At 67.8% G+C, this 57671-nt stretch carries 48 protein-coding genes (1 of these 48 running past the window's edge); 15 read left to right on the top strand and 33 right to left on the bottom strand.

The window, feature by feature from the left end; translation table 11 throughout:
• Nucleotides 1-146: 146 nt before the first annotated feature.
• The 8 genes from AC3WRI_RS18155 to AC3WRI_RS18190 all read right to left on the bottom strand — a co-directional run bounded on the left by AC3WRI_RS18155 (nt 147) and on the right by AC3WRI_RS18190 (nt 11986).
• Nucleotides 147-1295: an MFS transporter gene (locus AC3WRI_RS18155; protein ID WP_492293739.1), complete on the bottom strand. Its 1149-nt coding sequence runs from the start codon at nt 1293-1295 to the stop codon at nt 147-149.
• A 276-nt stretch (nt 1296-1571) separates the two neighbouring features.
• Entirely contained in the window at nt 1572-2579 is a 1008-nt protein-coding gene (locus AC3WRI_RS18160) for a tripartite tricarboxylate transporter substrate-binding protein (RefSeq protein ID WP_010814242.1), read from the bottom strand.
• A 174-nt stretch (nt 2580-2753) separates the two neighbouring features.
• Nucleotides 2754-5483: a molybdopterin-dependent oxidoreductase gene (locus AC3WRI_RS18165; protein WP_492293741.1), complete on the bottom strand. Its 2730-nt coding sequence runs from the start codon at nt 5481-5483 to the stop codon at nt 2754-2756.
• A gap of 41 nt (nt 5484-5524) precedes the next feature.
• On the bottom strand, nt 5525-6766 hold the full coding sequence (locus AC3WRI_RS18170) for an NAD(P)/FAD-dependent oxidoreductase (RefSeq protein WP_010814240.1): 1242 nt from the start codon (nt 6764-6766) through the stop codon (nt 5525-5527).
• A 58-nt stretch (nt 6767-6824) separates the two neighbouring features.
• Nucleotides 6825-7208 (bottom strand): nitrite reductase small subunit NirD, encoded by a 384-nt coding sequence (gene nirD / locus AC3WRI_RS18175; protein WP_010814239.1) that lies wholly within the window; start codon nt 7206-7208, stop codon nt 6825-6827.
• Nucleotides 7209-7234: 26 nt separating this feature from the next.
• Nucleotides 7235-9796: a nitrite reductase large subunit NirB gene (gene nirB / locus AC3WRI_RS18180; RefSeq protein ID WP_011616796.1), complete on the bottom strand. Its 2562-nt coding sequence runs from the start codon at nt 9794-9796 to the stop codon at nt 7235-7237.
• A gap of 65 nt (nt 9797-9861) precedes the next feature.
• Nucleotides 9862-11181 carry an MFS transporter gene (locus tag AC3WRI_RS18185; protein ID WP_010814237.1) on the bottom strand — a complete coding sequence of 440 codons (1320 nt, stop codon included), beginning with the start codon at nt 11179-11181 and terminating at the stop codon, nt 9862-9864.
• A gap of 319 nt (nt 11182-11500) precedes the next feature.
• Entirely contained in the window at nt 11501-11986 is a 486-nt protein-coding gene (locus AC3WRI_RS18190; protein WP_010814236.1) for a winged helix-turn-helix transcriptional regulator, read from the bottom strand.
• Nucleotides 11987-12064: 78 nt separating this feature from the next.
• Between AC3WRI_RS18190 and AC3WRI_RS18195 the strand changes: the two genes are divergently transcribed.
• A complete protein-coding gene (locus AC3WRI_RS18195; protein ID WP_492293743.1) occupies nt 12065-12646 on the top strand; it encodes a GNAT family N-acetyltransferase in 582 nt (193 codons plus the stop codon).
• On the opposite strand, the gene AC3WRI_RS18200 is transcribed toward AC3WRI_RS18195, so the two are convergent.
• Together AC3WRI_RS18200 and AC3WRI_RS18205 are read right to left on the bottom strand one after the other, a co-directional pair.
• Nucleotides 12647-13522 (bottom strand): EamA family transporter, encoded by an 876-nt coding sequence (locus AC3WRI_RS18200; RefSeq protein ID WP_010814234.1) that lies wholly within the window; start codon nt 13520-13522, stop codon nt 12647-12649.
• A gap of 131 nt (nt 13523-13653) precedes the next feature.
• The gene (locus tag AC3WRI_RS18205; RefSeq protein WP_010814233.1) at nt 13654-14076 is read right to left on the bottom strand and encodes a Fur family transcriptional regulator; all 423 of its coding nucleotides are present in this window, start codon (nt 14074-14076) and stop codon (nt 13654-13656) included.
• A 99-nt stretch (nt 14077-14175) separates the two neighbouring features.
• Here AC3WRI_RS18205 and AC3WRI_RS18210 point away from each other — a divergent pair, with 99 nt between their 5' ends.
• Nucleotides 14176-16359 (top strand): TonB-dependent siderophore receptor, encoded by a 2184-nt coding sequence (locus AC3WRI_RS18210; protein WP_492293744.1) that lies wholly within the window; start codon nt 14176-14178, stop codon nt 16357-16359.
• Between the two features lie 2 nt (nt 16360-16361).
• Complete coding sequence (locus AC3WRI_RS18215) at nt 16362-17579, top strand: acetyltransferase domain-containing protein (RefSeq protein WP_492293745.1); 1218 nt, start codon at nt 16362-16364, stop codon at nt 17577-17579.
• Between the two features lie 28 nt (nt 17580-17607).
• Here the strand turns inward: AC3WRI_RS18215 and AC3WRI_RS18220 are convergent, their stop codons facing one another.
• The 11 genes from AC3WRI_RS18220 to AC3WRI_RS18270 form a co-directional block, all read right to left on the bottom strand.
• Complete coding sequence (locus AC3WRI_RS18220) at nt 17608-19413, bottom strand: efflux transporter outer membrane subunit (RefSeq protein ID WP_010814230.1); 1806 nt, start codon at nt 19411-19413, stop codon at nt 17608-17610.
• Between the two features lie 39 nt (nt 19414-19452).
• Nucleotides 19453-21414, bottom strand: coding sequence for a glycosyltransferase (locus AC3WRI_RS18225; RefSeq protein WP_010814229.1), 1962 nt, complete (start codon nt 21412-21414; stop codon nt 19453-19455).
• A 2-nt stretch (nt 21415-21416) separates the two neighbouring features.
• Nucleotides 21417-22769, bottom strand: coding sequence for a hypothetical protein (locus AC3WRI_RS18230; protein WP_011616801.1), 1353 nt, complete (start codon nt 22767-22769; stop codon nt 21417-21419).
• Nucleotides 22770-22796: 27 nt separating this feature from the next.
• Nucleotides 22797-24179 (bottom strand): HlyD family secretion protein, encoded by a 1383-nt coding sequence (locus AC3WRI_RS18235; protein WP_010814227.1) that lies wholly within the window; start codon nt 24177-24179, stop codon nt 22797-22799.
• A gap of 517 nt (nt 24180-24696) precedes the next feature.
• Nucleotides 24697-26163 carry an MFS transporter gene (locus AC3WRI_RS18240; RefSeq protein WP_010814226.1) on the bottom strand — a complete coding sequence of 489 codons (1467 nt, stop codon included), beginning with the start codon at nt 26161-26163 and terminating at the stop codon, nt 24697-24699.
• Nucleotides 26164-26207: 44 nt separating this feature from the next.
• The gene (locus AC3WRI_RS18245; RefSeq protein WP_011616802.1) at nt 26208-28127 is read right to left on the bottom strand and encodes a TRAP transporter large permease; all 1920 of its coding nucleotides are present in this window, start codon (nt 28125-28127) and stop codon (nt 26208-26210) included.
• Nucleotides 28124-28753, bottom strand: coding sequence for a TRAP transporter small permease subunit (locus tag AC3WRI_RS18250; protein WP_011616803.1), 630 nt, complete (start codon nt 28751-28753; stop codon nt 28124-28126). The genes AC3WRI_RS18245 and AC3WRI_RS18250 overlap by 4 nt, the downstream gene beginning before the upstream one ends.
• Before the next feature lie 25 nt (nt 28754-28778).
• Nucleotides 28779-29822, bottom strand: a complete 1044-nt coding sequence (locus AC3WRI_RS18255) for a TRAP transporter substrate-binding protein (RefSeq protein WP_010814223.1) — start codon at nt 29820-29822, stop codon at nt 28779-28781.
• Between the two features lie 389 nt (nt 29823-30211).
• Nucleotides 30212-30907: an intradiol ring-cleavage dioxygenase gene (locus AC3WRI_RS18260; RefSeq protein ID WP_439672535.1), complete on the bottom strand. Its 696-nt coding sequence runs from the start codon at nt 30905-30907 to the stop codon at nt 30212-30214.
• Nucleotides 30908-30973: 66 nt separating this feature from the next.
• Nucleotides 30974-31183, bottom strand: coding sequence for a hypothetical protein (locus AC3WRI_RS18265; protein WP_010813516.1), 210 nt, complete (start codon nt 31181-31183; stop codon nt 30974-30976).
• A gap of 363 nt (nt 31184-31546) precedes the next feature.
• Complete coding sequence (locus AC3WRI_RS18270) at nt 31547-32014, bottom strand: nucleoside deaminase (protein WP_010813515.1); 468 nt, start codon at nt 32012-32014, stop codon at nt 31547-31549.
• Between the two features lie 257 nt (nt 32015-32271).
• Here AC3WRI_RS18270 and AC3WRI_RS18275 point away from each other — a divergent pair, with 257 nt between their 5' ends.
• On the top strand, nt 32272-32946 hold the full coding sequence (locus AC3WRI_RS18275; protein WP_492293747.1) for an ankyrin repeat domain-containing protein: 675 nt from the start codon (nt 32272-32274) through the stop codon (nt 32944-32946).
• A 132-nt stretch (nt 32947-33078) separates the two neighbouring features.
• On the top strand, nt 33079-33552 hold the full coding sequence (locus tag AC3WRI_RS18280; RefSeq protein WP_010813513.1) for a MarR family winged helix-turn-helix transcriptional regulator: 474 nt from the start codon (nt 33079-33081) through the stop codon (nt 33550-33552).
• Between the two features lie 42 nt (nt 33553-33594).
• Here the strand turns inward: AC3WRI_RS18280 and AC3WRI_RS18285 are convergent, their stop codons facing one another.
• The 10 genes from AC3WRI_RS18285 to AC3WRI_RS18330 all read right to left on the bottom strand — a co-directional run bounded on the left by AC3WRI_RS18285 (nt 33595) and on the right by AC3WRI_RS18330 (nt 43605).
• Entirely contained in the window at nt 33595-34110 is a 516-nt protein-coding gene (locus tag AC3WRI_RS18285) for an aromatic-ring-hydroxylating dioxygenase subunit beta (protein WP_010813512.1), read from the bottom strand.
• Between the two features lie 35 nt (nt 34111-34145).
• Nucleotides 34146-35435: an aromatic ring-hydroxylating dioxygenase subunit alpha gene (locus tag AC3WRI_RS18290; protein WP_010813511.1), complete on the bottom strand. Its 1290-nt coding sequence runs from the start codon at nt 35433-35435 to the stop codon at nt 34146-34148.
• 12 nt (nt 35436-35447) lie between these two features.
• On the bottom strand, nt 35448-36728 hold the full coding sequence (locus tag AC3WRI_RS18295; protein ID WP_010813510.1) for an NAD(P)/FAD-dependent oxidoreductase: 1281 nt from the start codon (nt 36726-36728) through the stop codon (nt 35448-35450).
• 11 nt (nt 36729-36739) lie between these two features.
• The gene (locus tag AC3WRI_RS18300) at nt 36740-37045 is read right to left on the bottom strand and encodes a non-heme iron oxygenase ferredoxin subunit (RefSeq protein WP_011616807.1); all 306 of its coding nucleotides are present in this window, start codon (nt 37043-37045) and stop codon (nt 36740-36742) included.
• 82 nt (nt 37046-37127) lie between these two features.
• A complete protein-coding gene (locus AC3WRI_RS18305; RefSeq protein WP_011616808.1) occupies nt 37128-38174 on the bottom strand; it encodes a branched-chain amino acid ABC transporter permease in 1047 nt (348 codons plus the stop codon).
• Complete coding sequence (locus AC3WRI_RS18310) at nt 38174-39058, bottom strand: branched-chain amino acid ABC transporter permease (RefSeq protein WP_010813507.1); 885 nt, start codon at nt 39056-39058, stop codon at nt 38174-38176. Before AC3WRI_RS18310 ends, AC3WRI_RS18305 begins: the two co-directional genes overlap by 1 nt.
• A gap of 11 nt (nt 39059-39069) precedes the next feature.
• Nucleotides 39070-39807 carry an ABC transporter ATP-binding protein gene (locus AC3WRI_RS18315; protein ID WP_492293749.1) on the bottom strand — a complete coding sequence of 246 codons (738 nt, stop codon included), beginning with the start codon at nt 39805-39807 and terminating at the stop codon, nt 39070-39072.
• Nucleotides 39804-40610: an ABC transporter ATP-binding protein gene (locus AC3WRI_RS18320; protein WP_492293751.1), complete on the bottom strand. Its 807-nt coding sequence runs from the start codon at nt 40608-40610 to the stop codon at nt 39804-39806. Before AC3WRI_RS18320 ends, AC3WRI_RS18315 begins: the two co-directional genes overlap by 4 nt.
• A gap of 7 nt (nt 40611-40617) precedes the next feature.
• Entirely contained in the window at nt 40618-41835 is a 1218-nt protein-coding gene (locus AC3WRI_RS18325) for an ABC transporter substrate-binding protein (protein WP_011616810.1), read from the bottom strand.
• Between the two features lie 165 nt (nt 41836-42000).
• Complete coding sequence (locus AC3WRI_RS18330; protein ID WP_010813503.1) at nt 42001-43605, bottom strand: MFS transporter; 1605 nt, start codon at nt 43603-43605, stop codon at nt 42001-42003.
• A gap of 419 nt (nt 43606-44024) precedes the next feature.
• Here AC3WRI_RS18330 and AC3WRI_RS18335 point away from each other — a divergent pair, with 419 nt between their 5' ends.
• The 8 genes from AC3WRI_RS18335 to AC3WRI_RS18370 are packed head-to-tail and all read left to right on the top strand — an operon-like array spanning nt 44025 to nt 52739.
• Nucleotides 44025-44987, top strand: coding sequence for an amidohydrolase family protein (locus AC3WRI_RS18335; protein WP_058698596.1), 963 nt, complete (start codon nt 44025-44027; stop codon nt 44985-44987).
• Nucleotides 44988-45008: 21 nt separating this feature from the next.
• Nucleotides 45009-45761, top strand: a complete 753-nt coding sequence (locus AC3WRI_RS18340; RefSeq protein WP_492293753.1) for a maleate cis-trans isomerase family protein — start codon at nt 45009-45011, stop codon at nt 45759-45761.
• Between the two features lie 9 nt (nt 45762-45770).
• Complete coding sequence (locus tag AC3WRI_RS18345; protein ID WP_062804643.1) at nt 45771-46598, top strand: alpha/beta fold hydrolase; 828 nt, start codon at nt 45771-45773, stop codon at nt 46596-46598.
• A gap of 16 nt (nt 46599-46614) precedes the next feature.
• On the top strand, nt 46615-47670 hold the full coding sequence (locus AC3WRI_RS18350; protein ID WP_010813499.1) for a 2,5-dihydroxypyridine 5,6-dioxygenase NicX family protein: 1056 nt from the start codon (nt 46615-46617) through the stop codon (nt 47668-47670).
• 2 nt (nt 47671-47672) lie between these two features.
• Entirely contained in the window at nt 47673-48299 is a 627-nt protein-coding gene (locus AC3WRI_RS18355; protein WP_010813498.1) for an N-carbamoylsarcosine amidohydrolase, read from the top strand.
• A 33-nt stretch (nt 48300-48332) separates the two neighbouring features.
• Nucleotides 48333-50729 (top strand): xanthine dehydrogenase family protein molybdopterin-binding subunit, encoded by a 2397-nt coding sequence (locus AC3WRI_RS18360; protein ID WP_492293755.1) that lies wholly within the window; start codon nt 48333-48335, stop codon nt 50727-50729.
• A gap of 3 nt (nt 50730-50732) precedes the next feature.
• Nucleotides 50733-51560, top strand: coding sequence for an FAD binding domain-containing protein (locus AC3WRI_RS18365; RefSeq protein ID WP_010813496.1), 828 nt, complete (start codon nt 50733-50735; stop codon nt 51558-51560).
• Between the two features lie 9 nt (nt 51561-51569).
• The gene (locus AC3WRI_RS18370; RefSeq protein ID WP_454749140.1) at nt 51570-52739 is read left to right on the top strand and encodes a xanthine dehydrogenase family Fe-S subunit; all 1170 of its coding nucleotides are present in this window, start codon (nt 51570-51572) and stop codon (nt 52737-52739) included.
• Between the two features lie 35 nt (nt 52740-52774).
• Here the strand turns inward: AC3WRI_RS18370 and AC3WRI_RS18375 are convergent, their stop codons facing one another.
• Nucleotides 52775-53371, bottom strand: coding sequence for a helix-turn-helix domain-containing protein (locus AC3WRI_RS18375; RefSeq protein ID WP_010813494.1), 597 nt, complete (start codon nt 53369-53371; stop codon nt 52775-52777).
• Between the two features lie 103 nt (nt 53372-53474).
• On the opposite strand from AC3WRI_RS18375, the gene kbl reads away from it, so the two are divergent.
• On the top strand, nt 53475-54674 hold the full coding sequence (gene kbl, locus AC3WRI_RS18380) for a glycine C-acetyltransferase (protein WP_010813493.1): 1200 nt from the start codon (nt 53475-53477) through the stop codon (nt 54672-54674).
• Complete coding sequence (locus tag AC3WRI_RS18385; RefSeq protein WP_492293757.1) at nt 54674-55630, top strand: L-threonine 3-dehydrogenase; 957 nt, start codon at nt 54674-54676, stop codon at nt 55628-55630. Before kbl ends, AC3WRI_RS18385 begins: the two co-directional genes overlap by 1 nt.
• 40 nt (nt 55631-55670) lie before the next feature.
• On the opposite strand, the gene AC3WRI_RS18390 is transcribed toward AC3WRI_RS18385, so the two are convergent.
• On the bottom strand, nt 55671-57671 hold the 3' portion of the coding sequence (locus AC3WRI_RS18390) for a winged helix-turn-helix domain-containing protein (RefSeq protein ID WP_492293758.1). 705 nt of this gene lie beyond the right edge of the window; the window shows 2001 of its 2706 coding nt (coding positions 706-2706); its start codon lies beyond the right edge, outside the window; its stop codon occupies nt 55671-55673.

Here is a 57671-nt window from a genome sequence, read left to right on the forward strand (position 1 = left end):
AGGTCCGTGAAACAGCTCCGCGCCGATGATAGTGCGGATTCCCGTGTGAAAGTAGGTCATCGCCAGGCTCTTATTCCGCAGAACCCCCAGCCCCAAAAGGCTGGGGGTTTTTGCTTTGGCGCGGCGGAAAATCACGCCCGCGCCCCTCATGCCGTCATCCGCCGGTCCGCGACAGCCAGCGCAACGCCGGCCAGGCAGCAGCCTCCAACCAGCAATGCGGCTGGCACGGTGCCGTGCACTGCCAGTGAGCTGGCCGCAACCGGCATCAGCATCAGCACAGCCAGGTTGTTGATGCTTTCCGAGACGGCCAGAATCTGTCCCTTTGCTGCGCCAGCCCGCCGAGCCAGGATGGCGGTGCTAGATGGCGCCGCGATGCCGAGTGCCGCGCCCCACGCCAGCAGGCAGCCAAGCGACCCGGGCAACCCCAAGACGCCTGTCGTGAACAGGGTCAGGGCCACGGCGACAAGTGCGGTGGCCACTATCAAAACACTTTCCTCGCGCGCGAAGCACTGGCTGGCACGCCCTGCCAGCAGATTGCCAACGGCCAGGCCGAGGCCGAACACCGAAAGTGCCGCGCCGACGCCGGCCACGCCGAGCCCGTAACGCAGCCGCAGCACTTCCCCCGCTAGTACATAGGCCGCTACGGTGCTTCCATTCCAGGCGCCTTTCGCGATCAATGGAAGCAGGATGCCTGAAGATGCTGGGATGTTCCTGGATTTTTCCTGGCAGTCGCCGCTACGCGGCAGATTGCGCGGAAGTACGTGGCAGCCGGCAAGAAGGGCCGCCAGGCAACCACCTGCGGTGACAAGGAAGGGAGTGCGCCAGCCGAATCCATCGGCCAGTACCCCGGCCACTGCCGGGCCTGCGGCAATGCCGGCGGTCATGCCTAGCATGACGCCGCCCATGGCGCCAGCCTGCCGCGCCGGGGGAACCAGATCTGCGATCAATGCGAAGACGGTGGGAATCGTGGCCGCGGCGGCGAGCCCGCCGAGGATACGCAATGCCATGGCGGCATGCAGCGTAGGGACGAGCGTGAGGGCGATGCCATCGAGTGCGAACAACAGCAATGCAGCCAGCAGCACGCGGCGCCGTCCGGCACGATCGGAGAACCAGCCCATCAACGGCGCGGCCAAGGCATAGGAAAGGGCATAGGCAGAAACGAGTCCCGATGCGCGCGCCGGGGTGGTGGCAAAGGCGTCTGCAAGCGGCGCCAGCATCGGTGACAACATGAATTCAGCAGCGCCGACCATGCACACGGCGAGGGCAAGCACGGGCAGCAGGCAAGGAGATGGCATAGGGTAGCCTCCTCGGGCTTCAACATTGATGGGACGTGGCGATACCGGCCAAGACGTGCGAAACGCGACGTAACAAGGGCGCATCGCCGCCTAACAGTGGGTAAATCCGGAAAATGAATGCGCCGCTGAGTCGGGCAAGATGGGTGGTGCGAGCCGGCACCGGTACTGCGAGAAGGGGCGATTCAGAAAGATCGCCGGGAAGTCAGGGATGATTCTATCGTATTGCCAGCAATCAGGGGGCCACCGGTGCCCAGGCACCGGTGGCATGGCGGAAAGTTAGTCGGCCTCGATCTGCATCGACTTCAGCAGCGGCTGCCACTTGTCGCTCTCAGCCTTGAGCAGTGTGCGCAGGCCTTCCGGCGTCTGCTTGTCGACCGGCACGATTTCCGCACCCAGGCCATCGAGTTTCTTGATCACCACGGGATCTTGCAGCCCCTTCTGCAGCGCCTTGGTCAGCCGCGCCACTGCAGCGGGCGGCGTGCCCTTGGGCGCGTAGATGCCGTGCCAGACCTTGACGTCAAAGCCCTTGAGACCGCCTTCCTGCAGCGTTGGCGCACTGGGCAGCGCCTTGATCCGCGCCGGCGTGGTCACGCCGAACAGGCGCACGCGGTCGGCCTGGATATGAGGCAGCGTGGCCGTGGTCTGGTCGCACAGCAGGTCGACCTGGCCGCCCAGCAGTGCGGTCAGCGCGGGGCCGGCGCCCTGGTAAGGAATTGCATTGAGCTTGACGTGGACCGATTGCTCGAACAGCACGCCGCATAGTTGCGATACGGCGCCCAGCCCGGCATTGGCCAGCGACACCTTGTCCTTGTTCTGCGTCACATAGCGGATCAGTTCCGGCACGGTCTTGGCCGGCAGGTCCTTGCGGCCCATCAGGGTCATCGGCACGTCCGCGACCTGGCCGACATACTCGAAATCCTTCAGCGGCGCGTACGACAGCTTCTTGTACAGTGCCGGCGCGGTCGCCATGCCATTATGGTGGATCAGCAGCGTATAGCCGTCCGCCTGTGCGCGGGCGACAAAGGCGGCAGCCACGGTGCCGCCGGCGCCGGTGCGGTTTTCCACCACCACGCTCTGACCGAGATCCTGCGACATCGCCTGCGCCAGCGTGCGTGCCACGACGTCGGTCGGGCCGCCGGCGGAGTAGGGGACGACCAGCGTGATCGGCTTGCCGGGGTAGGCGTCAGCCGCTGCCGCGGCGCTTGTGCCAGCCAGCGCCGAGGCCATCACCATCACGCCCGCCAGCCATCGTGGCCCGGCGCGCAAATCCTTCGCATCCTTCATTGCTGTCTCCAGATTGGTGCCGCGCCGTGAGTCCGGGGCGGCTTGTCGGGGTTGCGCGGCTAGCATGGGGGTATGCCGCCGCGACCGCAATCTGGTTCTCGTGAAGGGTGCCTAATCCGTGATGGAAGATCAGGCCGGCTGGCTGGTAGCCCGGTTGCCTCGGCACTGCACTGGTCAGGCGACCTCGGCCACGCGCACTTCCACCAGCAGCTTCTTCAGTTCCGGCACGCACGAGCCGCAGTTGCCGCCGGCCTTGACGCAGGCGGTGATCTCCGCGGGCGTCTTCAGGTCGTGCTTGCGCACGGCGTCGCAGATGGTGTTGCGGCCCACGCCAAAGCACGAGCACACCGTCGGGCCGGTGTCGGCGCCTTTCTCCATCGGCTGGCCGAGCAGCAGGCCGATGCGGTCGGCGTCTTCCAGCCGCTCGCGGCCGAACAGGCCGGCGAGCCACGCGCGCGAGGGCAACTCGGGCCGCGTCGACACGTAGACGCACGCTTCCAGCCGGTCGTTGACGACATAGCCCGCATGGTAGACGCCGGCGGTGCGGTCCTCGTACTCGAGCCAGTCGGCGTCCGGATCGGTCACGCCGAGCAGCGCGCGGGCCCAGGCGGTGCGGTCGGCCACGGTGTCGCGGCCGGCGAATTCATAGCGCTGGAACTGGCGGCCCTGCACGCGCGTCCAGTAGGTCAGCGCTTCCGCGGGCAGCGCGCTGCGGCTCAGCACGAAACCATGCCAGTTCACGCCGAATGGCTCCACCCGTACTGGCGTGTGCTTGAATTCGGGCTCGCCGGAAACGGGATCGACCACGGGATTGACCAGCGCGCCGACGCGTGCGTCGGAGCTGAACTGGCCGTTCCAGTGGATCGGCACGAACACGCTGCCGCGCGGGATGCCGCCGCCATGGCGCACGCGTGCCACCATCGCGCCCCAGCGCGTGCTGACGCGCGCGAGCTTGCCTTCGCCCACGCCGGACAGCAGCGCGTCCTGCGGGTGCATGTCGACGAAGGGCTCGGGCAGGTGGTCGGCCAGCTTGGCCGACTTGCCGGTGCGCGTCATGGTGTGCCACTGGTCGCGCACGCGGCCGGTGTTGAGGATCAGCGGGAAATCGTCGTCGGGCGCGTGGGCCGGCGCGCGCGGCGGCGCGGCGACAAAGCGGGCCAGGCCGTCGGCATGGGCGTAGCGGCCGTCGGCAAACAGGCGCTGCGTGCCGGCGCCAGCCGGTGCGCCCGCTGGCAGCGGCCATTGCACGGGCTCCAGCGCGTCATAGTGCTCCTGGTCCAGGCCGGCCAGCCCGCCGATGTCGAACACGCGCGGTGCGGCATCGTTGCGCCAGGCGCTCAGGCGCGCGTGCTCGTCGAAAATCTCATGCGCGCCCGCATAGTCGAAGCCGTCAAAGCCCATGCGGCGCGCGACGTCGCACAGGATCCGCCAGTCGGCGCGCGCCTCGCCAGGCGCGGGCAGGAAGGCACGCTGGCGGGAAATGCGTCGTTCCGAGTTGGTAACGGTGCCGTCTTTCTCGCCCCAGCCCAGCGCGGGCAGCAGCACGTGCGCGGCAGCATTGGTGTCGGTGCGCTCGATGATGTCGCTGGTGACCACCAGTTCGCACCTGGCCAGCGCGCGGCGCACCTGGTCGGCGTCGGGCAGGCTTACCACCGGGTTGGTGGCGATCACCCAGACCGCCTTGACGCGGCCGGCTTCGATCGCCTCGAACAGTTCCACCGCCTTCAGGCCCGGGCGGTCAGCTACCACCGGCGATTGCCAGAAGCTCTGCACGACGTCGCGATGCAGCGGGTTGGCCAGTTCCATGTGCGCGGCCAGCATGTTGGCCAGGCCGCCGACCTCGCGCCCGCCCATTGCATTGGGCTGGCCGGTAAGAGAGAACGGGCCCATGCCCGGGGCGCCGATGCGGCCGGTCAGCAGGTGGCAGTTGATGATGCTGTTGACCTTGTCGGTGCCGGCCGACGACTGGTTGACGCCTTGCGAGAAGGCGGTCACGGTCTTTTCCGTATCCGCGAACAGCTGGTAGAACGCCAGCACGTCCTGCACGTCCAGCTTGCAGGCGCGGGCCACGGCAGCGGGATCGGCGCAGGCCGCGTCCGCGGCCTGCAGGGCTTCATCCAGCCCCGCGGTGCTGGCGGCGACGAAGGCGGCGTTGGTGCGGCCTTCGCGCGCCAGGTAGCTCAGCAGCCCGTTGAACAGCCACACGTCGGTGCCCGGGCGGATCGCCAGGTGCAGGTCGGCCAGTTCGCAGGTGGCGGTGCGGCGCGGGTCGATCGCCACGATCTTCATCTCGGGGCGCGCTTCCTTGGCCCGGGACAGGCGCTGGAACAGGATCGGATGGCACCACGCGGTGTTGGAGCCCACCAGCACCACCAGGTCGGCCAGTTCCAGGTCTTCGTAGTTGCCCGGCACCAGGTCTTCGCCGAAGGCGCGCTTGTGGCCGGCCACTGCCGACGACATGCACAGGCGCGAGTTGGTGTCGATATTGGCGCTGCCGATGAAGCCCTTCATCAGCTTGTTGGCGATGTAGTAGTCCTCGGTCAGCAGCTGGCCCGAGACATAGAGCGCGACCGAATCCGGGCCGTGGCGGCGGACGATGTCCGAGAAGCCTTGCGCGACGGTGTCCAGCGCATGGTCCCACGAGACTTGCTGCAGGGAGCCATCGGTGCCGCGCACCTTGGGGTGGAGCAGGCGGCCTTCCAGGTCCACGGTTTCACCGAGCGCCGAGCCTTTCACGCACAGCCGGCCGTGATTGGACGGGTGCTGCGCGTCGCCCGCGATCTCGACCTGGCCGTCGGCGCGCACGGTGGCGCGCACGCCGCAGCCGACGCCGCAGTACGGGCAGGTGGTGGCGGTGGTGGTGGTCAGGGTCGCCGAGACGACCGGGATGTCGGACAGGTTCACGCGTTCTCCGTGCGGGGGCGTTATATGGCTTACGGTGATGCTTATGCGGCGAGCGCTTCGCACTGCGCCTGACCGAACAGCAGGCGCTGGCGCAGCGCGCCCACCGGCGTGCGGCGCTGGATCATGTCGAAGTACCAGGGGCCGTCCTGCACGTCGCCGTACAGCACGGCGCCGACCAGATAGCCGTCCTGCAGCACCAGGCGCTTGTAGACGCCGCGGCGCGGGTCGCGCAGCACCAGGTCTTCACTGCCTTCGGCGCCGATGAAGTCGCCGGCGGAATACAGGTCGACGCCGGTCACTTTCAGTTTAGTCGCGGTGGCCTGCTGCACGTAGTGGCGATGGCCGGCGCCGGCGAGGTGCGCGGCGCACACGCGCGCCTGATCCCAGATCGGCGCCACCAGGCCGAAGGTGGCCTGGCGATGCTGCACGCACTCGCCCACGGCGTAGATGCGCGGATCATAGGTCTGCAGCGTGTCGTCGACGACGATGGCGCGCTCGCAGTGCAGGCCGGCGCCGGCGGCCAGCTCGATATTGGGGCGCACGCCGGCGGTCATCACCACCAGGTCGGCGGGGATCTCGCTGCCGTCCTTGAAGCGCACGCCGGTGACGCGGTCGATGCCGAGAATCTCCGCGGTCTGAGCGCCCAGCAGGAAGCGCAGGCCCTTGCGTTCGAGCGCGCCCTGGAGCAGCGTGGCAGCGGGCTTGTCGAGCTGGCGCTCCATCAGGCTGTCGGGCAGGTGCACCACGGTCACGTCCATGCCCTGGCGCAGCAGCCCGTTGGCGGCCTCCAGGCCGAGCAGGCCGCCGCCGATCACCACCGCATGGCGGTGGTCGCGCGCGGCTTGCTGCATGGTCTCCACGTCCTGGATATCGCGGAAGGCGATCACGCCGTCGAGCTGGTGCCCCGGCACCGGCAGGATGAAGGGCTTGGAGCCGGTGGCCAGCAGCAGGCGGTCGTAGCGCACTTCGCGGCCGGAGGCCGAGCGCACGATGCGGCGCGGGCGGTCGATGGCCACCACCGGGTCGCCGGCAAGCAGTTCGATGCCATGCTCGGCGTACCACTCGCGCGTGTTCAGCATGATGTCCGCTACCGTCTTCTCGCCGGCCAGCACCGGCGATAGCAGGATGCGGTTGTAGTTGCCGTGCGGCTCGGCCCCGAACACCGTGATGTCGTACAGGTCCGGGGCGAGCCTGAGCAGCTCTTCCACAGTGCGCATGCCGGCCATGCCGTTGCCGACGACGACCAGGCGCGGGCGGGCTTGGGGGGTGGCGGAAGGCGTCATGCCGGCATCTCCGTTGGCGTGGCTTGAGGACAGGGGGAACATCAAATGGGCGCCGGTGTCAGGCTGCGAGTTCTTCCTCGGCCTCGCTCACGGCCACGCCGGCGGCAATCCAGACCTTGCCGTCATAGACGCGTGCGGCGTAGGCACTGACGGACTGCTCGGGCGCTTCCAGGCATTCGCCGGTGCGCAGGTCGAAGTGATGCTTGTAGATTGGCGAAGCCACCACCAGGCGCTCGCCGAGGTTGCCGACCAGCCCGCGCGACAGCACCGCGGCCTGCGAGTTGGGATCGAAGTTGTCGATGGCGTAGACTTCGTCGCCACGGCCGATGCGGAACACGGCGACCTGCTTGTCGTCGACCAGCGCGCACACACCAGTATTGGGCACGATATCGCGTACGGTGCAGACGGCGGTCCAGGTCTCAGGATGGTGGGGATGGCTCATCACGTTCTCCTTGTTTGCGGGCACGGTCAGGCTGCTTTTGCGGGCATGGCAACCACGGGAATCTGGCTCAGGCGAGAACGACGCAATTTCCGTTCCTCCGGCGTGGCCGGGCGGATCTGCCCGCGCTCTTCGACAAAGGCGACGTTGTCGTCGCGGCGGTCGCTGTTGACGAAATGGCGGAAGCGCTTGCGCGTCTCGGGGTCGGTCACGGCCTTCTTCCACTCGTCTTCGTAGGTGTCGACCACATGCTGCATCTCGGCTTCCAGTTCGGCGGCGAGGCCCAGCTTGTCGTCCAGCACCACGGCCTTGAGGTAGTCCAGGCCGCCTTCGAGGTTGTCGCGCCAGACGCTGGTGCGCTGCAGGCGGTCGGCGGTGCGCACGTAGAACATCAGGAAGCGGTCGATGTAGCGCACCAGGGTGTCGTGGTCCAGGTCGCTGGCCAGCAGCTCGGCGTGGCGCGGCTTCATGCCGCCGTTGCCGCACACGTACAGGTTCCAGCCCTTGTCGGTGGCGATCACGCCAACGTCCTTGCCCTGCGCCTCGGCGCATTCGCGGGTGCAGCCGGACACGCCGAACTTGATCTTGTGCGGCGCGCGCAGGCCCTTGTAGCGGTTCTCCAGCTCGATCGCCAGGCCCACCGAATCGCCCACGCCATAGCGGCACCAGGTGGAGCCCACGCACGACTTCACCGTGCGCAGCGCCTTGCCGTAGGCATGGCCGGACTCAAAGCCGGCGGCGATCAGTTCTTCCCAGATGAAGGGCAGTTCCTCGGCGCGCGCACCAAACAGGTCCACGCGCTGGCCGCCGGTGATCTTGGTGTAGAGACCATACTTCTTGGCCACCTGGCCGACCGCGATCAGGCCCTCGGGCGTGACTTCGCCGCCCGGCATGCGCGGCACCACCGAATAGGTGCCGTCCTTCTGGATGTTGGCCAGGTAGTAGTCGTTGGAATCCTGCAGGCTGGCGTGCTCTTCCTTGAGCACGAACTCGTTCCAGCACGAGGCCAGGATGCTGCCCACCGCGGGCTTGCAGATGTCGCAGCCCATGCCCTTGCCATGCGCTTCCAGCAGCGCATCGAAGGTCTTGAACTTGCCCACGCGAACCAGGTGATACAGCTCCTGGCGCGAGTACGGGAAGTGCTCGCAGAGGTGGTTGTTGACGGCCATGCCCTGCTTCTTCATCTCGGCCTTCATGATCTGCGTGACCAGCGGCACGCAGCCGCCGCAGGCGGTGCCGGCCTTGGTGCAGGTCTTGAGCGCGCCGATGCTGGTGGCGCCGTCGCACACGGCCGCGCAGATCTCGCTCTTGGAGACGTTGTTGCACGAGCAGATCTGGGCGGTGTCGGGCAGGGCATCGGCGCCCAGCGCGGGCTTGGCCTTGCCGCTGCTGTCGGGCAGTATCAGGAACTCGGGCGACTCGGGCAGCTCGATCTTGTTCAGCATCATCTGCAGCAGCGTGCCGTACTCGCTGGCGTCGCCGATCAGCACGCCGCCCAGCAGGTACTTGCCGCAGTCGGACACCACCAGCTTCTTGTAGACCTCCTTGCGGTCGTCGCAGAACTGGTAGAAGCGCGCGCCCGGCACGGTGCCGTGCGGGTCGCCGATGCTGGCCACGTCCACGCCCATCAGCTTGAGCTTGGTGCTCATGTCGGCGCCGGCAAACTCGGCGGCTTCGCCCTGCAGGTGGCGCGCGGCGACGCGGGCCATGTCATAGCCCGGCGCCACCAGGCCGTAGATCTTGCCTTGCCACAGCGCGCATTCGCCGATGGCGTAGATGTCGGGATCCGAGGTGAGGCACTGGTTGTCCACCACGATGCCGCCGCGCTCGCCCACCGCCAGGCCGCTGGTGCGCGCCAGTTCGTCGCGCGGGCGGATACCGGCCGAGAACACGATCATGTCGGTGTCGAGGTGGGTGCCGTCGGCAAACACCATGCGGTGGGTGCCGTCTTCGCCGTCGATGATCTCCACCGTGTTCTTGCCGGTGTGCGCGGTCACGCCCAGGCCATGGATCTTCTGGCGCAGCATGCGGCCGCCGCCTTCGTCGACCTGCACCGCCATCAGGCGCGGCGCAAACTCGACCACGTGCGTCTGCAGGTCCATGTCGCGCAGCGCCTTGGCGCACTCCAGGCCAAGCAGGCCACCGCCGACCACTACGCCGGTCTTCGAGCGCGCACCGCATTCGCGCATCGCTTCCAGGTCTTCGATGGTGCGATAGACAAAGCAGTCCTTGCGGTCCTTGCCCGGCACCGGCGGCACGAAGGGGTAGGAGCCGGTGGCGAGGATCAGCTTGTCATAGGACAGGGTCTCGCCGGTCGACACCTTCACCGTGCGCGCGGCGCGGTCGATCTCCACCGCACGCGCATTCAGGCGCAGCAGCATGTTGTTGTGCTGCTCGAAGAAGCCGGCGGGCACCAGCGACAGGTCCTCGGCTGACTTGCCGGCGAAGAATTCGGACAGGTGCACGCGATCGTAGGCGGGACGTGGTTCTTCGCACAGCACGGTCACTTCCACGTTCTGCGCGCCGGCTTCCGCCAGGCACTCCAGGAACTTGTGACCCACCATGCCGTGGCCGACGATGATCAGTTTCATGATGCTTTCCTTGTCCGGTAGTCAGTCTTTGCTGCTTGTTGTGCTGTGGGGGCGATGCCTTAAAATCAGCTGGCCATTGCGCTGTCGTACAGCGCCTGCTCCTGGGCCTTGTGCTCGGCGGTGAAGCGGATGGCGATGGCGCAAAGTGCGGAGATGGTGGCGAGCACGCCCAGCACTGTCAGCGTGTGCTGCAGGTCGCCCAGGCCCTTGAGCAGGAAGCCCGCGGCGACGGCGCCAACGTTGCCGCCCGCGCCGATGATGCCGGCCACGCCGCCCAGCGCCTTGCGGTCGATAAAGGGCACCAGCGCATAGGTCGCGCCGCAGGCCATGTGGGTGAACAGGCCGAACAGCAGCATCGCGACCACGGCCAGCGTCACACTGCCGGCCTGCGCGAACCACAGCAGGCCCAGGCCTTCGCCCAGGATCAGCACGAACAGCAGCGTGGCGCGTGCGTCCAGGCCGCGGCGGCGCGCCGCCTTGTCCGACAGCCAGCCACCCAGGGCGCGGGCAAACAGCGCCAGCAGGCCGAAGCTCGCGGCGGCCATGCCGGCAGCCTTCAGGCTCAGGCCGAAGCGGTCCACGTAATACGAGGCGGCGATGTTGTGGATGAAGATCTCAACGCCGAAGCAGGCGCCGTAGGTGATGAACAGCAGCCACACGCGGTAGTTGGCGCTGGCGGCGCGGAAGCTGGCCCAGCCGCCGCCCTTGCCACCGTCCTTGCCGGTGATGGCGATGCCGCGGGCGCGCAGGTCCGAGTAGTTGCCTTCCGGGCAGTCCTGGGTGAAGCGCCAGTAAATGACGGCCATGATCAGCATCAGCACGCCCGGCACCAGCAGGGCGAAGCGCCAGCCGAACGCGTGGTCGGCGCCGAGCATCAGCACGGCAGCCAGCAGCAGCGGCATGATGGCCTGTGCGGCGCCGCCGCCGGCATTGCCCCAGCCGGCCGCGGCCGCGTTGGCGGTGCCGACCACGTTGGGCGCGAACATCACCGAGGTGTGGTACTGCGTGATCACAAAGCTGGCGCCGACTGCGCCGATCAGCAGGCGGAAGGTCAGGAAGGTCTCGTAGTTCTGTGCCAGCGCCACGCCCAGCACCGGCAGCGCGCCCAGCGCCAGCAGGCCGGTGTAGGTCTTGCGCGGGCCGAAGCGGTCGCACATCGGGCCAATCACCAGGCGCACCAGGATGGTCACCGCCACCGCCGCGATATTGATGTTGGCGATCTGGCCCGGGGTCAGGCCGAACTCGCCCTTGAGCACAGGCATCAGCGGAGCGCAGGCAAACCACGCAAAGAAGCAGACGAAGAACGCCATCCAGGTCAGGTGGAAGGCGCGCATCTGCGGGGTCCTAAAGCTCAGCAGCTCGATGCGGGTGGCTTTGGCGGTCATCGTCCTTGGCTCCAAAAAACAAATGGCGTCCCGCAGACCAGGCCGCTCAGGCCAGTTCAGGGGACGCCGTTGTCCTGACAGCCACTACATGGGATAGGGGCTGCGTATGTGGGGTGGGCCGGTCGCCATTGACGGGCCCGTACCCTGTTACGCAAGGGGTGTGCCAGGCCGGCATGTGACGGTGAGTGGGGGTTTGTTGCGCTGGGGTGCGGCGGAGTGATGCCGGGATGCGCTGTGGTGGGGCGGCCGCCGGGCTGGCGGCACACTCATGGTGCAGTGCGGTGGGCTGCGCTGGTGCGATGCAATACCGCGGTCGGCGCTACTGGTCCGAAGCCGGGGACTGGGCGTTGACGGGAATGATCCGCATATCGCGCGGCGACACTTCCACGCCGTCCTCGTCGACCAGTGCCGCGCGCACCAGCTTGCCGCTGGCGCGCGAGCGGATCTGCACCGGGCCTTCGCCGGACGGGGCCATGTGGCTGTCGCCCCACTGCATCAGGCCGACCAGCACCGGCAGCAACTCGACGGCGGCGCGGGTGGGGCGGTATTCGAAGCGTTCGCGCTCGCCGGGCTCGCGGTAGCCGACCTTGCGCAGCAGGCCGGCGTCGGTCAGCGTCTTGAGGCGCGCGGACAGCACCGCGGGCGAGCATTCCAGCCGGCGCAGGAAGTCGTCGAAGCGCGTCACGCCATGGAAGACATCGCGCAGGATCAGGATCGTCCACTTTTCGCCGATCAGCGACAGCGTCGCGGCAATCGAGCAGTGGCGGAGGTCGGACGCATTGAGGGTCATGATGCCGGCAAGCATAGCATGCTGGCTTCATTTGCAAAAGTCAGGTTATCTCCTATACTCTGACTACGAATTTTGAATCCAGATGGTGCCGGGATGGATGATCAGAGCGAGGCCCGCACGGGCAAGGCGGAAAGCTGGACGGTGGGACGAGGCGTACAGGTCACGCTGCGCCATACGCGGCCTCAGGATGGCAGGGCGCTGCGCGCGCTGGTGGATGGGCTCTCGCGTGAGAGCCGCTACTTCCGCTTCCTGAGCGGCGGGCGCGTGGTGGACGCGATTGTCGACGGCCTGGCCGCGCCCGGACCTGGCGGGGTGGCGCTGGTGGTGGAGGCGCCCGACGAAGTTGGTATCTCAGCCATTGTCGCCAGCGCGGAATACGTGGTGTCCGGGCAGGTCGGGGAATTTGCCGTGGTGGTTGCCGACGGCTGGCAAGGGCAGGGACTGGGGCGGCGCCTGATCGCCAGGCTGTGCGAACTGGCGCGCGCGGCCGGCCTGCGCACCCTGCGCGGCGACGTGCTCAGCGAGAACCGCCGCATGCTGGCCATCCTGCGCGGCCTCGGCTTTGCCAGCCGCCGCAATCCGCAGGACAGCCACCTGCATGAAGTCACGCTGGCGCTTGGCCAGCCGGCGCGCAGCCCGCAGCGGCTGCCGGCGGACTGGTTCGGCGCGCGCTGATTAACTGGCGTCGCGCTTGCCGCGCGAGGTCATGGTGCAACCTGCCGAGGCCGTGATGATGCTGGCGATCGCCAGCCATTGCAGCGCGCTCAGCTGTTCATGCAGGAACGCCAGCCCGGCCAGCGCGCCCATCGCCGGCTCCATGCTCAGCAGGATGCCGAAGGTGCGCCGGTGCAGGCGCTTGAGCGCCACCATTTCCAGCGAATAGGGGATCGCGCTCGACAGGATGCCCACCGCCAGCCCGAACAGCAGCAGCGTCGGGCTGAACATCGCGGTGCCCGCATGCGCGAGCCCGAACGGCAGCACCACCAGCGCCGCCATGGTCAGCCCCAGCGCGGTGGCCTGCCCGCCGTGGGCGTTGCCCGCCATCTGCCCGAACACGATATACAGCGCCCAGCCCACGCCCGCGGCCAGCGCATAGCCGATGCCCACCGGATCGAGCGTGCCGGCGGCATCGCCGACCGGCAGCAACAGCAGCAGCCCGGCCACGGCAAAGGCGATCCACAGGAAATCAATTGCGCGCCGCGACGACAGCACCGCGACCGCCAGCGGCCCGGTGAACTCGATCGCGATCGCCAGCCCCAGCGGGATGGTGCGCAGCGACATGTAGAACAGCAGGTTGGTCGCGCCCAGCGCCGCGCCGTACAACGCGATCGCGCGCGCGTTGGTTCGCGTCAGCGGGATGCGCCACGGGCGCCAGACGCACAGCAGGATCAGCGCGGAGAAGCTCACCCGCAGTGCCGTGGTGCCCTGTGCCCCGAGCGCCGAGAACAGGCTCTTGGCAAAAGAGGTGCCGATGCACAGCGAGGCCATCGAGCCGGTCAGGGCCAGCACGGCGAGCAGGGTCGAGCGACGGTGGGCGGCGGTTTGCGGCAATTTGGGGATCCTGTTTTATGGCGTGGCCTGTGCAATGCTGCCGCATCATGCGGCAAGCCCGGCGCGGGCGCCATATACAGGTGCGGGCCAGTGGCTCAGTACAGTTGGCCGTGCCCCGGGCACGCCGCTGCTCAGTGATCCCGAGCTGCCGCCTTGCGCCGCTTGCCGGGTTTGCTGGCGCAGTCCGGGCAACGCCCCAGTAGCGTCAGCTCGTGGTGCTCCACTTCGAAACCCGGTGGCGTGATCTCTTCCAGATGCCCGGGGCACCCTTCCAGCGGGAAGACGCGGTCGCACGACAGGCACTGGAAATAGTGCCGGTGGGTCGCGGCACCCGGCACTTCCGACAATTCATAGCGGTCCGGCTGGCCCGGCAGTTCGACGGCATGCACCTGCTCGCCTTCCACCAGGGCACGGATGTTGCGGTAGACCGTAGCCAGTCCCAGTGAGGGCACCTGGTGCTGGGCCGCGGCCAGGATCTCGGCCGGGCTCAGGGGCCGGCCGGCTTCGCGCAGCGCGTCGATGACGGCGCCGCGTTGACGGGTCATGCGTTCCATGACTAGAATCTTAATGAGAAATTATTATCATTAGTGAGTCGCTGCGGTTTGCCAGTCGGATGGCCGCCGCCGCGACTCGTTTTTATTGGGGTGTTCCTTATGCTGCTTGCGCAGCTCAGCCGTGCCCGGCGCCGCGCGCCGTTTTCGTTCCAGCCTGTTGTGCCAGACCTGCGCCCGGTCCAGGCGCGTTCATTGCGGCCGGTTGCCGCCCTGATGCTGGCGATGTCCGGCCTGGCCGAGGCGGCGGATACCACCGAGGCCTCCGATATTACGCTGCCGGCGGTGTCGGTGGTCGGCACGGCCTCCGCATCATACAACCCGCCCGACGCCTCCGGCGCGACCCGCACCGACACGCCGCTGCGCGAAATTCCACAGTCGGTGCGCGTGGTGCCGCGCGCCATGCTGGACGATATCGCCGCGACCCGTTTCGACCAGACCTTCGACTATGTCAGCGGCATCGCGCGCCAGAACAACTTCGGCGGCCTGTGGGACAACTTCGCCATGCGCGGCTTCACCGGCCATGAGAACACCGGCGCGGGCTACCTGGTCAACGGCTTTGCCGCCAACCGCGGCTATACCGCGCCGATGGATGCGGCCACGATCGAACGCGTGGAAGTGCTCAAGGGCCCGACGTCATCGCTGTACGGCACCAGCGAGCCGGGCGGCACCTTCAACGTGGTCACGCGCCAGCCGCAGTTCCGGCCTGCGCAGCGCTATGGCTTCGAGCTTGGCACGCGCGACGGCTATCGTGCCACGGCCGATGTCACCGGCCAGCTTGGCGAGAACGTGGCCGGCCGGCTGATCGCCGTGGCCGACCACCAGGGCAGCACGCGCGACTACATCAACAGCCAGCGCTACCTGGTGGCGCCGTCGTTCACCTGGACCCTGGGCAACGACACCGTGCTGCAGTACGCGGCCGAATTCCAGCGCTACACCACGCCGATGGACCGCGGCGTGGTGACCGTCAACGGCCAGCTGGGCCGCATCCCGCGCTCGCGCTTCCTGGGCGAGCCCGGCGACGGCGACATGCGGCTGGACAGCCAGTCGCACCAGCTCAGCGTGGAGCACCAGTTCAGTCAGAACTGGAAGGGCAGGCTCGGCCTGTCCTACCGCGGCGGCGCACTGACGGGACATAGCAGCGAGGCGACTTCACTGGCCGCCGACGGCCGCACGCTCTGGCGCCAGCGCCGCTACCGTGACTTCCAGTCGGACGATGTCTCGCTGCAGGCCAGCGTGACCGGCAAGTTCAGCACCGGCCCGGTCGGGCATGAACTGCTGATGGGGGTGGATGCCTACCGCTTCGGCAATACCATGGCGATCCTGCGCAAGAACCCCAGCGCCGCGGCGCCGTACGCGATCGACATCTACGACCCGGCCTATGGCCAGCCGGCGCCGCCGATGCCGTGGAACATGGACACGTACGAGCGCCAGCGCAATCTCGGCGCCTACGCGCAGGACCAGCTGAGCCTGGGCGAGCGCTGGCGCGTGCTGGCCGGCGTGCGCTTCGACGCCTTCGACCAGTCGCTGGACAACCACCTGCGCGGCACGCGCACCACGCAGCACCAGAACGCAGTGTCGCCGCGCGTGGGCGTGAGCTACCTGGCCAGCCAGAACGTGTCGCTGTTTGCCAATGCCAGCCAGTCATTCCGTCCCAATGCCGGCGCCGACGCCGCGGGGCTGCCGTTCGACCCCGAGCGCGGCCGCGCGGTGGAGGCCGGCATCAAGTTCGACAGCGAGGACCGCCGCAGCGGCGCCACGCTGGCCATCTTTGAGATCCGCAAGCGCAATGTGCTGGCCACCGACCCGTCCGATCCCTCCTTCTATATCGCCGCCGGCGAAGCGCGCAGCCGCGGCCTGGAGCTGGATGTGGCCGGGCAGCTTGGCACCCACTGGCGCGTATCGGGCAGTTTTGCGCTGACCGATGCCGAGATCACGCAGGACACGCGCCTGGCCGCCGGCACGCCGCTGTCCAACGTGCCGCGCACCGGCGGCAGCGTGCTGGCGGTATACGAGGATGCCGCGCCGGTGGGCCAGCGCTATGGCGTTGGTGCCGGCCTGCGTTATGTGGGGCGGCGTCCGGGCGATGTGCAGGACAGCTTCTCGCTGCCGGCCTATGTGCTGGTGGACCTGCATGGCTACTGGCAATACAGCCGCAACGTGCGCGTGTCGCTCAACGTGGGCAACCTGTTCGACAAGACCTATTACGCCAGTTCGTACAGCAGCCTGTGGATTGCGCCGGGCGCGGGCCGCAGTGTGCGGCTGGGCGTGCAACTGAGCTATTGACGATGCTGCCAGCCAAGGCGCGCACTGCCGCGCCCCTGTCTTCTCCGACAGTCTTCCCTTCTGCCGCGGTCGCGCGGCCGGCCGGCGGCCGGCTGCTGTCCATCGACGCTCTGCGCGGACTGGTGATCCTGATCATGCTGCTGGACCACGTGCGGGACATGTTCTTCCTGCACGTCCAGGTGGCCGATCCCATGGATGTCGCCACGACCTCTCCGGCACTTTTCTTCAGCCGGCTCGCCGCGCATCTGTGCGCACCGGTTTTCATCTGGCTGGCCGGCATATCGGTGTGGCTCTACGGTGCCGCCGGGAACGACCGGCGCGCCGTCAGCTGCTTCCTGCTCAGGCGCGGCGTGTTCCTGGTGCTGCTGGAGGTGACGCTGGTCGGCTTTGCCTGGACCGGGACCTTGCCGCCGCAGGTGATCTACCTGCAGGTGATCTGGGCCATCGGCCTGAGCATGATGGCGCTGGCGGCACTGGTGTGGCTGCCGCGGGCAGTGCTGATTGCCGCGGGCATTGCGCTGGTTGCCGGCCACAACCTGCTGAGCCCGCTGCATTTCCCGGTGGACAGCGCCTGGCACGTGCCCTGGGCCATCCTGCACGACCGCACCTGGATCGAGGTGGCTGATGGTTTCAGGGTGCGTACCTCATACCCGGTGCTGCCGTGGATCGGCGTGATCGCGCTGGGCTATGCGGCGGGGCCGTGGTTTGCCGTCACGGTGCCTGCCGCGGTACGGCAGCGGCGGCTGGCTGGATGCGGGCTGGCGGCGCTGGCAGGCTTTGCGGTGCTGCGCGCGCTGAACGGCTACGGGCAAGAGCAGAAATGGCTGGCGGGCAGCGACGCCTTGCATACCGCGATGAGCTTCCTCAACGTCACCAAATACCCGCCGTCGCTGCTGTTCCTGCTGCTGACACTGGGCGTGGGCTGGTTGCTGCTGGTGTGGCTGGAGCGAGCGCAGGGCAGCTGGATCGCGCGGCGCCTGGCTGTGTTCGGCGCCGTGCCGATGTTCTTCTACCTGCTGCACCTCTACGTGCTGCAGGGGCTGTACCAGGCTTGCGTGCACCGCTGGGGCCTGAACCAGGGCAAGGTGTTCGGCCTCGACCACGTCTGGCAGCTGTGGCTGGGCGCGGCCGTGCTCGCCCTGGCGCTGTGGCCGGCGGTGCGCTGGTTCGCGGCGCTGAAAGCAAGGCGGCGGGACTGGCGCTGGCTGAAGTACTTCTGACCAGCGCCTGGGTCCCGCACGTCCCGGCTCAGCGCGGCGTGGCCGCGACGGGTGCCGGCTGTGCCGCCGCCGGGGATTGCGCCGGAGCCTGAGGTTGCGCTGCGGCCTGGGGCTGGGCTGCTGCCTGAGCCGGTGCCACGGCTTGAGGCTGTGCGGCGGCTTGGGGCCGTGCCACGGCCTGAGGTTGCGCCGCGGCTGGAGGTTGCGCCACGGCCTGCGGCTGCGCCACGGCTTGAGGCCGTGCCACCGCCTGGGGCTGTGCCGCGGCTTGCGGCCGCGCGGCGGGTGCCTGGCGTGCGCCGCCATTGGCCGCCGGGGCGGCCTCGGTCACCTCGCGCCAGCCGCCGCCGAGCGACTTGTACAGCGATACGCGGCTGGTCAGGCCGGCCAGCTTGTACGTGATCAGCGCCTGCTGCGCGGTGTAGAGCTGGCGCTGCGCGTCGAACACGCCGAAGTAGTCGTCCACGCCGTTCTTGAAACGCATTTCCGACAGCCGCCGGGTCTCGCTGCCTTCGCGCACCAGCGCTTCCTGCGCCTGCACCTGGCGCTCGTAGGTGGCGCGTGCCGCCATGCTGTCGGCCACTTCGCGGAACGCGGTCTGGATGGTCTTCTCGTAGTTGGCGATGTTGATGTCCTTGCGCACGTTGGCCGCATCCAGCCCGGCCCGGTTGCGGCCGGCGTCGAAGATCGGCACGGTCAGCTGCGGCGCGAACACCCATGCCATGCCGCCGGAGAACAGCCCCGCCAGGCTGCTGCTGGCCACGCCCAGCGCGCCGGTCAGCGAGATGCGCGGGAAGAACGCCGCGCGTGCCGCGCCGATATTGGCGTTGGCCGCCTTGAGGCGGTGTTCGGCGTTGAGGATGTCGGGGCGGCGCACCAGCACGCTGGACGGCAGCCCTTCGGGGAACTCGCTCACCAGGGTGCGCGCGTCCAGCGGATCTCGCGCGGCGGCGTTGGCGTTGGCCGTTGCCGCGCCGGCATCGGTCACGGATTTCGGCAACGGGCCGCCGATCAGCAAGGACAGCGCGTTCTCATCCTGCGCCACCTGCCGCGTGTATTGCTCAACGCCGACCTGCGAGGTCTGCACCTGGGTTTGCGCGCGATGCTGGTCCAGCTGCGCCATCGCACCAACCTGCCGCCCGCGCCGCACCATCTCCGCCGCGTCCTGCTGCGTCTTCAGCGTGTCCTGCGACAGCTTCAGCAGCGCGCGGTCGGCCAGCAGCGTCAGGTAGGCGTTGGCCACCTCGGACACCAGGCTGATCTGCGCGCTGCGGCGCGCTTCCTCGGTGGCCATGTATTCCTCGAGCGCGGCATGCTTGAGGCTGCGCACCCGGCCGAAGAAATCAAGCTCGAACGCCGTAAAGCCGATGCCCGCGTTGTAGGTGGTGATCTGCGGCGACTGGCCCGCCGCGCGCAGCCGTTGCGGCAACCGCTGCGAGACCATGCCGGCATTGCCTTCCACCGTGGGGAACTGCGCCGCGCGCTCGATCTGGTACAGCGCGCGCGCTTCGTCGATGGCAAGCGTGGCCATGCGCAGGTCGCGGTTGTTGGCCAGCGCCAGTTCGATCAGCTGGCGCAGTTGCGGGTCGACGAAAACATCGCGCCATCCCAGGTCCGCGGCCGAAGGGCCGGCGGGTTGAGCCGGCTGGCCCGGCTGCGCCGCACCGGCCTGCGGGGTGCGGTAGGCAGCGCCCTCCGGCCACGCCGACGGGACCGGCGCGTCGGGGCGCTGGTACTGCGGTTCGAGCGTGCAGGCAGCAAGGGCCAGCACGAGTGCGCCGGGCAGCAGCAGGCGCGGCGGGGGCAGGGTACGGGGGCGTGGCAGGCTTCGCATGGATGGTTCCGGAGAGTGGGGATTGTTATCTGGCATGGTTCAGCCCAGCAGCGCGCGCCGCACAAAGCGCGACAGCGCCAGCTTGGGCTGCCCCTGCCGGGCAATGTTGTGTGCGGGATCGGTGAACAGCAGCCGGATCAGCGCGTGGCGCGCCGCCATGCCGGCGTTCAGGGCGATGCCCAGCAACTGGCCGTCGCGGCGCACCACGCGGCACGGGATCCAGCCGGCCTGCGCCAGCCACAGCGCGCCCTCGGTGCCGGCTGGAATGGCCGGCGCCAGCGGCGTGGTGACGGCAACGCCGTTGCAGGAAAGATCCCTGGTGGTCACGCGGTATTCCTTGCCATCCACGCGCAGCAGCGCTGCCGCGCGGTGCGGGAAGCGCTCTTCCTTGCGCGGGCGCGGCAGTTCCACGCAGACCAGCAGCGAGGCCAGGTACAGCATCAGCGCCACCCCGGTCCAGATGGTGTTGAAGGCGAGCCCTTGCGCATCGGGGTCCACCACCAGGGCGCGGCCCAGTCCCAGCGCGGAGAAGCCCAGCAGCCCCGCGTACAGTGCAGCGAACTTGCCGTGGATCACCAGTTTGGAGCGGTCCAGCCCCTTGTTGGTCACCTTGAAAGGCCGTCCGAACGGCTTGAACATCGCGCTCACCAGCGATGCGGTGACGGCCAGCGCCGCCACGATCTGCGTGACTTCGGTGAAGATCGGCAGCGCGCGCTGGCCGGTGATCCAGATGCTGTACGCCCAGTACGCCACCAGCGCCGGCAGGCCGTAGGCGAGAAACTGCAGCGGCTCGCCATACAGGGTGGAGACGCCGAGGTACCAGTACAGCAGCGGCCCTGCCAGCAGCATCAGCGTGAATGGCCGCGACAGCCAGTGCAACAGGCCGTGCACGTAGTGCAGCCGCTGCATCCCGGTGTAGCCGCGCCCGCGCAGCGGCCCGTCCGCGGTCAGCGCCACCTGGATCGTGCCCAGCCCCCAGCGGCTGCGCTGGCTGATGTACTCGGGCAGGCCTTCGGCTGACAGGCCCACGCTCAGGCGCTCATTGAGCCAGCGCGTGATATAGCCGTGCGGCAGCAGCCGGTAGGTCAGGTGGATGTCCTCGGTCACCGTGCCGGTGGGGAAGCCGCCGATCAGGTCGATCAGGTCGCGCCGCACCACGAACGAGGTGCCGATGCAGAACGCCGCGCCCCAGGCGTCCTTGGCCGGCTGCATCACGTCGAAGAAGGCGCGTTGCTCATCGACCCAGCATTCGGTGGCGCGCAGGTTGTACTGGATCGGATCCGCGTTGTAATAGAACTGAGGTGTCTGCACCACGCCCACGCGCGCATCGCTGAACAGCCCCACGGTGCGCAGCAGGATATTGCGATGCGGCGCGAAGTCGGCGTCCAGCACCAGGATGTAGGGCGCGCCGCCGGCCGCGGCGCTGTGGCGCAGGCCGTTGTTGAGATTGCCGGCCTTGGCGTGGGCGTTGTCCGGGCGCGTCACGTAGTGCGCGCCGACCCGTTCGCAGAACTCGCGCAGCCAGTCGCGGCGGGTGTCGTCCAGCACCCAGACGCGGAAGTCGGGATAGTCGATCGCCAGCGCCGAGACAATGGTCTTCTCCAAAATGTCCAGGCCTTCGTTGTAGGTGGCGATGAAGATGTCCACCGGCGGCACCTGCTTCGCGCGGCGCAAGGCGGCCTCGCCCGCGTCGGCGTCGGGGGTGTGGTTGCTGGTGCGCGCCAGCACCACGATCGACAGCAGCGTATAGGCCAGCGTCATGCATTCGAAGGCAAAGAACACATGGGCCCACACGCTGGCGAAGTTCATCTGCCAGTCGGGCAGCGTTTCGCGGACGCGCCAGGTCAGGTATACCGCCAGCAGCAAGGCGGTGACGCCGCCGAACAGCACGCGGTCCGCCGGCCGGTCTTGCCGGCACAGCATCGAGAGCAGCACCATCGCCAGCAGCACGCCGCCGTTGATGACCAGCAGCGTCTGGTTTTCCAGAAACAGGGCGAACATCGTCACTCCTTGGCGGCGGTGTTGATAGGGGCGGTTGCAGGTGCCGCGGCCGCAATGGCCGGCGGCGGGCAGGACGGTTCCAGGCATCCGCCCGGACGGAAGGGGTTCCAGCGCGCCGCGGCCAGCACGGCCCATGCAGTGGCGCCCAGGTGGGGCAGGTGGAAGTAGTGGAAGTCCTCCGTGGTCGAGGTGGGCCCGATCGACAGCCCGGTGCTGATGCGCGCCTCGGGCGTGGCGTAGAGCATCCCGGACGGCGCCCGCTGCGACAGCAGCAGCTGCCACAGTGGCTGCGCCTGTTGCGCCTGCCCGGCGGCCTGCAGCACCAGCGCGGCCTGCCCGGTGCCTTCGGTCCAGATGCCGTCGGGGCCGCCCTTGAAGCCGTAGCCCGCGCCGGCGCGGTGCTTGGCCTCCACCCACGCCAGGTTGCGGCGCCAGTCCTGCGGCGGGTCCGGGATCGCGATCAGCGGCCACAGCACCGCATCCAGCGCGGACGGGCCGGCGTTTGGCGCGCGCCCATCGTCGCGTGTGCCGATGATGAAGCGGCCCTCGCGCGCCTGCCACATGGCGCCGACAAAGCCGCGCGAGCGCGCCGCGCCGTCGCGCCAGCGCGGATCGTTGCGCTGGCTGGCGAGCCAGCTGAAGGCGGCATAGGTATCGACGTTGTGCTCGGTTGATTTCCAGCCCTGGCGGGTCTGCTTCGGCTCATGGCCGAAGAAGCCGCCGATATAGCCGGCGGGCGCGCTCGTGTCGGGCACGGTGGCATGCACCCAGCCCATCAGCGCGGCGGCGCCATCCAGGTAGCGCGCATCGCGGGTGGCCTCATGCACGGCCAGCAGCAGCAGCGCGGCCCAGGCCACGTTACCGGTGGCAGTGCCGGCCTGGTAGGCATCTTCAAACCAGCGCTTGCTGGGCTCGTCCCACCAGCCTGGCAGGGGCACCGCGCCGGCCGGCAGCGGGCCGGCGCGATAGGCGTTGCGCAGGCGCGCATCGCGGAAGTGGCGGTCCTGGCGGGTTGCCTGCAGCACGGCGTCGGCAATGCGGCGCGCTTCGGCGGGACGCTTGCAGGCCACCAGCGCGATGCCGGCCAGCGCGTTGTCGTAGACGAAGGCGGCATTGCGCAGCGCCGGGGCCAGCGGCCCGCCGCCCGGCGCCGGCTCATAGCTGGCGAGAAACAAGGGGCCGTTGCCGCTTTCACGGCTGACGCGCTCGGCCAGGGTCTTGCAGCCGTCGGCCAGCAGGGTCTGCTGGGCAGGCTCGGCAGCGCGCGCCGCGCCTGGCGCCAGCGCGAGCACGGCGGGAAGCAGCGCGCCGGCAACCAGGCGGGGCAGGCGTGCAGTCGGGATCGGCAGTCGCATCCGGGGCTCCTTTGCCTGCGTCGGCGGTTATATCAGCGATGCCCGCAGCTGGCCCAGCCAGCTCTGGTTCAGCGTCACGCGCGCCCAGCGGCCCATGCCGCAATGGCCGGACTGGGTTGGCCCTGCCGCTGCCCGTGCTGCTGCCCCTGACGCCCCGCCAGCCTTGCCGGGCACGTTGCCCAGCGGGCGGTCGAGCTTGGCGATCACATAGATCTCGTTCTTCTCGATCGGCGGGAAGGGCACGAAGTAACGCGCCTGGTCGCCGTCCGGCGCGCGCGGCAGTACCTCTGCCACCGATGCCGGCAACGCCGTGGGCACGCCGTCGACATTCACGTTCAGCCGTGCACCGGGCAGCAGGTTGTCGCTGAGGCTGCGCGGGAACACCGCAACCACGCGCGTCTGCGCGCAGTTGCTGGCGCGCGCCAGGGTGGCGCCGGCGGCCACGCGCATGCCGGGCTGCGCGATCAGGTCTTCGATGGTGCCGGGTTCGGCCGAGCGGATCTCCAGGTTCGAAAGCCGGTCGAGGCGTTCCTGTTCCGTGGCGATCATCTCGTCCACCGACTTGCCATAGGCCTCCAGTTGTTCCAGCTCTGCCGTCAGCTGTGCCGATTCCGCGCCCAGTACCTGGCGCCGCTGGGCCAGCGTGGCGCTGGGGCCGTCGGTGGATGAGGCATAGACCTTGTTGCGCGCGGCCTCGCTCACGCTGACTGCGTTATCGAGCTCGGCCTTGGCCGCTGCCTTGGCATTGGAAAGCATCGACAGCTGGTAGCGCGAGGCATTGGTGTAGGCCTCGCTGACGGCCCCGGCCCACTGCATGTTCTGGTTGCGGTTGACCACTTCCTGCTGCTGGTCTTCCTGTGCCCGGGCCGATGCCAGGCGCGCCTCCAGGGCGCGCACGCGCGCACCGTGCTCGCGTTGCGCAGCGCTGTTGTAGCGCTGCAGGTCCTGCTCGGTGGCGGCCATCAGCCGGCGGTTGCTTTCCAGCCGCGCGCGGGCGGAGTCATGGCGCTGCTGGTTGTCGAGCTTCTTGCCGGTCAGGTCGACCAGCAGCGAACGGTCGATGTTCGGGTTCTGCACGATCATCAGCGCCTGGTTGGCCGAGAACGACTGGCCCGCGGCCACCATCTGCTTCGTCACGATGCCTTCCACGGGAGAAGTCACCAGGCTGACCGGACTGTTCACCACGGCCCGCTCCGACGAGCGCGTAAACACATTTGGAAACATGATTGTCAGTACGGCCCAGATGATGAACAGCACCACGCCGTAGCCCGCCATGCGCGGCACGATGTGCCAGAGCGGCACGGTAACGGGCTGCGGGCGTTGCACCAGGCCGTCGCCGTGGGGCTGGCGCAGCGGAGCCGGTGTCAGCGGGTGTTGTCTGGGTGGCGGATTATTGCGCTGGTCGGCCATGGTGTTGTTCTCCGGCAAGCAAAGTCAAAAAGCGTCCCCGCCGGCATGCACAGGGTGCATGCCGGATGAGCGAAAATTCCACGCAAGCGGGTAGCGTCGCGCAAGGGCTGTCGCGCGGTGCCCGGCTTGCATGTCCCCAATTCAGCTTGTTGTCTGCAGCACGCTCGATGTGGCCAGGCCGTATCGGCGCGCCTTGCATTCGGGCCGACAAGCGGCCCCTGGATTTGCCCGGCTTCATCCGGGCAGAGTTGAACAATGGCCAGTCAATGGCCAAGAAGTGGCAGCCCGCTGACGCAAAGATTCATGCACTCAGGCCGCCGTGTGTGAGTTAAAGGCTAGTCAGTTGCCCCGTCCCTTGCTGTAAAAATGTGTAAGGGGAGGCTGTAGCACTGCTTAACACGGCAGTAACATGACATGCAATGAACGACGAATACAGCACACATTGACGGGGTTTTGACGCTGGTACGGAGTTGAGTCCGGCAGCGATGGCAGTTGGCGCGCGCTGCGGTGACGCGGGCTAATCGTCGGCTGCGAGTGGCGGCGCGATGTGCTCCAGCGGCCGCCGTTCGGCGTCGATGCCGAAGCGCAATGCCAGCAGCCCGGCGACGATCACCAGCAGCGCGCCGAAGCCGTAGCCTGCCGCCACGGCTTCGCGGCTGCCGCTTTCAATCAGCGCGCCCAGCAGCACCGGCGCGATAAAGCCGCCGGTGCCGGTGCCCACGGCGTAGAACACCGAGATCGCCAGCGCGCGCATTTCCAGCGGGAAAACTTCGCTGGCGGTCAGGTAGGCGGAGCTGGCCGCGGCCGAGGCCAGGAAGAACACCGCCGACCAGCACAGCGCCTGGCCGCGCGCATCGAGCCAGCCTTCAACGAAGGCCCAGCCGGTCAGTGCCAGCCCGATGCCGGACAGCACGTAGGTGGCGGCAATCATGCGCCGGCGCCCGATGTGGTCGAACAACGGGCCAAGCAGCAGCGGCCCCAGCGCGTTGCCCAACGCAAAGGGAAAGATATACAGCGCCACGCGCGCTTCCGGCACGGCATAGAAGCGTGTCAGCACCAGCGCATAAGTGAAGAAGATTGCGTTGTAGAAGAAGGCCTGCGCCACCATCAGCGCCAGCGTGATCATGCTGCGGCGGCGGAAGCGCCGCAACAGCAGGCGCATGACTTCGCCCACGCCCGGCGCGGCGCGCCGGCGCATCGCCACCGCGACGCAATCCGGTGCCACCGGCGGCAGCGGGCCATGGCGGGCGCGCACCTCGGCCTCGATCGCGGCGATCACGCGCTCGGCCTCTTCCAGCCGGCCATGGGTGGCAAGCCAGCGCGGGCTCTCCGGCACATGCTTGCGCACCAGCACGATGGCCACGGCCAGTACCGCGCCCAGCGCGAAGCAGACGCGCCAGCCCCAGACCGGGCCGAACACGCGCGCATCGAGCAGCACCAGGCTCAACCCGGCGCCGAGTGCCGCGCCCAGCCAGAAGCTGCCGTTGATGGCCAGGTTGACGCGCCCGCGCACGCGCGCCGGGATCAGTTCGTCGATGGCGGAATTGATGGCCGCGTATTCGCCGCCGATGCCAAGGCCGGTAAAAAAGCGGCAGGCCGCAAAGAAGGCAAAGCCGGGAGAGAACGCGGTGGCCAGCGTCGCCACCATGTAGACCGCGAGCGTGGCCAGGAACAGCCGCTTGCGCCCGAGCCGGTCGGCCATGCGCCCGAACACCAGCGCCCCCAGCACCGCGCCGGCGATATAGAGCGAGCCTGACCAGCCGACCTGCGTCGCGGTCAGGCCCAGCGTATCGGGGCGCTCCAGCACGGCGCCGACCGAGCCCACCAGCGTGACTTCGAGGCCATCGAGGACCCAGGCGACGCCCAGCGCAATCGCCACGCGCCAGTGCCAGCGCGACCATGGCAGGCGGTCCAGCCGCCCCGGAATGTCGGTGCGGAATGCGGTGTCGACGGGAAGGCTGGCGAGGGCGGTATCGGTTGGCATTGCCAACCAGTATAGGAAACGGGTGCAAACGGGTGCCGCAGCGTTCAGCGGTACAGCACCGTGGGCAGCCAGAGGCCGATGCCGGGGAAGACGTAGAGCAGCACCAGCGCAATCAGCTGGATGCCCATGAACGGCAGCATGCCCAGGAAGATCTGGTTCAGCGTGACATGCGGCGGCGCCACGCCCTTCAGGTAGAACGCGGCCATTGCCACCGGCGGCGACAGGAAGGCGGTCTGCAGGTTCAGCGCCACCAGCAGCCCGAAGAACAGCGGGTCGATGCCGAAGTTATCCAGCAGCGGGATAAAGATCGGCATGAAGATGATGATGATCTCGGTCCATTCCAGCGGCCAGCCGAGCAGGAAGATGATCAGCTGCGCCAGGATCATGAACTGCACCGGCGACAGGTTCAGCGACAGCACCCACTGCTCGACCAGCGCCTGTCCGCCCAGCAGCGCGAACGCGGCAGAGAAGATCGACGAGCCCACGAACAGCCAGCACACCATGGCGCTGGTCTTGGCCGTCAGCAGCACCGATTCCTTGACCACGCGGAAGTTCAGCTGCCGGTACGCTGCCGCCAGCAGCGCGCCGCCGAGCGAGCCCACCGCCGCGGCTTCGGTCGGCGTGGCCAGCCCGAACACGATCGAGCCCAGCACCGCCAGGATCAGCAGCGCCAGCGGGAAGAACGACGACAGCAGCATCTTGAAGATTTCCAGCCGCGCGAAGCTGAAGCGCCAGTAGAAGTACACCAGCACCGCCGCCACGGCCGCCAGCGTGATCCAGAACCAGCGGGGTGCGGATACTGCAGCCGCCGCCGGCACTGGCGCTGGCTGCGCCCCGGCTTGCGCTGCGGTCGTCGGTGCAGGGGTGGTAGCGGCGGGAGCGGCCGGCGCTGCGGGCGCAGCGGATTCTTCCACTGGCGGCGCCTGCAGGTCGTCGAGTGATGCGCTGCTTTCCTCGGCGCCTCCCATCGACAGCGGTGCCTCCACCGCGACGCTGGCGGCGGGCGCGGTGACCACGCTGTATATCGTTCCCATCACCAATACCACGGCGATCGCCGGCAGCAGCACGATGCCCAGCTGGCGCGCGAACACTGCCGTCGGCAGGTCGGCATTGCGCGGGCCCTTGAGCGCGCGCATCAGGCCGGCACCGAGCGCAGGCAAGGCATGGGTGGCGCCGCGGGCTTCCAGCGTGCGCGCCACCGGCGGCAGCGGCACCACCCGCTCGGCTTCCGGCAGCGGCGGCGCGAGCGCGGGCTTGAGCTTGGCCAGGATCAGGAGGTAGAGGATATAGAGCCCGGTCAGCATCAGGCCCGGGAAGAACGCGCCCGCATAGAGCTGCACCACCGACACGCCCGCGGTGGCGCCGTAGACGATCAGCAGCACCGACGGCGGGATCAGGATGCCCAGGCAACCGCCCGCGGTGACCGCGCCGGCCGACAGCGACGTGCTGTAGCCCGCGCGCAGCATGGCGGGGAAGGCCAGCAGGCCCATCAGCGTGACCACGGCGCCGACGATGCCGGTGGCGGTCGCGAAGATCGCGCAGGTCACCAGCGTGGCCACCGCGAGCGAGCCGGGAATCCACGCCAGCGCAAGGTGCAGGCTGCGGAAGAGCTTTTCGATCAGGTTGGAGCGCTCGACCAGGTAGCCCATGAACACGAACAGCGGGATCGAGATCAGCACGTCGTTGGTCATGACGGCATAGGCCCGCTGCACCATCAGGTCCAGCGTCTGCTGCACCGCGATCGTGGGGTCGGCGTGGCGGTAGGCCAGCCAGGAGAACAGCACGCCCATGCCCATCAGCGTGAACGCGGTGGGGAAGCCCAGCATGATCGCCACCACGATCAGCGCCAGCATCAACAGGCCGAGGTGTCCGTTGGTCCAGTCCGCCGGCGCGGGCATGAACCACGCCACGGCGCCGACGATCAGCACCATCAGGGAAATGCCGAACCACAGTTCTTTCCTCATCGGCCGGCTCCAGGCTGGTCGTCGCGCGGCGGCGGTGACTCGGCCAGCTCAGCGGTAGGGGTGCCTTGCACCATCTCCTTGAGCTGCTCGACATCGACTTCCTCGACATCGCCTTCGCGCGGCGGCCAGCTGCCGTTCGCCAGGCACAGGATGCAGCGGATGGTCTCGGCCGCGCCCTGCAGCAAAAGCAGCGCGCCGGCCACGGGAATCACTGCCTTGAACGGATAGATCGGCGGACCGTCGGCGGCGATGGAAGAGTGTTCGTCCTGTGCCAGCGAGACCTCGAAGAAATCGATGCCCGCCCAGGCCAGCGCGATCACACCGGGGAAGAAGAAGGCCAGGTAGAGCACCAGGTCGATTGACGCCTGCATCCGCGGCGGCAGGAAGCCATAGAGGATGTCGCCGCGCACGTGGCCGCGCTTGGCCAGGGTATACGCGCCGGCCAGCATGAACATCGTGCCGTACAGCATATTGCTGGCATCGAACACCCAGGCGTGCGGCGTGCCCAGCGCATAGCGCGAGAACACCTCGTAGCTGATCATCAGCGTGAGCCCGATGATCAGCCACGCGCCGGCCTGGCCGACGAAGGTGCTGATGCGGTCGATGCCAAGCAGCAGGCGTTGCACGGTATGGCCCCCGGAGTGGTGCGGCTCAGGTGCGTTTGGAGAAGTAGTGGCTCGTTGCCAGCCGGAAATCGACGTTAGTGTCGTTCTGCCAGCGCGTGGCGCGCTCGGCGAAGGCCTTCATCGAATCATTGACCTTCTTGAACATCGGGTTTTCCTTTTCCTTGCGCGCCACGATCTCATCCCATACCTTCAACTGCGCCTGCAGCACCGAGTTGGGGGTCGCGTAGAACTTCACGCCTTGCTTCTGCAGCGCCTGGTAGTCCTTGGAATAGCGGTCGATCGCCTTGATCGACATATCCGCGGACGCCGCTTCCACCGCGTTGGCGATCAGCGCCTTGAGCTTGGCCGGCAGCGCGTCATAGCGCTTGCGGTTGAACAGGATCTCGAACTGCTCCGAGGGCTGGTGGAAGCTGCGCAGCATGCAGACCTTGGACACGTCCTGGAAGCCCAGCGCGCGGTCGGAGCTGGCGTTGTTGAACTCGGCCGCATCGAGCAGCCCGCGGTCCATCGCCGGCACGATCTCCGCGCCCGGCAGCGCGTTCACCGCGGCGCCCAGGCCGGTGAAGATGTCGATCGACAGCCCCACCGTGCGGAACTTCAGCCCCTTGAAGTCTTCCGGCTTGGTGATGGGCTTCTTGAACCAGCCCAGCGGCTGGGTCGGCATCGGGCCATACAGGAACGACACCACGTCCAGGTTGAGGCTGCGGTAGATCTCCTGCTGCAACTCCTTGCCGCCGCCGTACTTGTGCCAGGCCAGCAGCATGTTCGGGTCCATGCCCCAGGCCGGGCCCGAGCCCCACAGCGCCAGCGCCGAGTTCTTGCCATACCAGTACGCGATCACGCCATGGCCGCCGTCCAGCGTGCCCTTGCTGACCGCGTCGATCAGGTCGAAGGCCTTGACCACCGCGCCCGCGGGCAGCAGCTCGATCTTCAGGTCGCCGCCCGACATATTGTTCACCTTGGTGACGAAGTCGCCGGCGAACTCGTGGAAGATGTCCTTGGTGGGCCAGGTGCTCTGCCAGCGCATCGTGACCGGGCCTTGCGCCTTGACGATGGCCGGGAAGCCCATTGCCGCGGCGCCCGCGGCCGCACCGGCGGCCCCCCCAAGGAAGCCGCGCCGGGAAACGCCTGGCTTGGTTTCCGCTTCAGGTTTTGCTGCGCCTGCTTTCCTCGTCCTGGATGCCATGACCGCCTCCATTTGCTATGTGTGGGATTACCCGCGAGCGCCGGCCATGGGGGCCGAGACAACTCGCCACTGACGCGAACATCGGAAAAGTCGGGAAATCTGGAGCATGCCGGGCCAGTGGCCGCGCGGCAGGAGCGGGCGTGCAGGTGGCCCGTGATTCCCTTCATGGTAGGAAAGGGACAGGGAACCACAATCTAGGGATTACCCGCGCGGTGTGGGCCCGCGCACTTCGTGGCGGGGCCCGCCGATGCCGCGGATCCGGGGCTGGGCGCTCAGGTGCGGGTGATGCCGACCGTGAACTCGGCCTCCAGCAGCCCCGTTGCATCGGCAGCCTGGCGCACGCGCATCTGGTTCGGGTGGGGTCCCGCGATCGGGTCCTGCGTGGTGGCGCGCGACGGCACGCCGTGCGCGCGGTAGGCCGGGTGGCTGCCCAGCACCTCGCGGTTCAGGGTATCGCTGAAGTACAGCTGGCTGGTCAGGGCTTCCGACCGCCCCAGCAGCACCTTGAAGTGGATATGGATGGCGCGTGGCGCGTACCAGCCGGGATAGATCGACGTGAACGTGGCCACGCCGTCCTGGCTGGTGGGCTGGACGCCACGCAGGAAACGCGCCTGGCGGTTGCCGCGGCCCTCGCCGCTGTAGCTGCCGTCGGCATCGCAGTGCCAGATGCTGACCAGCGCACCCGGCACCGGCGCGCAGCCGCGCCCGGCATCCACCACCCGGATGCACAGCCGCAAGGGTTGGCCAGGGCGGTCGTCGCGGATGTCGGTGCGCACCAGGGCGTCGTCGAGGTAGAAGGGGCCTTCGGTGGCGGCGGGCGTCAGCAGGCAGGCGGCGGGGGTGGCTGCTGCCGCCGCGGGCGCGATGCCGGCAGCGGCAAGCAGGCCGCCCAACTCATGCAGGAAGCGGCGGCGCGCCGCGTCGGTGGCTGCCGCGCTGTCGGCGCCAATTGCCGGGCGCACTGTCATGGTGGGCTCCGAGGTGATCCGGGTGCGCCTTGCGGCGCGTGGTGCTGCCGCGCCGGCGCCGAGACGTCAGCGTCCCATCGCCTTGAGCATCGAGTAGCCGTGGCTGGTAATGCGCGGCTCCTGCCGGCGGCCGTGCAGGATCTCAAGTTGTACGAGTTGCTTTTCGACCAGTGCCTTCAGGTCGATGGGGTCGATCTGGCGGGAATCGCTGGAATCGAGAGAATCGGGGCCGTCGCTCAGCAATAGCAGCGTGGCAAATTCATGCGGGCTCAGCACGTTCGTCTCCTTGGCTAGAGGGGGGCGTTTGCTGGGAGTCTGCGCGGCGCAGCAGCGCCAAACGCGGGAAGATTGTCAGAAGCCCTGGAGACGATGCGGCACATGCCGCCCATGCGTGCTGCGCCGCGGTGAAATGCTGCGGCGCGGCATCCTGTCTCCGGCGACTAATTGGTTTGACGAGGCCGGCAGCACGCGGTTCCGTGCAACCGCTCGCGGTTACATGTGACCGGGCGTCGCACGCCGTGATCGTCATCCGCCGCTCATTATCAGCCTGTCACGATGACAATGTGATGGCCATGCCGGTACTGTGGAATTGGGCGGCAGCCTACCGCCCATTGCACCGCTTGCGCCGCATCGCGGCGTCTATCGGTCCTGCTGCTCGCGCCACGCCTCGTACAGGTCGATGCCCTCGTCGCGCGCCGGTACATAGGCCAGCGTCATCTCCCGTTGCTCCAGCGGCCGGGCCAGCTCGATATAACCGCGCTCCGCGGACAGGTCGTAGGGTTCGCCGTCTTCATTGGAGTAGGCGTAGTAGACCGCCTTCACGCCGGCCAGATACATTGCCGACAGGCACATCGAGCAGGGGTAGCCGCTGGCGTACACCGTGCAGCCGCTCAGGTCCGGCTTGCCCAGTGCCCGGCTGGCGGCGCGCACGGCCTGCATTTCGGCGTGTGCACTCGGGTCGCAGGTGGCGTCTACCTGGTTGACCGCGCGGGCCAGCACCTCGCCGTCCCTGACGACCACGGCGCCAAAGGGCCAGGTATTGCGTTCGCGCACGTTCTCCATGGCGAGGCGGATGGAATCAAGCAGATAGGCTTCTGTCGTGGACACGCGTTGTCTCCCTTGAGGCCTGGCCCGTGCAGGCGGACGATGGTTCGGGCCTCGGGACTATAGGCCAGCGTGCGCGGGCATGGTGGCGTGGGTTGCTATAGGGCGTATTTGGGCCTTGCGCGTGCAGCACCGGTTATTGGCGATGGCACTGGCGTGCATTCGAATCCATAACTTCGCGCGGCGTGGCCGGCATGACAGAATGCACCGGACCGCATCGACACCCCTTACACCCGACGCATCCGCACGGAGGAAAGAACATGCTGGCGGCGCGCCTGTCCATCTGCCTTGCCCTGGTCATTGCCATGCTGATATCCACCCCAGCCGCCGCCGCCGGCGGCCCGCCCGAACAACAGTTGCGCGAGGCCGCGGCTAGCGGCAACGCCGCGCAGGTCACCGCACTGCTTGGCCAGGGCGCCAGCATCGATGACCGCGATGCGCAGGGACGCACGGCGCTGCTGCTGGCCACGCACCACAACCGCGTGCAGGCGGCCAGGGTCCTGGTCGATGCCGGCGCCGACGTGAACGCGAAAGATGCCATCCACGACAGCTCCTACCTGTACGCCGGCGCGCGCGGCTACAACGAGATCCTGCGCCTGACGCTGGCCCATGGCGCGGACCTGCGCAGCACCAACCGCTACGGCGGCACCGCGCTGATTCCCGCCGCCGAGCGCGGCCATGTCGAGACCGTGCGCACGCTGATCGCGGCCGGCGTGGCGGTGAACCATGTCAACAAGCTCAAGTGGACGGCCCTGCTGGAGGCCATCATCCTTGGCAACGGCGGGCAGGCCCATACCGAGATCGTGCGCCTGCTGGTCAAGGCGGGCGCCGACGTGAACCTGGCCGACGGCGACGGCGTGTCGCCGCTGCAGCATGCGCGCCAGCGCGGCTATACGCAGATCGAACAGATTCTCAGCGCCGCCGGCGCACGCTGAACCCTGCGCCGCAAGGCGGCTCGCTCTCGCCTGCCTCATATATACTGTCAGTGTGCATACAAAATGGTGAGAGCGATGTCTGCGAGAGCAAAACGCAACGCAACGAGTGGCAGTCATGAGGTGGCGGATGCCATGCCGGAAGCCGATCCGGCAAAGGAATTGCTCTGGGCCCGCCCGGGGTTCCTGGTGCGGCGCTTGCACCAGATCCACGTCGCGATGTTCTTCGAGGAGTGCAAGTCGCCCAATATCACGCCCGTGCAATATGCCATCCTGACGGTGCTGTCGGTGCTGCCGGGATTGGACCAGACTTCGCTCGGGCAAGAGGTCGGCCTTGACCGGACCACGACCGCCGACGTCGTGCGCCGGCTCGAGGAGCGCGGGCTGGTAGAGCGCCGCGACAACCCCGCCGACCGGCGCACCCGCCACGTCCACCTGACGCGGGAAGGCAAGAGCGTGGTCACGGCGCTGCGTGGCGACATGGCGCGTGCGCAGGAGCGCATGCTGGCGCCGCTGAAGCCCGCCCAGCGCGAAGTGTTCATGGACCTGCTGGCGACGCTGGTGGAAGCCAACAACCAGTACAGCCGCACCGTGCTGCGCAGCATGTGAGCCCGGCGGCGGCCGCAAGGCCCGCCGCGCCCCCAACGCGCGCTAGACCGGGTAGACCAGGTCGTTGGCGATGATGGTGGTGTCGTAGACAACCTGCCGCTCGCGCAGCAGCAGGCCGCCACCCTGGCGGCGGAAGCGGTCGTAGTAGGTCCCCGCCAGGTGGATCGTGGTGGGGCCCTCCACCAGTGTCTGCAGCAGCATGTAGTTGGCCTGTGCCACGATATCGCCGTCCGCGGTTTCGTCGCTGACCCGCGTGTTGGTCACTAGGTGCAGGTTGTAGCGCGGCGCGAACATCTGGGTATTGGCAATCGCAGCGGCGCGGTCGCGCATCATGCCCACCCCTTCGGCGTAGACCAGCCCCACCGGCAGGTTGCGCTCGGCATTCTCGCGCGCGGTGATCCGGTAGAGCGCGTCCTCGGTGAAGAAGCGGGGCCATTGCTCCACCAGGCCGGCGTCGAGCACCGCGCAGTATTCCGCGTGGAAGGCCTCGATCTCCAGTCGCAGTTCAATGGCGCGCGCGGTGCCGAGGGCGCTCTCGCGATAGAGGGAATAGTTCATCGGTTTCATATTCTGGGAATCCCGTTAGCCGCCGTTCAGAACCCCATCACGCCGCGGTAGTACTGGTACATCGCACGGATGGCGGATTCGGAGATCAGGGAGTTGGAGGTGCCGACCTGGTCCGGGTCCAGCTTGAGCACATTGAGGTCGCTGCTGGAGCGGCGCACGCCTTCCTGCACGAACTTCATCGCCTCGTTGTCTTCCAGCCCCAGGAAGCCAGCGGGGCCCATCAGGTTGCCTTGGCGCAGGCGGTGCTGCGTCATCTCCTCGGTATCATCCTCGTAGCCGAACATGGTCCACAGCATCAGCATGCTGTCCGGCCCGTTGGGCACGATCTGGCGCACGCCGAGGGTGTTCATTTCGCGCTGCACGATCAGGTTCGGCCAGATCGTCTGCATCGTCACCGACCAAGGCGAATCGAACTCTTTCACATATTCCAGGAAGCGTTCGTCCTCCAGACGCATGCCTTCATGGTATGAGCGCATCTCCTTCTTGTTCTCGTCGCTGACGGCCGCGTACTTGTCTTCCTTCTTCGCCGACGCCATGGTGCCGTGCCGCCCGTGCACGGGATCGGCGATCATGGCGCTTTCGTTGCCCGCCACCAGCAGTCCGAACACCACCAGGAAGGAGTGCAGCAACGTGGCGTGGTACGGGTCCTTGAGGTTCTCGTGGTACATCTTCCAGTTGCACGGAAGTTCGTTCTTGTAGTACCCGAGCACCTTGAGCGGCTTGCCGTTGAAGACGATGTCGAAGTCCTTGAGGATCTCCGGCGTCAGGTAGTCTTCCAGGCTTTCCATGTCCGCCGCGTACGAGGCGAAGATCACGCCGTTGCGCGTGGCCACGTTCAGCTTGACCAGGCCGTGGTCCTCGTTGCGGAAGTCCCTGGGCATGCCACCCGCGCGATTGACGCCGCGCTTGAACGGAACGCCCTGCAGGTTGCCCTTGAGGTCGTAGGACCACTGGTGATAGGGGCAGACGAATTCCTTTGCATTGCCCTGGCTGTGGCGGCAGAACTCGGCGCCGCGGTGCGCGCAGCGATTTTCGAAGACGTTGACCGAGCCGTCTTCGGCGCGCGACACCACCACCGGCGTCGCGCCGACATAGGAGCGCTTGTAGTCGCCGGCGTTGGGGATCTCCGCTTCGAGCGCGACGTAGTTCCAGGAGCGTCCGCGAAAGATCTTCTGCAGCTCGAGGTCATGCACCTCCTTGCTGGTGTAGACCCAGTCCGGGATATAGTGCAGGCTGTCTTCGGGCCAACGGCAGTCGGCCAGGCCGGCGTCTTTCTTGCCCAGCGTGTGCTGGATCACAGCTTGTGTCTGGTACATGTGGGAGTCCTTTCAGAGTGTAGCGGGGCTGGCCGCTGCCGTAGGGAGGTCGCGCACCAGCTGTCGCAGCGGCATGGCGTCATCGCACAGCCGTGGCAGCAGGTCTTCGACGGCATGGCCGAAGAGCGCGCGCAGCGGCCGCAGGTCGCCGCCGGCATTGATGGCGATGGCGTGGCTGAGCCGGCCGTGCCGGGTGCCGAGCAGCATGAACCTGGGGCAGGGCGCGTCGCTGGCGGCGATGCCGCGCCAGGCATAGCGGGTATCGGGAGTGGCCGCGCCGAGCATCTGCACGTTGCAGCCGAACTGGTCGGTCCAGAACCACGGCATCGCCGCGGGTTCGGCCTGCACGCCCAGCATGGCGGCGGCGGCGATGCGCGCCTGCTCGTTGGCGCTTTGCCAGGACTCCAGCCGCATGTGGGCGCCGAGCCGGGGCTGGTACTGGCTGCAGCAGTCGCCCGCGGCATAGATGCCGGCCGCGCTGGTGCGGCCCTGCTGGTCGACCTGGATGCCGCCGTTGGCGGGGTCCAGCGCCAGGCCGGCGGCGGCGCCGAGCGCCACCTCGGGCGTCAGCCCGATCGCGACCACCACCAGCGGCGCCTGCAACGCCGCGCCGTCCGCAAGCCTGACCTGCACGCCATCGGCCTGCGGCACCAGGGCCGCGATGCCGCAGCCGAGCCGCAGCTCGACGCCTTGCGCAAGCACGCGCTGCGCCAGCCAGCTGCCAAGCTCAGGCGGCAGCGCGCGGCCGAGCAGCCGGTCGGCGCTTTCGATCAGCGTGACCCGGAGGCCGAGGCCGGCCGCGGTCGAGGCCGTTTCCAGGCCAAGGAAGCCGCCGCCGATCACGATCACTTCGCGCGCGCGCTGCATGGCATCGCGCAGGCGGGCGGCGTCGTCGAGCGTGCGCAGGTAGTGCACGCGGGGCGTGCCCGGGGGAAGCGTAGGCAGGACGCGCGCATTGCCGCCTGTGGCGAGCAGGCAGGCGGCGTAGCGAATGGCCTCGCCATCGGCGCAGTGCGCCACGCTGTGCGCGGGGTCCAGCGCGGTGACCGTGGTGCCAAGCCGCAGCTCGATCTCCTGCCCGGCATAGAAGCCGGCGGGGTGCACGCCGATCTTGCCGTCCTGCGCGGCATCGGCGAGCACGGACTTGGACAGCGGCGGGCGTTCGTACGGTGCATGGCGTTCGCCGCCGGCCATGACGATGCGGCCGCGATGGCCGAGCCTGCGCAGTTCGGCAGCGGCCATCGCGCCTGCCTGGCCGGCGCCGACAATCAGGATGGGCGTGTCTTGTGGCATGCTCGGCTCCTTCAAAGCTCGACCCACACCCGGCTGTCTTCGAACTTGACCGGGTAGGTGCGGATGTCGCTGGTGGCAGGCGCGCACATCGCCTTGCCGGAGCGGATGTCGAAGCGGGCCTGGTGCAGCGGGCACTCGATGCAGCCGTCTTCCAGGTAGCCGTCGGACAGCAGCGCGTACTGGTGCGTGCAGACGTTGTCGGTGACGAAGTACTGGTCGTCGCTGCGATAGACGGCGAGCTGGCGGTCCCCCAGCGTGAGCGGCATTACCTCGTCGTTCCGCAGGCCGTGGGCGGCGTCGATTTCAATCCATGCCATGGCGATCTCCGTGAATTTGATTTGTCAGTATGCTGAATATATAAGATCAGTGTACTGATGTTTTATGCTCGCAGTATTCTGGTTAACCCTGGCCCGGGTTGGCCGCGCCGGATCCGGCTGGCCCCACCGCGGGCGCGCCGGCCTGCAGCGACGGGCGGGCCTGCCAGCGCGCCAGGATCTCGCCCATGATGCCGCGGCGGAACGTCAGCACGCACACCACGAAGATCAGCCCCGTCACCATGCTGACCGATTCGCCCAGCGTTTCGAACCAGCCGATGCCGGTCATGGCCGCGAGCGCATTGCCGGCGTCGCCCAGCTTGTTTTCCAGCGCCACGATCACCAGCGCGCCGACCAGCGGGCCCGACAACGTGCCCATGCCGCCGACCAGCGTCATCAGGATGACCGTGCCCGACATCATCCAGTGCACGTCGGTGAGCGTGGCAAAGCCCAGCACCAGGGTCTTGAGCGCGCCCGCCAGCCCGGCCAGCGCCGACGACAGCACGAACGCCAGCAGCTTGAAGCGGTCCGCGTCATAGCCCAGCGAGATGGCACGCGGCTCGTTCTCCTTGATCGCACGCAGGATCTGCCCGAACGGCGAGTTGACGATGCGCATGATGCCGAGGAAGGCCGCGGCGGTGATCAGCAGCACGACGTAGTACATGGTGTGGTCCGACGCCAGCGGCAGCACGCCGAACAGGTCGCCCCGCGGCACCGCCTGGAGGCCGTCTTCGCCACCGGTCGCGGGCGCCTGCAGGCAGAAGAAATAGAACATCTGCGCCAGCGCCAGCGTGATCATGGCGAAGTAAATGCCCTGCCTGCGTATTGCCAGTGCACCAAACACCAGGCCGAGCAGGGCACCGAACGCGGTGCCTGCGAGCAGGCCCAGCTCCGGCGTCAGCTGCAGGAACTTCATCGCATAGCCGCAGGCATAGGCGGCGCCGCCGAAGAAGGCCGCATGGCCGAACGACACCAGCCCGGTGTAGCCCAGCAGCAGGTTGAAGGCGCAGGCAAAGAGCGCGAAGCACAGCAGCTTCATCACCAGCACCGGGTAGGCGCCCAGCCAGGGCGCGAGCAGCAGGACCGCCAGCAGCAGTCCGTAGGCGAAGGTCGCACGCTTTCCGCTTGCCATCATTTTTCCTTTCCAAAGAGCCCGGCGGGGCGCACCAGCAGCACGCACACCATGGCGACGAAGACCACCGTCGCGGAGGCTTCGGGGTAGTAGACCTTGGTAATACCCTCGAAGACACCCAGGCCAAGTCCGGTGAAGATCGAGCCCAGGATCGACCCCATGCCGCCGATCACCACCACGGCGAAGACCGTGATGATCAGATTCTGGCCCATCAGCGGCGAGACCTGCATCACCGGCGCGGCCAGCACGCCCGCCAGCGCGGCCAGGCCCACGCCGAACGCGTAGGTCAGCGTCACCAGCAGCGGCACGTTGACGCCGAAGGCCTCGACCATGCGCGGATTCTCGGTGCCGGCGCGCAGGTAGGCGCCCAGCCGCGTCTTCTCGATCATGAACCAGGTGGCAAAGCACACCGCCAGCGACGCTAGCACCACCCATGCGCGGTAGTTGGGAAGCACCATGAAGCCCAGCTGGCTCACGCCAGACAAGCCTTCAGGCGTGGGATAGGGCAGGCCTGAGACGCCATAGATCGAGCGCAGCGCGCCTTCGATCAGCAGGCAGATGCCCAGCGTCAGCAGCAGCCCGTACAGGTGGTCGAAGCGGTAGAGGTGGCGCAGCATGGTGCGCTCCAGCACCACGCCGAGCGCCCCGGCCAGCACCGGTGCCAGCACCAGCATCAGCCAGTAGTTGAGCCCGAGATAGTTCAGGCCCATCCAGGCCAGCACCGCGCCGAGCATGAACAGCGCGCCGTGCGCAAAGTTGATCACGTTGAGCAGACCGAAGATCACGGCCAGGCCCAGGCTCAGGATCGCGTAGAACGAGCCGTTGACCAGCCCCAGCAGTAACTGGCTCAGCAGCGCGGGCAGGGGCACTCCAAACAATTCCATGAAAAGTCTCCTTAAACGCCCAGCAAGGCGCTGAGCGTGGGCATCTTTCGTTCGAGCTCATCGGCGCCGAAGGCCTCGACGATGCGGCCGTGCTCCATCACGAAGAAGCGGTCCGCCAGCGGCGCGGCAAAGCGGAAGTTCTGCTCCACCATGACGATGGTGTAGCCGCCGCCGCGCAGCATGGCGATCATCTTCGCCAGCTTTTGCACGATCACGGGCGCCAGGCCTTCCGAGATCTCGTCGAGCAGCAGCACGCTGGCGCCAGTGCGCAGGATGCGGGCCACCGCCAGCATCTGCTGCTCGCCGCCCGACATGCGCGTGCCCTGGCTCTTGCGCCGCTCGTGCAGGTTGGGGAACATCTCGTAGATCTCGCCTAGCGTCATGGGCTCGCGCAGTCCGACCGCCCCCGGGGTGCAGGCGAATTGCGGCGGCAGCAGCAGGTTCTCCTCGCAGGACAGGCTGGCGAAGATGGCGCGCTCTTCCGGGCAGTAGCCCAGGCCCAGCGGTGCGATGCGGTGCGTCTTCATGCCGATGGTTTCCTGGCCGTGCACACGCACCGAACCCTTGCGCATGCCGACCAGGCCCATGATGGCGCGCAGCGTGGTGGTGCGTCCGGCGCCGTTGCGGCCGAGCAGCGTCACCACCTCGCCCGGGTTGACGGTCAGGTCCACGCCGTGAAGGATGTGCGACTCGCCATACCAGGCGTGCAGGCCGCGGAGTTCGAGGGCAGGGGAGGCCGTCCTTGTCATGATGCCTCCGCGTTCAGCGCCGCCGCGGCTGCGTGGCGGTCTTCGGGTTCGTCGGTGGTTCCCATATAGGCTTCCCTTACCTGCGGATTGCGTGAGATCTCGTCATAGGTCCCTTCTGCCAGCACCGCGCCGCGCTGCAGCACCGTGATGCGGTCCACGATGGACGACACCACGCTCATGTTGTGTTCCACCATCAGCACCGTCCGCCCCGCCGAAACGCGCTTGATCAGGGCGGTGACGGTCTCCACGTCTTCATGCCCCATGCCTTGCGTCGGTTCGTCCAGCAGCATCAGCTCCGGGTCGGTCGCGAGCGTGGTGGCGAGTTCCAGCGCGCGCTTGCGCCCGTAGGCCAGCTCCGCCGTGCCCAGGTGCGCGAAGCCGGCCAGGCCGACCGCATCCAGCAGTTCCATGGCGCGGCCGTCCAGCCGCGACAGGGAGCGCCTGCCACGCCAGAAATGCCAGGAGGTCCCGAGCCGGCGCTGCAGCGCGATGCGCACGTTCTCCAGCACCGTCAGTTGCGGAAACACCGCCGAGATCTGGAACGAGCGGATCACCCCCATGCGGGCGATCTGGGCCGGCCGCAGCGCGGTGATGTCGGTGCCGTTGAAGTGGATCGAGCCTGACGAGGGCGCATGGAACTTCGTCAGCAGGTTGAAGCAGGTGGTCTTGCCGGCGCCGTTGGGGCCGATCAGCGCGTGGATCGAGCCCCGCCGCACGGACAGGCTGACATCGCTGACTGCGGTAAAGCCCTTGAACGCCTTGGTCAGTCCCTGCGTCTGCAGGATTACATCAGTGTCAGGCATGGCGCGCTCACTTCTTCACCAGGGGACATTCGCTGGCGGACAGCGGCCGGAAGGCTTCGTCGCCGGGGATCGTGCCGATGTACCTGACCAGGTCCCACGGGCCCTTGGACTCGGCCGGGGTCTTGGCCTGGGCCAGGTACATGTCATGCACCATGCGGCCGTCGACACGCACCTTGCCATTGCGCACGAAGGCATCGTTGACGGGCAGCGCGCGCATCTTCTCCGCCACGGCCGGGCCTTCCACGGTCTTGGCGGCTTCCACCGCCTTCAGGTAATGCAGCACGCCTGAATAGACGCCGATCTGGCCATGCGTGGGATAGGCCTTGTGGCGCTTGTAGTAGCGCTCGACGAAGTCCTTCGACTTGCCATCCAGGTCGAGCTTGAACGGGTCGACATAGGTCAGCCCTTGCGCAGCGTTCAGGCCCAGGCTCTTGATATCGGTGATGAAGGTGGAGGGCGTGATCACCGTCTGGCCCGCCTTGATCAGGCCGAACTCGCCGGCTGCCTTGACCCCGTTGATCATGTCGTTGCCGGCGTTGGCCAGCACCACCACCTTGGCCTTGGAAGCCGAGGCGGCCACCACCGGGCTGCTGAAATCGCTGGCGTTGAGCGGATGCCGGGTGGCGCCCACGTTCTTGCCGCCGCCTGCGTCCACGGCCTTGCGGAAATCTGCCTCCAGCGACTGGCCGAAGGCGTAGTCCACGGTGATGTAGTACCAGCTGTTGCGGCCCTGTTCGATCATGCGCCGCACCAGCGGGTAAGACACCGAATACGTGTCCCAGGCCCAATGGAAGCCGGTGGGCGAGCAGTTCTGGTTGGTCAGCGCCATGGCGCCGCCGGTCGAGACGATGTCGATCTTCTGCTTCTGCCGCGCCACCTCCTGCACCGCCAGCGCGGTCGACGAGTTGGGAAAGTCGATCACCATGTCGACGCCATCGGTATCGAACCAGCGGCGCGCCAGCGACGAGGCGATATCGGCCTTGTTCTGGTGATCGGCGGAAAGCACCGTCACAGGTTTGCCGAGGGCCTTGCCGCCGAACTCTTCCACGGCCATCTGCGCGGCAAGCACGGAGCCCTTGCCGGAGAGGTCGGCATAGGAGCCGGACATGTCGGTGATGACGCCGATCTTCACGCCATTGGCGTCGGCCAGTGCGGGCGTGGCGGCGGCCAGGCCCAGCAGGGCGGAGGACGCAGCGAGGGTGCGGAGGATGCGAGAGGTGGACATCAGGGGCTCCAGGTTGTCTACGCGAAAGATTGGAATGGTTGCTGCGTCGGCAGACCGCGGCGCCATCGCTGCGCCGCGGGTAGCGCGGATAAACTCAGTATGCTGAATAGTTTGCCGGAAGAAAGGGCGGAGAGATCCGCCCTTCAGCTTCACCCGTAGTGCCGCTCAGGTGGCCAGATCGCGGCCGCGCGTCTCCGGCACGAACAGCATGCCGATGACAAAGGCCAGACCGGCGATGATCACCGGGTACCACAGGCCGAAGTAGACGTCGCCGCTGGCCACGTTCATGGCCGTGACCACGAAGGACAGCATGCCGCCGACCCAGCCCGCGCCGAGGTGGAAGGGCAGCGACAGCGAGGTGTAGCGCACCCGGGCCGGGAACAGCTCCACCATGAAGGCCGCCATCGGCCCGTACACCATGGCCAGGAACAGGATCGGGACCAGCAGCAGCACGAATACCATCGGCGTGTTGATCTTGGCGGGGTCCGCGCGCTCGGGCCAGCCGGCCGCCACCAGCGCGCTCTTGATGGCGTCGCGGTCAAAGCCCTGCAGCGTGCGATCCGCGATGCGTACTTCAGCCTGCGCCGGATTGCTGGCCGGCACGAAGGTGTAGCCCACGCCCAGGTCGGTCAGGTAGCCGCGGATCTTGTCGCAGGCGGACACCGGCTCGCCGAACAGGCGCGCCTTGCAGTCGCCGGCCGTCACCTGCACGGCGCCCTGCTGCTGGAACTGTTCCAGCGCCGGATTGGCATAGTGCGTCAGGCCCTTGAACACCGGCTGGATGCACACCGCCGCCAGCAGGCAGGCGGCCATCATGATGTACTTGCGGCCGATGCGGTCGGACAGCCAGCCGAACAGCAGGTAGCAGGGGGTGGCCACCACCAGCGCGATCCCGATCAGCATGTGGACCGTTTCGAGCGGCACGTGCAGCGTCTTGTTGAGGAAGAACATCGAATAGAAGTGGCCGGTGCCGAAGATGGCGCCCAGGCCCGCCGCCACCACGAACAGCAGCAGCACCGACCTGAGGTTCTTCCAGTTGGTGAAACTCTCGCGGATCGGCGCCCTCGAGGTGGTGTTGGCAGCCTTCATCCGGGCAAAGACCGGCGATTCATGCAGCTTGCCGCGGATGTAGACCGAGATCACCAGCATCACAAGCGACACGATGAAGGGAATGCGCCAGCCCCAGTCACGGAACTCGGCCTCGGTCAGGAAGGTCTTGAGCAGGTAGACGACCAGCAACGAGGACAGCAGGCCCAGCGTTGCCGTGGTCTGCAGCGAACTGGTGTACAGCCCGCGCTTGTGCACGGGGGAGTGCTCGGCCACGTAGGTGACCGCGCCGCCGACCTCGCCGCCCAGCGCCAGGCCTTGCAGCAGCCGCAGCAACACCAGCAGCACGGTGGCGGTGATGCCGATCTGCTCATACGTGGGCAGCACGCCGACGCCGACGGTGGCAACACCCATCAGCAGGATGGTGACCAGGAAGGTGTACTTGCGCCCGATCAGGTCGCCCAGGCGGCCGAACAGCAGCGCGCCCACCGGCCGTATCAGGAAGCCTGCGCCGAAGGTGGCCAGGCTGGCCAGGAAGGCGGCAGTCTCATTGCCCTTGGGGAAGAACAGTGCGCCGAAATACACCGCCAGTGCGGCGTAGATGTAAAAGTCGTACCACTCCATCAGGGCGCCGAAGGAAGAGGCAAGGATGACCTTGCGCTCCTCGGCTGTCATGCCGGATGCGGGGGCGCGTGTCTCGCTGCGAGTCAGGCTGATCGTCATGGCGGGGGTCCTTTGGTCTAGCTATTGTCTCTATATGTCTGCTCGTCCCGGCGGTGCCGGCCCCGCTGGCCAGGGCCTGTCGGTCCCTCGCGCAGTGCAGCGCCGCATCCTTCCGGTGCATCAGTCAGTATGCTGAGCAAAATGCGGGCCAGTCCACAATGTGCCGGAATGCCCGAAATCGCCTATTTAAATGGCCTTTTAATATCGTCAGCATACTGAGCATCTGGGCTCAGTGTACTGAGCACCTATGGTCATCGTTATAGGTGTTAACCCTCCGCGCCGTTTCTAGACTTTTGGAAATTCGCTGACTAGAATCCGAAACTAATCAGTGTACTGATCAATTGCATCGGTGCACGCCGCATGCCATGCAGCACACGCCCGCAGCGAAGCGATTTCACCAATCAGGAGCCCCCACCAGCATGACCAAAGTGAAGAAGATCGCCCTCGAAGAGCATTTCATGACGCCGGGATTTCAGGCCTATTCCAAGGCGTTCACGCAGCATATTGATCCGGCGGTGTTTGCCGAGCTGGGCCGCCGCCTCGCCGATTTCGACGAGGACCGCCTTGCCGAGATGGACCGCGCCGGCATCGACATCACGGTGCTGTCGCAGACGGGTCCGGGCGTGCAGGGCGAGCCCGATGCCGGCCTCGCCGTGGCGCAGGCGCGCGAGAGCAATGACTTCCTGGCCGCGCAGATCGCGCGCCACCCCACGCGCTTTGCCGGCTTTGCCGCGCTGCCCATGCACGACCCGGAACAGGCCGCGCGCGAGCTGGAACGCGCCGTGCGCGAGCTTGGCTTCAAGGGCTCGCTGGTGAACGGCCATACCCACGGGCGCTACTACGACGACCCGGCATACGATGCTTTCTGGGAACGCATGCAGGCGCTGGACGTGCCCATGTACCTGCACCCGACCGACGCGCTGGTTCAGCCGCAGGTCCTGGCGGGCCACCCCGAGCTGACCGGCGCGGCGTGGGGCTGGGGCGTCGAGACCGCATCGCATGCGCTGCGGCTGCTGTTCGGCGGCGTGTTCGACCGCTTCCCGCGCCTGAAGCTCATCCTCGGCCATATGGGCGAGGGCCTGCCGTACCAGCGCTGGCGCTTCGACAGCCGCTTTGCGGTCTATTCGCACGGCGTCCGGCTGGAGCGCTCACCTTCGGAATACATCGGCACCAATATCGTCATCACCACTTCGGGGGTGTGTTCGCACGGTGCGCTGGCCGGTGCCATTGCCGAGCTCGGCGCTGAGGCCGTGATGTTCTCGGTCGACTATCCCTACGAATCCACCGAAGTCGCGGCTAAGTTCATCGAGGACGCGCCGCTCGACGACACCATGCGCGCGCTGGTCTGCCACGGCAACGCGCAACGCCTGCTCAAGCTGTAACCGTACAACCCGAGGACCCTCATGCAAAAAGTCTTTCGCATCGGCCAGATCGTTCCCAGCTCGAACACGACCATGGAAACCGAGATTCCCGCGATGCTGCTGGCGCGCCAGCAGATCCGTCCGGAGCGCTTCACCTTCCACTCCAGCCGCATGCGCATGAAGAAGGTGGTCAAGGAAGAGCTGGCCGCCATGGATGCCGAATCCGACCGCTGCGCGGTGGAACTTAGCGACGCCCGCGTCGACGTGCTCGGCTACGCCTGCCTGGTCGCCATCATGGCCATGGGCCACGGCTATCACCGCAAGTCGGAGCAGCGCCTGAAGGTCCACACCATCGAGAATGGCGGCGACGCGCCGGTGATCACCAGCGCCGGTGCGCTGGTGGATGCGCTGCGCGTGATCGGCGCGCGCCGCATCGCCGTGGTCGCGCCATACTTGAAGCCGTTGACCGAGCTTGTGGTGGATTACATCCGCAACGAAGGCTATGAGGTGGTGGACTACTGTGCGCTGGAGATTCCGGACAACCTTGAGGTCGGCCGCCACGATCCGGCGCGGCTGCCGGGCATCGTGTCGCAGATGAACCTGGCGGATGTCGATGCCATCGTGCTGTCGGCCTGCGTGCAGATGCCGTCGCTGCCGGCAGTGGCAAAGGTAGAGGCGATGACGGGTAAGCCGGTCATCACCGCGGCCATTGCCACGACCTACGCCATGCTCAAGGCGCTGGACCTGGAGCCGGTCGTGCCGGGCGCCGGCGCGCTGCTGTCGGGCGCCTACTGAGGGCTTGCCATGACCACCTTCCTTTATGGCGGGCATGTCCATGCCAACGGCATTCGCCAGCACTTCCTGCGCTATGGTGGAAACGACGGTGAACGCGCCGCGCGCGATCCCGTGATCATCGTGCCGGGCATCACCAGCCCGGCAATCACCTGGGGCTTCGTCGGCGAGCGCTTTGGCGCCAGCTTCGATACCTATGTGCTGGATGTGCGCGGGCGTGGCCTGTCGTCGGCCGAGGCCGGGATGGACTACAGCCTCGACGCCCAGGCCCGCGACGTGGTGGCCTTTGCCGAGGCACTTGGCCTGCGCCGCCACAGCGTGGTTGGCCATTCGATGGGCGCGCGCATCGGCGTGCGCGCCGCGGCGGGCCGGCCTGGCGGCCTGGCCAGACTGGTGCTGGTCGACCCGCCGGTGTCGGGGCCCGGGCGCCGCGCGTATCCTGCGCAACTGCCGTGGTATGTGGATTCCATCCGCCTGTCGCGCCAGGGCACCGACGTGGAAGGCATGCGCCGCTTCTGCCCGACCTGGACCGACGAGCAGCTGCGCCTGCGCGCCGAATGGCTGCATACCTGCAACGAAGACGCCGTGGTGCGCAGCTTTGAGGATTTCCATCGCGACGACATCCATGCGGACCTGCCCCGGGTCAAGGTGCCGACGCTGCTGATGACCGCCGGGCGTGGCGACGTGGTGCGCGCTGAAGACGTGGCGGAGATCCGCACGCTGCTGCCGGGGGTGCTGGTCAGCCACGTTGCCGGGGCCGGCCACATGATCCCGTGGGATGACGAAGCGGGCTTTTACGCGGCGTTTGGGGATTTCCTCGGCGCGCCGCTGACGCAATGACAAGCAAGGAGGCGACATGCCGGTAAGTGACCACCAGATGATCGAGGCCTGGCGCAAGGTGCTGAAGCTGTCGCGGCTGGAGCCGGGGCAGACCGTCACCATCCTGACCAGCGCCGCGACCCACCCGCAGACGCTCTCCACCGCGCTGATCGCCACGCAGGCGATGGGTGCCATCGTCAACCGGCTCGACCTGCCGCCCGTCAACGGCGAAAAGGCGCTGAGCCGCGACGCGCTGGCCTATCTGGGCACGACCCCGCTCACGGGCAACCGGGCCGCGATCGCCGCGCTCAGGGAAAGCGACCTGGTGCTGGACCTGATGACGCTGCTGTTCTCCCCCGAACAGCACGACATCCTGAAGGGCGGCACCAAAATCCTGCTGGCCGCCGAGCCGCCCGAGGTGCTGACGCGCCTGGTGCCTTGCGAGGCCGACCGCGAGCGCGTCAAGGCCGCCTCCGAGCGGCTGGCCCGCGCCAAGGAGATGCATGTGGTGTCGCCGGCCGGCACCGACCTGCGCTGCCCGCTGGGCGAGTTCCCGGCCATCAGCGAGTATGGCTTTGTCGACGAGCCCGGGCGCTGGGACCACTGGCCCAGCGGCTTCGCGCTGACCTGGCCCAACGAGGGCGCTGCCAATGGCACCATCGTGCTGGAGCGCGGCGACATCCTGCTGCCGCAGAAGACCTACGTCACCGAGCCGGTCATGCTGACGGTGGAGGGCGGCTTTGCCACGCGCATCGAAGGCGGCCTGCACGCCGAACTGCTGAGCGAGTACATGGCCTCCTTCAACGACCCGCAGGCCTATGCCATCTCGCATATCGGCTGGGGGCTGCAGCCGCGCGCGCACTGGTCCACGCTGGGGCTGTACGATCGCGAGGCCACCATCGGCATGGACGCGCGCGCGTTCGAGGGCAACTTCCTGTTCTCGCTCGGCCCCAATAACGAAGCCGGCGGCAGCCGCACCACGGCCTGCCATATCGATATTCCCGTGCGCAACTGCACCGTGCGCCTGGACGGCGTGGATGTGGTGAGCCGCGGCAAGGTCATGGACGGGTTCCGCTACCCGGAGGAGAAGTAGCCATGCACAAGGAGATCGGCGCGTACCAGCGCCAGGGCTTCGGCAACGACCTGGAACTGGCGGGCCCGTTCGGGCTGCTGGTGGTCGATTTCGTCAACGGCTTTGCCGACCCGGAGGTGTTCGGCGGCGGCAATATCCGCGAGGCCATCGCCAACACCGTGCCGCTGCTGGCCGTGGCACGGCGCGAAGGCTGGGCGATTGCGCACAGCCGCATCGTCTTTGCGGACGATGGTTCGGACCACAACATCTTTTCCATGAAGGTGCCGAACATGCTGTCGCTGAAGGAGCGCGAACGCAACAGCGCCATCGTCGAAGAACTGGCGCCGCGGGTGGGCGAGCTGGTGGTGCGCAAGACCGTGCCGTCGGCGTTCTTCGGTACGTCGCTGGCCGCCTGGCTGACGCAGCGCGGCGTGCGCACGCTGGTGGTGGCCGGCGCGGTGACCAGCGGCTGCGTGCGCGCCAGCGTGGTGGACGCCATGCAGTACGGCTTGCGGCCGCTGGTGCTGTCGGATTGCGTCGGCGACCGCGCGCTTGGACCGCACCAGGCCAACCTGTTCGACATGGAGCAGAAATATGCGACGGTCACCACGCGCGCGGAAGGGCTGGCGGCCATCGGGGTGCGCGAATGAGCGCTTGCATGAATCATCGGGACGGATAAAACAATGACATCGTCGATGGAACCGGATCATTCGGAAGGAGGGTGCGGCCAGGGCGTGGGAGCCCGGGTGGCGCGCAAGGAAGACGCCAGGCACCTGCACGGCAAGGGCCGCTTTGTCGCGGACATCGCCATGCCGGACCTGCAGGAGGTGGCCTTCCTGCGCAGCCCCGTGGCGCATGCCAGGCTGTTGTCCGTGACCAAGCCCGCGCGCCACGCGCAAGCGGTGATCGTGCGCGAGGACATGGCGGCGGCGCGGGACATCGTCGCGGATTCGGCGTTCCCGTCCTACCAGCCGTCGGCTCAGGCGCCGCTGGCCAGCGGCAAGGTGCGCTTTGTCGGCGAGCCCGTTGCCATGGCCTTTGCCCCCACGCGCGCCGAAGCCGAGGACATCGCCGAGCAGGTGGTGGCCGAGTTCGACGAGCTGCCCGCGCTGACCGACGTGGCGCAGGCCCGCCAGCTCGCTGGCGAGGTGCGCGTGCACGAACACTGGCGCGATAACACCTTCCTGACGCTGAATATCGACAAGAACTTCGAGGCGCGCCAGCGCGAGGCCTCCGTCGTCGTTCACCGCAAGGTCAACCTGGCGCGCCAGTGCATGGTGCCGATGGAGGGCAAGGCGGTGCTGGCCTACTGGGACCACCAGTTCGACCAGCTGGTGGTGTACAGCGCCACCCAGGTGCCGCATATGATCCGGACCATCCTGAGCCATTGCCTGGACCTGGACCAGGCGCGCGTGCGCGTGATCTCGCCGGACGTTGGCGGCGCCTTTGGCTACAAATGCGTGCTGCAGCAGGAAGAGCTCTGTATCGCCTGGCTGGCGCTGACCTACAAGCGGCCGTTCCGCTTTATCGAGGATCGGCGCGAGCACCTGACCGCCGGCGCCAACTCGCGCGAGCATCACTACGAGCTTACCGCCTATGCCGACAAGCGCGGCCGCCTGCTGGCGCTGGACGCGAACATTGCCATCGACGGCGGTGCCTATTCGGTCTGGCCATTCACCATCGGGCTGGAGCCGGGGCAGGCGATCGGCAACCTGCCCGGTCCCTATGCCTTCGACGGATACCGCTGCGAGACTACCTGCGTGGCCACCAACAAGCCGGGTTTCGTGCCGTATCGCGGTGTGGCCCGGACCGGCGTCTGTTTCGCCATGGAGCTGATGATCGACGCGATCGCGCGCGAGGTGGGACGCGAGCCGTGGGAGGTGCGCGTTGAAAACCTGGTGCCGCCGCAGGCCATGCCTTACGTCAACGTGACCAACAAGCACTTCGACGGCGGCGACTACCCGGCCAGCGTGCGCCAGGCGATGGAGATGATCGACCTGCCCGCGATCCGCGCGCGGCAGCAGGCGGGTCCGCAGGGCAGCCGCTATGTCGGCGTGGGCTTTGGCACCTACACCGAGCAGTCGGCGCACGGCACTTCCGTGTTCGCGGCCTGGGGCACGCCGGTGATCCCCGGCTTCGACTCGGCGACGGTGCGCATCACGCCGGACGGCGGGCTGGAGGTGCGCGTCGGCGTGCACTCGCACGGGCAGGGCATGGAGACTACCTTCGCGCAGATTGCCCACGAGATCCTGGGCATCGACATCGGACGGATCAAGCTGGTGCACGGCGATACCGGACTCACGCCGTTCTCCACCGGTACCTATGCCTCGCGCTCGCTGGTGATGTCGGGCGGCGCGGTGTCGCGGGCGTGCAAGGCGCTGCTGCCGCGGCTGCAGAAGATTGGCGCGCATATGCTGGGGCAGCGGGTGGAGGCGGTAACGTTTGCAGCCGGCGCGGTTCGTGCGGGCGATGCCGACGCCATCGACATCGGCCGTATTGCCGACGCCTGGTACATCAATCCCCACCTGCTGCCGCCCGATGTGGATGCGCAAGGGCTGGAGGTCACCATGGGCTTCAAGCCCGCGGTCGACACCGGCAGCTTCACCTACGCCACGCATGCGGTCGCGGTGGAAGTCGACACCGATTCCGGCCATGTCGAGATCCTGGACTACGTGGTGGTGGAGGACTGCGGCACCATGATCAATCCGATGGTGGTCGAGGGCCAGACCTATGGCGGCGTGGCACAGGGCATCGGCACCGCGATGTTCGAAGAGATGCGCTATGACGGCAACGGGCAGCCGCTGGCTTCCACGCTGGCGGACTACATGCTGCCCGGGCCGACCGAGATTCCGTCGATCCGCATCCATCATTTCGAGACGCCGTCGCCGCATACGGAATTCGGCGCCAAGGGCATGGGCGAGGGCGGTGCCATCGCACCGCCGGCGGCGATCTTCAACGCGGTGAACGACGCCTTGCGCGGCTTCGGCGTCGAACTTCAGGAGACGCCGCTGACCCCGAGAAAGATCCTTGAAGCGCTGGATGCGGCAGTGGCCGGCGCACAGAGCAAGAAGGCAGCCTGACCGATGAAAGCCGTCGCTTTTTCCTATCATGCGCCCGGCTCGCTGCCGGACGCGCTGGCCCGCCTTGGCGCGGGCACCGACGTGGCCAAGACCATGGGCGGAGGCCAGTCGCTCGGCCCGATGCTGAACCTGCGGCTGACCCGTCCCGACACGGTGGTCGATGTGTCGGGGCTGGCCGAACTGCGGCAAGTCGCGTCCACCCCCGATGGCATCCGCATCGGCGCCTGCGTGACCCATGCGCAGATCGAGGACGGCGTGTTCGCGCCGCTGCAGGGCACCATGCTGCAGGCCGTGGCGGGCGGCATTGCCTACCGCGCGATCCGCAACCGCGGCACCGTTGGCGGCAGCCTGGCCCATGCGGACCCGGCCGCGGACTGGGTCGTGGTGATGACCGCGCTGGGTGCGCGCATCGAGATTGCATCAGGCACCGGCACGCGCGAGGTGCCCATGGAAGCCTTCATGATCGGCGCCTACACCACGGTGCTGGCCGATGGCGAGCTGATCGCCGCCGTGCGCGTGCCGCACGCCACCGCGCACAGCCGCTGGGGCTACCAGAAGCTGTGCCGCAAGACCGGCGAGTTTGCCGAAGCCAGCTGCGCCGCGTACTTCGATGCCAGCCGCCGCTTCGCACGCATCGTGCTCGGCGCGCTGGACGGACCGCCGGTGGTGCTGCCCGGCCTCACGCGCGCGGTCGCCGCGCAAGGCGCCGCAGCGCTCACCGCCGGTGCCGTGGACGAAGCGGTGGCGCAGGCCGCGCCCGGCAAGGACGCCATCGACCGCAAGCTTTACCGTACCGTCGTGATGCGCTGCGTCACGCAAATGCTGAACTGAGGAGCGCCCGTGCAGACCATCGAATTCAATGTCAACGGCCGCCGGGTTTCCGGCGCGTGCGCGGACCGGACGCACCTGGGCGACTTCCTGCGCGACACGCACCGGCTGACCGGCACCCACCTCGGCTGCGAGCACGGCGTGTGCGGCGCCTGCACCGTGCTGCTCGACGACAAGCCGGTGCGTTCGTGCATCACCTTCGCGGCTGCCTGCCAGGGCGCCGACATCGTCACCGTCGAAGGCTACCAGGACGATGCCGTGATGGCCGGCCTGCGCGCGGCGTTCAACCAGCACCACGCGCTGCAGTGCGGCTTCTGCACGCCGGGCATGCTGGCGACCGCGCGCGACATCGTGCTGCGCCTGCCCGACGCCGACGACGCCACCATCCGTCACGAACTGTCGGGCAACCTGTGTCGCTGCACCGGCTATATGGGAATCGTCGCCGCCATCCGCTCGGTGCTGGACGCACGCCGCGCAACAGCCGGCGTGATTGCGCGGCACGCCGCGGGCGCGGCGCCGGCCGAAGCGCCGTTCACCGGTTTTGCCGTTGCGGACGAAGCGCTCGGCACGCTGCCTCACCTGGCCGCGGGCACCGGCGTCGAGGCGGAACGGTCAGCCGACCGCAAGGGCTGGTCGCGCATCGAAGGCGGCTTCACCGTCCCCTATACGCTCGACGCGGTATGGGCCTTCATGGCCGACCTGCCGGCCGTGGCAGGCTGCCTGCCGGGTGCGGTGCTCACTGAAATGGAGGGGGAGAAGGTCAAGGGCCATATCGCCATCAAGTTCGGCCCGATGTCCGCCAGGTTCGAAGGCGCCGCGCGCCTGCAGCGCGACGACGCGAACAAGCGCGGCGTGCTGAAGGGGGCGGGGCAGGACTCGCTCAGCAATTCCAAGGCCGCGGGCGACATCGCCTACCAGCTGAAGGCGCTTGCCGCGCACGAGACCGAGGTTGCGGTCGACCTGCAGTATTCGCTGCAGGGGCCGCTGGCGCAGTTCTCGCGGTCGGGGCTGGTGCGCGATTTCGTGCGGCGCATGATTGCGGATTTCGGCAAGTCGGTGGCGCGCCGGATGGACCCGACGCTGAGCGATGCCGAACGCAACCAGGCGGTACGCCTCAATCCCGCGGCGATGTTCTTCGGCGTGCTGTGGGAGCGGGTCAAACGGTGGTTCGGCGCCCGCTGAACCCGCCCTCCGGGCTGTCGCAACCCTTGCCCGCGTCAGCCCGGATGCACTACAACCAGTAGTGCGGTGGCAGTGGTCTTGCCGCCATTGGAGATCGCATGTGCGACATCGGCCGCATAGCGCGCGGTCTCGCCGTGCCTCAGCTTCTTTTCATCGGCACCCGCGCGCACTGTCATCGATCCGCTCAGCACAGACAGGTGTTCCTGGGTGCCGGCCTCGTGTGGCTCGGAGGCCAGCACGCCGCCGGCCTGGATGGTCAGCTCATACCACTCGAAGCGCCCGGCCAGGTCGATCGGGCCCAGGATGCGCAGGTCGCAGCGGGTATCAGGGCTTTTCAGCGACGGGATCGCGTGCGGCTGGACCACGGTGATGCCGCCGGCGGGGCGCTCAGCGGCGCCTCCGGCGAGGAAGTCCGTCAGGTTCACCCCAAGCGCATTGGCCAGGCGCCACAGCACCGCCACAGTGGGGTTGGCCAGGTTGCGTTCGATCTGCGACAGCATCGACTTGGAAACCCCGGCACGGCGCGACAGTTCATCGAGCGACAGCCGTTGCTGCTGGCGCAGCGCCTGCAGCGCCATGCCGACGGCGGGCGGGCCATCGGCCTGCGGGGTCTGGGCGAGGGCTTGCGTCATGGATTAATGTTCGTTATATTGCGCAAAATGTTCGATATACAGAACGTGTTCGATTTATCGATCGAATCCTAGCATATCCCTCGCACACCAACGGGAGCCATCCATGTCGAATGCCGAGGCATTCTATGCATCCATCCGTACCGAACTCGAAAGCATCCGCGCGGCGGGGCTGTTCAAGAACGAGCGCGTGATCGCCACGCCGCAGGGTGCGCGGGTGCGCACCACCGACGGCCGCGAGGTCATCAACCTGTGCGCCAACAACTACCTTGGCTTGTCGTCGCACCCGCAGGTGATCGAGGCCGCGCATGAAGCGCTGCGCACGCATGGCTTCGGGCTGAGCTCGGTGCGCTTTATCTGCGGCACGCAAGACCTGCACAAGACGCTGGAGGCGCGGCTGTCGGCCTTCCTCGGCACCGAGGACACCATCCTCTATGGCTCGGCCTTCGATGCCAATGGCGGTTTGTTCGAAACGCTGCTGGGCGCGGAAGACGCGGTCATCAGCGATGCGCTCAACCATGCCTCGATCATCGACGGCATCCGCCTGTCCAAGGCGCGCCGCTACCGCTACCAGCACAACGACATGGACGACCTGCGCGTGCAACTGGAGCAGGCGCGGGCCGACGGCGCGCGCTACACGCTGGTGTTTTCCGACGGCGTGTTCTCGATGGACGGCACCGTGGCGCGGCTCGACGAGATGCGCGCGATCTGCGACGAGTACGGCGCGCTGCTGGGCATAGATGAATGCCATGCCACCGGTTTCATGGGCCAGCGCGGGCGCGGCACGCATGAGGCGCGCGGCGTGTTCGGCAAGATCGACATCATTACCGGCACGCTGGGCAAGGCGCTGGGTGGCGCCTCCGGCGGCTTCACCAGCGCGCGCAAGGAAGTGGTGGCACTGCTGCGCCAGCGTTCGCGGCCGTATTTGTTCTCCAACACCGTGGCGCCGGCCATCGTGGGCGCGTCGATCGCGGTGCTCGATATCCTGGAAGCCAGCACCGAGCTGCGCGACCGGCTGGAGGGCAATACCAGGTTCTTCCGCGCGGGACTGGACCGGTTGGGCTTCGACGTCAAGGCAGGCGACCACCCGATCATCCCGATCATGGTCTACGACGCCGACAAGGCGCAGCAACTGGCGCAGCGCCTGCTGGAGCTCGGCGTGTACGTGGTCGGCTTCTTCTACCCGGTGGTACCCAAGGGCCAGGCGCGCATCCGCGTGCAGATGAGCGCGCTGCATGACGAGGCCGCGCTGCAGGCGGCGCTGGATGCCTTCGGCCAGGCTGGCCGTGAACTGGGGCTGATCTGATGGAAGCTGGCAAACCGAAGATCCTGATTGTCGGCGCCAACGGCCAGATCGGGTCTGAACTGGCACTGGCGCTGGCCGAGCGCTACGGGCGCACCAACGTGATCACCTCCGACGTGGTGCCCACCGGCCGCCATGTGCACCTGACGCACGAGATGCTCAACGCCACCGACCGCGGCGAGCTGGCCACCGTGGTCGAGCGCCATGGCATCACCCAGGTCTACCTGCTGGCCGCCGCGCTGTCCGCCACCGGCGAAAAGGCGCCGCAGTGGGCCTGGAACCTCAATATGACCAGCCTGCTCAATGTGCTGGAGCTGGCGCGGCAGACCGGGCTGGAGCGGGTGTTCTGGCCAAGCTCGATTGCAGCCTTCGGCCCGACCACGCCTGCCGGACAGACACCGCAGAAGACCGTGATGGAGCCCACCACGGTCTACGGCATCTCCAAGCAGGCGGGCGAGGGTTGGTGCCGCTGGTATCACGCCAACCACGGCGTGGATGTGCGCAGCGTGCGCTATCCGGGCCTGATCTCGCACAAGACGCCACCCGGCGGCGGCACCACCGACTATGCGGTCGACATCTTCCATGCGGCGGTGACGGGCGAGCCCTACACCTGCTTCCTGAAGGAAGACGAAGCCCTGCCGATGATGTATATGCCCGATGCGATCCGCGCCACCATCGAACTGATGGACGCCCCGGCGGACAAGCTGAGCGAGCGCGGCAGCTACAACATCGCCGGCATGAGCTTCACGCCCGCGCAGATCGCCGCGGCCATCCGCGAGCAGGTGCCGGGCTTCCAGATCCGCTATGAACCCGACTATCGCCAGGCGATTGCGCAGGGCTGGCCGGATTCGATCGATGATTCGATCGCGCGCGCGGACTGGGGGTGGAAGGCCCAGTATGGACTGAAGGAGATGGTCGCGGACATGCTTGCCAACCTGAAGGCCACGCTGGCGGGCTGAAGCGCTATGGCCCCAACGGGAAGCGCGTGCGCGCAGTGGCTCACGGGATCAGGCCGCGCGCGCGCCCCAGAGCCACCGCTTCCGTACGGCTTTGCGCGCCCAGCTTGGCATGGATGCGGCGCAGGTGCGACTTGACGGTCAGCTCGGACAGGAACAGCTTCTGCGCGATCACCCGATTGCGGTAACCCGCGGACAGCATGCGCAGCACTTCCAGTTCGCGCCCGGTCAGCGGGTCGGGCTGGTGCGCCGGTTCCGCCGGCGGTTCTGCGGCCGGCTTGGTCGAGCCGGCGTCGGTAAGCCGCGCGAGCAGGCTCGCGACAAAGGGCTCGGCCACGCCAAGCGCTGCTGCCTGTGCCAGATGGACACCTGCCCAGGCCCGCAGCAGCACGGCAACGCGTTCGCCTTCTTCCAGGAAGGAGCGCAGGAAGCCTTCATGGCTGGCCAGGCGCAGGGCTTCGGTCATTTCCTGCAGGGCGGCATCGCGCTGCTGCATGCCGTCGAGCGCGGTGGCGCGCAGGACGCGCAGCCGGATCAGGCGCCAGTAGCGCTGGCGTGCCAGTGCGGCGTCGATGGCGGCATCCAGTGCGGACAGCGCCGGCGCGATATTGCCGCGCGCTATGTCGAGCCGGCAGCGCGCGATGGAAGGCCGGTCGATGTCGTTGGCATGGCCGGTGGCGTCCAGCGCTTCCCAGCCGCCGTACAGGTCGGCCGCCTGCAACGCCTGCGATGCGGTTTCCAGCTTGCCTTCCAGCGTGGCGACGCGGGCCCGCTCCAGCCAGGCCGAGCACACGATGCGCGCGGTGCCGGACTGCTGTCCCAGTTGCTCCAGTTCAGCCAGGCGCTGCAGCCACTGGCCGCGGTCGCCGCGCGCCAGCGCAAGCCGCGCGCTCAGCACGTGACAGGCGATCAGCGAATCGGGCGGGCCGTTGCCCTTGCTGTAGGGCAGCGCATTGGCCAGCAGGCGCCCGGCCTCTTCCAGCGCATCGTGCTCATACAGCGCCAGTGCCCAGAACACGTCGCTGCCCGGGCTGTCGCCGGACGCGGCGCGCAGGCGCGCCAGCGCGTTGCCCAGGCGTCCCTGCACCAGGTCGATCACGCCCTCCAGCGTGTCGCTGAGGCTGCGTACCGGCTGGGGCTGCTGCGCGCGCAGCGTCGCCCGCGACAGCACGCTGCGCGCTTCGTCGTAGCGGTGCGTGCAGATCAGCGCGTAGGCCAGCGAATTGGCCAGGATGCGGTACTGGAAGGGCTCGTCGGGCGCCAGGCGGCGCAGGTGCGCGCCGGCGGCATCGCGGCAGGCCTCGACCTGGTCGGTCATGGCCAGCAGCACGCAGTGGATGGTCTGTGCTTCCACCCCCAGGCGCGCACGCTGGCTGTCGTCGCCGGGTTGCTCAAGTTCGGGCTGGAATGACGCCAGTGCGGCCATGGCTTCGGCGTGGCGCCGGTTGAGCAGCAGCACCCACGCGCGCGTCAGCGCCAGCGCCGGTTGCCGCGCCAGCGTTGCGGGATGGATCTGCTCGAACCAGCGCAACAGCAGGCGCACCCGGCCCGTGCCCAGCAGCGAGTCGGACTGGCTGGCAATGGCGCTGAGCGCCTCGTCATGACGGCCCGCCTGCAGCAGGTGGTCCACTGCGGGGATCGGGTAGCCGTGCTCCAGGTACCAGTGCGCGGCGGCCAGGTGCAGCGGCGCGACCCGCTCCGGCGCCTGCACGGCCAGCCGGTGCTGCAGGAAGCTGGCAAAGAGCCGATGGTAGCGGTACCACGTGCGTTCGGCATCGAGCGGGAACAGCAGCAGGTTGGCGCGTTCGAGGTGATCCAGCATCGCGCGCGCGTCGGCGCGGCCGGTGAGGGCGTCGCATAGCGGCGCGCTCAGCTGCCCCAGCACGCTGGTTTCCAGCAGGAAGGCGCGGCACGCGTCGGACTGCCGCGCCAGGATGTCCTCGGCGAGGAATTCGCCCAGCTCCAGGTGAGTGCCGGAAAACACCGCGACGAAGGCGGCGTGGTCGCTGCACTGCTGCAGCGACAGCGCGGCCAGGTATATCGC

It is taken from the genome of Cupriavidus sp. FW305-27 (assembly GCF_058787995.1).

What these genes read in the sequence shown, in the direction of transcription:
- AC3WRI_RS18295 (WP_010813510.1), bottom strand. Translation starts at nt 36,728, where the DNA reads ATGCCACAAGACACGCCCATCCTGATTGTCGGCGCCGGCCAGGCAGGC.
- AC3WRI_RS18325 (WP_011616810.1), bottom strand. Translation starts at nt 41,835, where the DNA reads ATGTCCACCTCTCGCATCCTCCGCACCCTCGCTGCGTCCTCCGCCCTG.
- AC3WRI_RS18155 (WP_492293739.1), bottom strand. Translation starts at nt 1,295, where the DNA reads ATGCCATCTCCTTGCCTGCTGCCCGTGCTTGCCCTCGCCGTGTGCATG.
- AC3WRI_RS18375 (WP_010813494.1), bottom strand. Translation starts at nt 53,371, where the DNA reads ATGACGCAAGCCCTCGCCCAGACCCCGCAGGCCGATGGCCCGCCCGCC.
- AC3WRI_RS18290 (WP_010813511.1), bottom strand. Translation starts at nt 35,435, where the DNA reads ATGTACCAGACACAAGCTGTGATCCAGCACACGCTGGGCAAGAAAGAC.
- nirD (WP_010814239.1), bottom strand. Translation starts at nt 7,208, where the DNA reads ATGAGCCATCCCCACCATCCTGAGACCTGGACCGCCGTCTGCACCGTA.
- AC3WRI_RS18260 (WP_439672535.1), bottom strand. Translation starts at nt 30,907, where the DNA reads ATGACAGTGCGCCCGGCAATTGGCGCCGACAGCGCGGCAGCCACCGAC.
- AC3WRI_RS18185 (WP_010814237.1), bottom strand. Translation starts at nt 11,181, where the DNA reads ATGACCGCCAAAGCCACCCGCATCGAGCTGCTGAGCTTTAGGACCCCG.
- AC3WRI_RS18235 (WP_010814227.1), bottom strand. Translation starts at nt 24,179, where the DNA reads ATGGCCGACCAGCGCAATAATCCGCCACCCAGACAACACCCGCTGACA.
- AC3WRI_RS18340 (WP_492293753.1), top strand. Translation starts at nt 45,009, where the DNA reads ATGCAAAAAGTCTTTCGCATCGGCCAGATCGTTCCCAGCTCGAACACG.
- AC3WRI_RS18160 (WP_010814242.1), bottom strand. Translation starts at nt 2,579, where the DNA reads ATGAAGGATGCGAAGGATTTGCGCGCCGGGCCACGATGGCTGGCGGGC.
- AC3WRI_RS18245 (WP_011616802.1), bottom strand. Translation starts at nt 28,127, where the DNA reads ATGAGGAAAGAACTGTGGTTCGGCATTTCCCTGATGGTGCTGATCGTC.
- AC3WRI_RS18365 (WP_010813496.1), top strand. Translation starts at nt 50,733, where the DNA reads ATGAAAGCCGTCGCTTTTTCCTATCATGCGCCCGGCTCGCTGCCGGAC.
- AC3WRI_RS18320 (WP_492293751.1), bottom strand. Translation starts at nt 40,610, where the DNA reads ATGCCTGACACTGATGTAATCCTGCAGACGCAGGGACTGACCAAGGCG.
- AC3WRI_RS18305 (WP_011616808.1), bottom strand. Translation starts at nt 38,174, where the DNA reads ATGGCAAGCGGAAAGCGTGCGACCTTCGCCTACGGACTGCTGCTGGCG.
- AC3WRI_RS18350 (WP_010813499.1), top strand. Translation starts at nt 46,615, where the DNA reads ATGCCGGTAAGTGACCACCAGATGATCGAGGCCTGGCGCAAGGTGCTG.
- nirB (WP_011616796.1), bottom strand. Translation starts at nt 9,796, where the DNA reads ATGAAACTGATCATCGTCGGCCACGGCATGGTGGGTCACAAGTTCCTG.
- AC3WRI_RS18285 (WP_010813512.1), bottom strand. Translation starts at nt 34,110, where the DNA reads ATGAACTATTCCCTCTATCGCGAGAGCGCCCTCGGCACCGCGCGCGCC.
- AC3WRI_RS18360 (WP_492293755.1), top strand. Translation starts at nt 48,333, where the DNA reads ATGACATCGTCGATGGAACCGGATCATTCGGAAGGAGGGTGCGGCCAG.
- AC3WRI_RS18275 (WP_492293747.1), top strand. Translation starts at nt 32,272, where the DNA reads ATGCTGGCGGCGCGCCTGTCCATCTGCCTTGCCCTGGTCATTGCCATG.
- AC3WRI_RS18210 (WP_492293744.1), top strand. Translation starts at nt 14,176, where the DNA reads ATGCTGCTTGCGCAGCTCAGCCGTGCCCGGCGCCGCGCGCCGTTTTCG.
- AC3WRI_RS18345 (WP_062804643.1), top strand. Translation starts at nt 45,771, where the DNA reads ATGACCACCTTCCTTTATGGCGGGCATGTCCATGCCAACGGCATTCGC.
- AC3WRI_RS18225 (WP_010814229.1), bottom strand. Translation starts at nt 21,414, where the DNA reads ATGTTCGCCCTGTTTCTGGAAAACCAGACGCTGCTGGTCATCAACGGC.
- AC3WRI_RS18280 (WP_010813513.1), top strand. Translation starts at nt 33,079, where the DNA reads ATGCCGGAAGCCGATCCGGCAAAGGAATTGCTCTGGGCCCGCCCGGGG.
- AC3WRI_RS18315 (WP_492293749.1), bottom strand. Translation starts at nt 39,807, where the DNA reads ATGACAAGGACGGCCTCCCCTGCCCTCGAACTCCGCGGCCTGCACGCC.
- AC3WRI_RS18310 (WP_010813507.1), bottom strand. Translation starts at nt 39,058, where the DNA reads ATGGAATTGTTTGGAGTGCCCCTGCCCGCGCTGCTGAGCCAGTTACTG.
- AC3WRI_RS18230 (WP_011616801.1), bottom strand. Translation starts at nt 22,769, where the DNA reads ATGCGACTGCCGATCCCGACTGCACGCCTGCCCCGCCTGGTTGCCGGC.
- AC3WRI_RS18255 (WP_010814223.1), bottom strand. Translation starts at nt 29,822, where the DNA reads ATGGGCTTCCCGGCCATCGTCAAGGCGCAAGGCCCGGTCACGATGCGC.
- AC3WRI_RS18220 (WP_010814230.1), bottom strand. Translation starts at nt 19,413, where the DNA reads ATGCGAAGCCTGCCACGCCCCCGTACCCTGCCCCCGCCGCGCCTGCTG.
- AC3WRI_RS18195 (WP_492293743.1), top strand. Translation starts at nt 12,065, where the DNA reads ATGGATGATCAGAGCGAGGCCCGCACGGGCAAGGCGGAAAGCTGGACG.
- AC3WRI_RS18385 (WP_492293757.1), top strand. Translation starts at nt 54,674, where the DNA reads ATGGAAGCTGGCAAACCGAAGATCCTGATTGTCGGCGCCAACGGCCAG.
- AC3WRI_RS18205 (WP_010814233.1), bottom strand. Translation starts at nt 14,076, where the DNA reads ATGGAACGCATGACCCGTCAACGCGGCGCCGTCATCGACGCGCTGCGC.
- AC3WRI_RS18335 (WP_058698596.1), top strand. Translation starts at nt 44,025, where the DNA reads ATGACCAAAGTGAAGAAGATCGCCCTCGAAGAGCATTTCATGACGCCG.
- AC3WRI_RS18170 (WP_010814240.1), bottom strand. Translation starts at nt 6,766, where the DNA reads ATGACGCCTTCCGCCACCCCCCAAGCCCGCCCGCGCCTGGTCGTCGTC.
- AC3WRI_RS18190 (WP_010814236.1), bottom strand. Translation starts at nt 11,986, where the DNA reads ATGCTTGCCGGCATCATGACCCTCAATGCGTCCGACCTCCGCCACTGC.
- AC3WRI_RS18355 (WP_010813498.1), top strand. Translation starts at nt 47,673, where the DNA reads ATGCACAAGGAGATCGGCGCGTACCAGCGCCAGGGCTTCGGCAACGAC.
- AC3WRI_RS18300 (WP_011616807.1), bottom strand. Translation starts at nt 37,045, where the DNA reads ATGGCATGGATTGAAATCGACGCCGCCCACGGCCTGCGGAACGACGAG.
- AC3WRI_RS18240 (WP_010814226.1), bottom strand. Translation starts at nt 26,163, where the DNA reads ATGCCAACCGATACCGCCCTCGCCAGCCTTCCCGTCGACACCGCATTC.
- AC3WRI_RS18215 (WP_492293745.1), top strand. Translation starts at nt 16,362, where the DNA reads ATGCTGCCAGCCAAGGCGCGCACTGCCGCGCCCCTGTCTTCTCCGACA.
- AC3WRI_RS18330 (WP_010813503.1), bottom strand. Translation starts at nt 43,605, where the DNA reads ATGACGATCAGCCTGACTCGCAGCGAGACACGCGCCCCCGCATCCGGC.
- kbl (WP_010813493.1), top strand. Translation starts at nt 53,475, where the DNA reads ATGTCGAATGCCGAGGCATTCTATGCATCCATCCGTACCGAACTCGAA.